The organism is Sphingobium sp. KCTC 72723 (assembly GCF_014280435.1).
Classification (GTDB): domain Bacteria; phylum Pseudomonadota; class Alphaproteobacteria; order Sphingomonadales; family Sphingomonadaceae; genus Sphingobium.
Window position 1 is genome coordinate 2,534,108 of the sequence record NZ_CP060388.1, and the last position, 56,074, is coordinate 2,590,181.

At 64.1% G+C, this 56,074-nt stretch carries 55 protein-coding genes (2 of these 55 cut by a window edge); 22 read left to right on the plus strand and 33 right to left on the minus strand.

Annotated elements, in window-relative coordinates; translation table 11 throughout:
- Positions 1-1,224 carry the 5' portion of a flavin-containing monooxygenase gene (locus SPBM01_RS12565; protein WP_188062141.1) on the minus strand. Its footprint begins 606 nt before the window's first position, so only the first 1,224 of its 1,830 coding nucleotides appear in the window; the start codon lies at positions 1,222-1,224; the stop codon falls past the left edge of the window.
- Between the two features lie 172 nt (positions 1,225-1,396).
- Between SPBM01_RS12565 and SPBM01_RS12570 the strand changes: the two genes are divergently transcribed.
- Together SPBM01_RS12570 and SPBM01_RS12575 are read left to right on the plus strand one after the other, a co-directional pair.
- Positions 1,397-2,242 (plus strand): SDR family NAD(P)-dependent oxidoreductase, encoded by an 846-nt coding sequence (locus tag SPBM01_RS12570; RefSeq protein ID WP_188062142.1) that lies wholly within the window; start codon positions 1,397-1,399, stop codon positions 2,240-2,242.
- A gap of 10 nt (positions 2,243-2,252) precedes the next feature.
- On the plus strand, positions 2,253-3,098 hold the full coding sequence (locus SPBM01_RS12575; protein WP_188062143.1) for an alpha/beta fold hydrolase: 846 nt from the start codon (positions 2,253-2,255) through the stop codon (positions 3,096-3,098).
- A 28-nt stretch (positions 3,099-3,126) separates the two neighbouring features.
- On the opposite strand, the gene SPBM01_RS12580 is transcribed toward SPBM01_RS12575, so the two are convergent.
- From SPBM01_RS12580 to SPBM01_RS12590, 3 genes are all read right to left on the minus strand, one after another.
- Complete coding sequence (locus tag SPBM01_RS12580) at positions 3,127-3,438, minus strand: hypothetical protein (RefSeq protein ID WP_410482998.1); 312 nt, start codon at positions 3,436-3,438, stop codon at positions 3,127-3,129.
- A gap of 241 nt (positions 3,439-3,679) precedes the next feature.
- Positions 3,680-4,351, minus strand: a complete 672-nt coding sequence (locus tag SPBM01_RS12585; protein ID WP_188062145.1) for an SDR family oxidoreductase — start codon at positions 4,349-4,351, stop codon at positions 3,680-3,682.
- A 24-nt stretch (positions 4,352-4,375) separates the two neighbouring features.
- Positions 4,376-5,824 (minus strand): NAD-dependent succinate-semialdehyde dehydrogenase, encoded by a 1,449-nt coding sequence (locus SPBM01_RS12590; protein WP_188062146.1) that lies wholly within the window; start codon positions 5,822-5,824, stop codon positions 4,376-4,378.
- Positions 5,825-6,131: 307 nt separating this feature from the next.
- On the opposite strand from SPBM01_RS12590, the gene SPBM01_RS12595 reads away from it, so the two are divergent.
- Positions 6,132-7,154: a hypothetical protein gene (locus tag SPBM01_RS12595; protein WP_188062147.1), complete on the plus strand. Its 1,023-nt coding sequence runs from the start codon at positions 6,132-6,134 to the stop codon at positions 7,152-7,154.
- 475 nt (positions 7,155-7,629) lie between these two features.
- On the opposite strand, the gene SPBM01_RS12600 is transcribed toward SPBM01_RS12595, so the two are convergent.
- The 6 genes from SPBM01_RS12600 to SPBM01_RS12625 form a co-directional block, all read right to left on the minus strand.
- Complete coding sequence (locus SPBM01_RS12600; RefSeq protein ID WP_262504151.1) at positions 7,630-8,901, minus strand: replication initiator protein A; 1,272 nt, start codon at positions 8,899-8,901, stop codon at positions 7,630-7,632.
- A gap of 102 nt (positions 8,902-9,003) precedes the next feature.
- On the minus strand, positions 9,004-10,023 hold the full coding sequence (locus tag SPBM01_RS12605; RefSeq protein WP_188062148.1) for a ParB/RepB/Spo0J family partition protein: 1,020 nt from the start codon (positions 10,021-10,023) through the stop codon (positions 9,004-9,006).
- A complete protein-coding gene (locus SPBM01_RS12610; RefSeq protein WP_188062149.1) occupies positions 10,020-11,210 on the minus strand; it encodes an AAA family ATPase in 1,191 nt (396 codons plus the stop codon). Before SPBM01_RS12610 ends, SPBM01_RS12605 begins: the two co-directional genes overlap by 4 nt.
- 443 nt (positions 11,211-11,653) lie before the next feature.
- Complete coding sequence (locus SPBM01_RS12615) at positions 11,654-12,220, minus strand: nuclear transport factor 2 family protein (RefSeq protein ID WP_188062150.1); 567 nt, start codon at positions 12,218-12,220, stop codon at positions 11,654-11,656.
- A complete protein-coding gene (locus tag SPBM01_RS12620) occupies positions 12,210-13,091 on the minus strand; it encodes an SDR family NAD(P)-dependent oxidoreductase (protein WP_188062151.1) in 882 nt (293 codons plus the stop codon). The genes SPBM01_RS12615 and SPBM01_RS12620 overlap by 11 nt, the downstream gene beginning before the upstream one ends.
- A gap of 11 nt (positions 13,092-13,102) precedes the next feature.
- Complete coding sequence (locus SPBM01_RS12625) at positions 13,103-13,645, minus strand: nuclear transport factor 2 family protein (RefSeq protein ID WP_188062152.1); 543 nt, start codon at positions 13,643-13,645, stop codon at positions 13,103-13,105.
- 107 nt (positions 13,646-13,752) lie between these two features.
- On the opposite strand from SPBM01_RS12625, the gene SPBM01_RS12630 reads away from it, so the two are divergent.
- On the plus strand, positions 13,753-14,766 hold the full coding sequence (locus SPBM01_RS12630; RefSeq protein ID WP_188062153.1) for an AraC family transcriptional regulator: 1,014 nt from the start codon (positions 13,753-13,755) through the stop codon (positions 14,764-14,766).
- A 106-nt stretch (positions 14,767-14,872) separates the two neighbouring features.
- Positions 14,873-16,045 carry a MaoC family dehydratase N-terminal domain-containing protein gene (locus tag SPBM01_RS12635; protein ID WP_188062154.1) on the plus strand — a complete coding sequence of 391 codons (1,173 nt, stop codon included), beginning with the start codon at positions 14,873-14,875 and terminating at the stop codon, positions 16,043-16,045.
- A gap of 32 nt (positions 16,046-16,077) precedes the next feature.
- Here the strand turns inward: SPBM01_RS12635 and SPBM01_RS12640 are convergent, their stop codons facing one another.
- Entirely contained in the window at positions 16,078-17,415 is a 1,338-nt protein-coding gene (locus SPBM01_RS12640) for an ATP-binding protein (protein ID WP_188062155.1), read from the minus strand.
- Positions 17,412-18,140, minus strand: coding sequence for a response regulator (locus tag SPBM01_RS12645; RefSeq protein ID WP_188062156.1), 729 nt, complete (start codon positions 18,138-18,140; stop codon positions 17,412-17,414). Before SPBM01_RS12645 ends, SPBM01_RS12640 begins: the two co-directional genes overlap by 4 nt.
- A 196-nt stretch (positions 18,141-18,336) precedes the next feature.
- Between SPBM01_RS12645 and SPBM01_RS12650 the strand changes: the two genes are divergently transcribed.
- The 7 genes from SPBM01_RS12650 to SPBM01_RS12680 are packed head-to-tail and all read left to right on the plus strand — an operon-like array spanning position 18,337 to position 24,724.
- Entirely contained in the window at positions 18,337-18,639 is a 303-nt protein-coding gene (locus SPBM01_RS12650; protein ID WP_188062157.1) for a high-potential iron-sulfur protein, read from the plus strand.
- Positions 18,640-18,644: 5 nt separating this feature from the next.
- Entirely contained in the window at positions 18,645-19,301 is a 657-nt protein-coding gene (locus SPBM01_RS12655; protein WP_188062158.1) for a cytochrome b/b6 domain-containing protein, read from the plus strand.
- A gap of 18 nt (positions 19,302-19,319) precedes the next feature.
- On the plus strand, positions 19,320-19,772 hold the full coding sequence (locus SPBM01_RS12660) for a c-type cytochrome (RefSeq protein WP_188062159.1): 453 nt from the start codon (positions 19,320-19,322) through the stop codon (positions 19,770-19,772).
- Positions 19,772-20,545, plus strand: a complete 774-nt coding sequence (locus tag SPBM01_RS12665; RefSeq protein WP_262504152.1) for a hypothetical protein — start codon at positions 19,772-19,774, stop codon at positions 20,543-20,545. The genes SPBM01_RS12660 and SPBM01_RS12665 overlap by 1 nt, the downstream gene beginning before the upstream one ends.
- 14 nt (positions 20,546-20,559) lie before the next feature.
- Positions 20,560-21,696 carry a hypothetical protein gene (locus SPBM01_RS12670; RefSeq protein WP_188062160.1) on the plus strand — a complete coding sequence of 379 codons (1,137 nt, stop codon included), beginning with the start codon at positions 20,560-20,562 and terminating at the stop codon, positions 21,694-21,696.
- A complete protein-coding gene (locus tag SPBM01_RS12675; RefSeq protein ID WP_188062161.1) occupies positions 21,693-23,387 on the plus strand; it encodes a DUF1592 domain-containing protein in 1,695 nt (564 codons plus the stop codon). The genes SPBM01_RS12670 and SPBM01_RS12675 overlap by 4 nt, the downstream gene beginning before the upstream one ends.
- Positions 23,384-24,724, plus strand: a complete 1,341-nt coding sequence (locus SPBM01_RS12680; RefSeq protein ID WP_188062162.1) for a DUF1552 domain-containing protein — start codon at positions 23,384-23,386, stop codon at positions 24,722-24,724. The genes SPBM01_RS12675 and SPBM01_RS12680 overlap by 4 nt, the downstream gene beginning before the upstream one ends.
- Before the next feature lies 1 nt (position 24,725).
- On the opposite strand, the gene SPBM01_RS12685 is transcribed toward SPBM01_RS12680, so the two are convergent.
- Both SPBM01_RS12685 and SPBM01_RS12690 read right to left on the minus strand, forming a co-directional pair.
- Positions 24,726-25,439, minus strand: coding sequence for a FadR/GntR family transcriptional regulator (locus SPBM01_RS12685; protein WP_262504153.1), 714 nt, complete (start codon positions 25,437-25,439; stop codon positions 24,726-24,728).
- A 2-nt stretch (positions 25,440-25,441) separates the two neighbouring features.
- Positions 25,442-26,200, minus strand: coding sequence for an arylesterase (locus tag SPBM01_RS12690; RefSeq protein WP_188062163.1), 759 nt, complete (start codon positions 26,198-26,200; stop codon positions 25,442-25,444).
- Between SPBM01_RS12690 and SPBM01_RS12695 the strand changes: the two genes are divergently transcribed.
- The 3 genes from SPBM01_RS12695 to SPBM01_RS12705 all read left to right on the plus strand — a co-directional run bounded on the left by SPBM01_RS12695 (position 26,199) and on the right by SPBM01_RS12705 (position 30,245).
- Positions 26,199-26,900, plus strand: a complete 702-nt coding sequence (locus SPBM01_RS12695; RefSeq protein ID WP_188062164.1) for an ABC transporter ATP-binding protein — start codon at positions 26,199-26,201, stop codon at positions 26,898-26,900. The two genes, SPBM01_RS12690 and SPBM01_RS12695, sit on opposite strands and share 2 nt — an antisense overlap.
- On the plus strand, positions 26,897-29,425 hold the full coding sequence (locus SPBM01_RS12700) for an ABC transporter permease (RefSeq protein WP_188062165.1): 2,529 nt from the start codon (positions 26,897-26,899) through the stop codon (positions 29,423-29,425). Before SPBM01_RS12695 ends, SPBM01_RS12700 begins: the two co-directional genes overlap by 4 nt.
- Positions 29,426-29,540: 115 nt before the next feature.
- On the plus strand, positions 29,541-30,245 hold the full coding sequence (locus tag SPBM01_RS12705; protein ID WP_188062166.1) for a cupin domain-containing protein: 705 nt from the start codon (positions 29,541-29,543) through the stop codon (positions 30,243-30,245).
- Between the two features lie 4 nt (positions 30,246-30,249).
- Here the strand turns inward: SPBM01_RS12705 and copD are convergent, their stop codons facing one another.
- Positions 30,250-31,104, minus strand: coding sequence for a copper homeostasis membrane protein CopD (gene copD / locus SPBM01_RS12710; RefSeq protein WP_262504154.1), 855 nt, complete (start codon positions 31,102-31,104; stop codon positions 30,250-30,252).
- Between the two features lie 6 nt (positions 31,105-31,110).
- Positions 31,111-31,491, minus strand: coding sequence for a copper homeostasis periplasmic binding protein CopC (gene copC, locus SPBM01_RS12715; RefSeq protein WP_188062167.1), 381 nt, complete (start codon positions 31,489-31,491; stop codon positions 31,111-31,113).
- A gap of 137 nt (positions 31,492-31,628) precedes the next feature.
- On the opposite strand from copC, the gene SPBM01_RS12720 reads away from it, so the two are divergent.
- The 5 genes from SPBM01_RS12720 (at position 31,629) to SPBM01_RS12740 (ending at position 35,582) form a co-directional block, all read left to right on the plus strand.
- Positions 31,629-31,889 carry a hypothetical protein gene (locus tag SPBM01_RS12720; protein WP_188062168.1) on the plus strand — a complete coding sequence of 87 codons (261 nt, stop codon included), beginning with the start codon at positions 31,629-31,631 and terminating at the stop codon, positions 31,887-31,889.
- Positions 31,889-32,326, plus strand: a complete 438-nt coding sequence (locus SPBM01_RS12725; protein ID WP_188062169.1) for a periplasmic heavy metal sensor — start codon at positions 31,889-31,891, stop codon at positions 32,324-32,326. The genes SPBM01_RS12720 and SPBM01_RS12725 overlap by 1 nt, the downstream gene beginning before the upstream one ends.
- A 17-nt stretch (positions 32,327-32,343) precedes the next feature.
- A complete protein-coding gene (locus tag SPBM01_RS12730) occupies positions 32,344-32,919 on the plus strand; it encodes an RNA polymerase sigma factor (protein WP_188062170.1) in 576 nt (191 codons plus the stop codon).
- A gap of 6 nt (positions 32,920-32,925) precedes the next feature.
- Positions 32,926-34,665: a copper resistance system multicopper oxidase gene (locus SPBM01_RS12735; RefSeq protein WP_188062171.1), complete on the plus strand. Its 1,740-nt coding sequence runs from the start codon at positions 32,926-32,928 to the stop codon at positions 34,663-34,665.
- 116 nt (positions 34,666-34,781) lie between these two features.
- A complete protein-coding gene (locus tag SPBM01_RS12740; protein WP_410483057.1) occupies positions 34,782-35,582 on the plus strand; it encodes a copper resistance protein B in 801 nt (266 codons plus the stop codon).
- A 165-nt stretch (positions 35,583-35,747) separates the two neighbouring features.
- Here the strand turns inward: SPBM01_RS12740 and SPBM01_RS12745 are convergent, their stop codons facing one another.
- From SPBM01_RS12745 to SPBM01_RS12770, 6 genes are all read right to left on the minus strand, one after another.
- Complete coding sequence (locus SPBM01_RS12745) at positions 35,748-36,902, minus strand: M20 aminoacylase family protein (RefSeq protein WP_188062173.1); 1,155 nt, start codon at positions 36,900-36,902, stop codon at positions 35,748-35,750.
- Between the two features lies 1 nt (position 36,903).
- Positions 36,904-37,398 (minus strand): Lrp/AsnC family transcriptional regulator, encoded by a 495-nt coding sequence (locus SPBM01_RS12750; protein WP_188062174.1) that lies wholly within the window; start codon positions 37,396-37,398, stop codon positions 36,904-36,906.
- Positions 37,399-37,417: 19 nt separating this feature from the next.
- Positions 37,418-38,803: an aminotransferase class III-fold pyridoxal phosphate-dependent enzyme gene (locus tag SPBM01_RS12755; protein ID WP_188065707.1), complete on the minus strand. Its 1,386-nt coding sequence runs from the start codon at positions 38,801-38,803 to the stop codon at positions 37,418-37,420.
- Positions 38,804-38,948: 145 nt separating this feature from the next.
- Positions 38,949-40,025: a tartrate dehydrogenase gene (locus SPBM01_RS12760; protein WP_188062175.1), complete on the minus strand. Its 1,077-nt coding sequence runs from the start codon at positions 40,023-40,025 to the stop codon at positions 38,949-38,951.
- 28 nt (positions 40,026-40,053) lie between these two features.
- Positions 40,054-41,517, minus strand: coding sequence for an NAD-dependent succinate-semialdehyde dehydrogenase (locus SPBM01_RS12765; RefSeq protein WP_188062176.1), 1,464 nt, complete (start codon positions 41,515-41,517; stop codon positions 40,054-40,056).
- Positions 41,514-42,371 (minus strand): GNAT family N-acetyltransferase, encoded by an 858-nt coding sequence (locus SPBM01_RS12770; protein ID WP_188062177.1) that lies wholly within the window; start codon positions 42,369-42,371, stop codon positions 41,514-41,516. Before SPBM01_RS12770 ends, SPBM01_RS12765 begins: the two co-directional genes overlap by 4 nt.
- 40 nt (positions 42,372-42,411) lie before the next feature.
- On the opposite strand from SPBM01_RS12770, the gene SPBM01_RS12775 reads away from it, so the two are divergent.
- Entirely contained in the window at positions 42,412-42,567 is a 156-nt protein-coding gene (locus SPBM01_RS12775) for a hypothetical protein (RefSeq protein ID WP_223177689.1), read from the plus strand.
- Between the two features lie 21 nt (positions 42,568-42,588).
- Entirely contained in the window at positions 42,589-44,061 is a 1,473-nt protein-coding gene (locus tag SPBM01_RS12780; protein WP_188062179.1) for an aldehyde dehydrogenase family protein, read from the plus strand.
- A 9-nt stretch (positions 44,062-44,070) separates the two neighbouring features.
- Here the strand turns inward: SPBM01_RS12780 and SPBM01_RS12785 are convergent, their stop codons facing one another.
- The 11 genes from SPBM01_RS12785 to SPBM01_RS12835 form a co-directional block, all read right to left on the minus strand.
- A complete protein-coding gene (locus tag SPBM01_RS12785; protein ID WP_262504155.1) occupies positions 44,071-45,219 on the minus strand; it encodes an NAD(P)/FAD-dependent oxidoreductase in 1,149 nt (382 codons plus the stop codon).
- Positions 45,216-46,589, minus strand: a complete 1,374-nt coding sequence (locus SPBM01_RS12790; protein ID WP_188062180.1) for an NAD(P)/FAD-dependent oxidoreductase — start codon at positions 46,587-46,589, stop codon at positions 45,216-45,218. The genes SPBM01_RS12785 and SPBM01_RS12790 overlap by 4 nt, the downstream gene beginning before the upstream one ends.
- The gene (locus SPBM01_RS12795; protein ID WP_188062181.1) at positions 46,571-46,876 is read right to left on the minus strand and encodes a (2Fe-2S)-binding protein; all 306 of its coding nucleotides are present in this window, start codon (positions 46,874-46,876) and stop codon (positions 46,571-46,573) included. The genes SPBM01_RS12790 and SPBM01_RS12795 overlap by 19 nt, the downstream gene beginning before the upstream one ends.
- Positions 46,873-48,693, minus strand: a complete 1,821-nt coding sequence (locus SPBM01_RS12800; protein WP_188062182.1) for an ABC transporter ATP-binding protein — start codon at positions 48,691-48,693, stop codon at positions 46,873-46,875. The genes SPBM01_RS12795 and SPBM01_RS12800 overlap by 4 nt, the downstream gene beginning before the upstream one ends.
- Positions 48,690-49,523, minus strand: a complete 834-nt coding sequence (locus tag SPBM01_RS12805; protein WP_188062183.1) for an ABC transporter permease — start codon at positions 49,521-49,523, stop codon at positions 48,690-48,692. Before SPBM01_RS12805 ends, SPBM01_RS12800 begins: the two co-directional genes overlap by 4 nt.
- Positions 49,520-50,500 (minus strand): ABC transporter permease, encoded by a 981-nt coding sequence (locus tag SPBM01_RS12810; protein ID WP_223177690.1) that lies wholly within the window; start codon positions 50,498-50,500, stop codon positions 49,520-49,522. Before SPBM01_RS12810 ends, SPBM01_RS12805 begins: the two co-directional genes overlap by 4 nt.
- The gene (locus SPBM01_RS12815; RefSeq protein WP_188062184.1) at positions 50,500-52,041 is read right to left on the minus strand and encodes an ABC transporter substrate-binding protein; all 1,542 of its coding nucleotides are present in this window, start codon (positions 52,039-52,041) and stop codon (positions 50,500-50,502) included. The genes SPBM01_RS12810 and SPBM01_RS12815 overlap by 1 nt, the downstream gene beginning before the upstream one ends.
- Positions 52,041-53,327 (minus strand): NAD(P)/FAD-dependent oxidoreductase, encoded by a 1,287-nt coding sequence (locus SPBM01_RS12820; protein ID WP_188062185.1) that lies wholly within the window; start codon positions 53,325-53,327, stop codon positions 52,041-52,043. The genes SPBM01_RS12815 and SPBM01_RS12820 overlap by 1 nt, the downstream gene beginning before the upstream one ends.
- A 7-nt stretch (positions 53,328-53,334) precedes the next feature.
- Positions 53,335-54,003: a haloacid dehalogenase type II gene (locus SPBM01_RS12825; protein ID WP_188062186.1), complete on the minus strand. Its 669-nt coding sequence runs from the start codon at positions 54,001-54,003 to the stop codon at positions 53,335-53,337.
- Between the two features lie 239 nt (positions 54,004-54,242).
- The gene (locus SPBM01_RS12830) at positions 54,243-55,163 is read right to left on the minus strand and encodes a 2-hydroxyacid dehydrogenase (protein WP_188062187.1); all 921 of its coding nucleotides are present in this window, start codon (positions 55,161-55,163) and stop codon (positions 54,243-54,245) included.
- Positions 55,164-55,287: 124 nt separating this feature from the next.
- Positions 55,288-56,074, minus strand: the 3' portion of a protein-coding gene (locus SPBM01_RS12835) for a TonB-dependent siderophore receptor (protein WP_188062188.1). 1,361 nt of this gene lie beyond the right edge of the window; only the last 787 of its 2,148 coding nucleotides appear in the window; its start codon lies off the right edge, out of view; it ends in the stop codon at positions 55,288-55,290.

Consider the following 56,074-nt stretch of genomic DNA (forward strand, 5'->3'; position numbering starts at 1 on the left):
CTGGTTGAAGGCGGCGTAAAAGTCGTTGCTGGACAAAGGCCGTTTGCACAGGAAACGATACCAGGGCTTCAAGGATTCCGCCGTGGCTTCGTCCTTCACCATTTCATCGACGCGGGCGCGCAGCCGTTCCATGACGCGGTAATCCACCACTTCGCGGCGCGCCATAAACTCTTCCGGCGTCAGTTGCGGCCAGCCCTCCGCCTCCATTTCGGCGTGCAGATTGCGGGCGATTTCGGTCCAGATGTCGCAAATCTGGTCCGCTTCGCCCGGCGCGAAAAATTCCATCGCGGCGCGGTGAAAATTGCCCTGCCGTTCCGCCTGCCAGCCCGGTTGCAGCGATGCCGCCCAGTCGGGATCGGTCGCGGGATTGGGCCGTTCGTCCACCGTCGATGGCGTGCGCTGAATGACGTAAAGCTGTTTGGCGAAGCGGGCGAGGTGCGGCACTGCCTGAATGGCGGTCGCCCCGGTGCCGAGAATCGCAACCCGCTTGTCGGCCAGCCGGTCGAGCGTGGGGTTTTCGTAACTGCCGCCAGTATAGTCATAGTCCCAACGCGCGGTGTGGAAAATCTTGCCCTGATACAGGTCGATCCCCGCGATCCCCGGCAGCTTGGGCATGTTCAGCACGCCGCAACCCATGATGACGAAGCGAGCGCGGAAATGATCGCCCCGGCTGGTTTCGACATGCCAGCGCTGGATCGCATCATCCCATTTCAGCGACGTGATGAGCGTGTGGAACAGGGCGCGGTCGTGGAAACCGAAATCCTGGGCGATTTTCTTGATATAGCCCTGAATTTCCGCTCCATCGGCGAATTTCTTCGACGGCATGAACCCGGTTTCCTCCAGCAAGGGGAGGTAGCAATAGGCGTCATTATCGCACTGGATACCGGGATAGCGGTTCCAATACCACACCCCGCCAAAATCCCCGGCATGGTCGATATTGCGAAAGCTGGTGACGCCCTGTTTGGTCAGATGATAGCCCGCCAGCACCCCGGCAAAGCCCGCGCCCAGCACCAGCACGTCCAGATCCTCGTTCAGCGCATCGCGCGGCGTAACCGGCATGTGCGGGTCGACGTCATAGCTGTGGGTCGTGTCGTCGGTGGTCGGCTGATATTGCCCCTGCCCGTCGCCACGCATACGCTTGTCGCGTTCCGCGCGATATTTCGCCCGCAGCTTGGGAATGTCGAACGTATCGGGCGCTGGCGTCCGGGTGGGATTGCAGCTCATATCCGCTCCATGGAACCTTGTTGTTTCCAACACCTAATCAACAGTCCTGTTCACTTGCAAGGAAGGCTCCACCGTTAGCGCGGGAGCGATCTTTTGCCCCGCCCCCTGTCTTGCGCTTGGCCCCTCGCGCTAGGTTGGCTGCCTGAAAAAAGACGAGCAGAGGAAACCGGGCATGGCGCAGAAACTGATGGACTTTTCGGGCCGGACGATCATCGTCACCGGCGCGGCGGGCGGCGGCATCGGCACCGCCACGACCAAAATGCTGGCGCAGGCAGGCGCGACCGTGATCGCCGCCGGGCGCACCCAGGCCAAGTTCGACGCGCATATCGCGCCACTGATCGCGCAAGGATTAAGCATCGTGCCAGTCATCGCCGACGTCGGCACGGACGAGGGCGTGGCGCGGGTGATGGACGCGGCGGTCGCGGCACCCGGCACGCTCTATGGCCTGGCCAATGTCGCAGGCGGAGCCGCGCCGCAGACCTGGATGCGGGCCGAGCGAGTGACACGGGCGGACTGGCGCGCCTTGTTCGAACAGAATCTGGAAACGATGTTCTTCATGAGTCAGGCGGTCGCACGCGAATTGCGCGCACGCGGCAATTCCGGCGCGATCGTGGGGGTGTCATCCATCAGCGGGCTGAACACCGCCCCCTATCATATCGCCTATGGCACCGCGAAAGCCGCCATCGTCGCAGCCACGCGCACGCTGGCGACCGAATTGGCGCCTGACAATATCCGCGTCAACACCGTCGCGCCCGGCACCACGATCACGCCGGGATCGGGTGCCTATATCGACGATGACATTGCGCGCGATCAGGCCGCCATCGCCATGGGCCGCCGCGCCCAGCCGGAGGAGCAGGCGGGGGCCATCGCCTTCCTGCTGTCCGACCTGTCGAGCTATATCACCGGACAGACCATATTGGTGGATGGCGGATTGAACCTGAAATGGACCCATCTAGGCGCGGACAACACGTCGTTATTCCTGAAGAATGAGGATTTCCGCGCGGCGATAAAGGCGTAAGGACAGGAGCATGAGCGCGATCGAAAGACTGACCCTGCGCGGCACGGATGTGGATCTGGCCGCTGATGCCACTGGCCCACTGGATGGCCAGCCGCTGCTATTCCTGCATGGCAGCGGGCAGACGCGGCAAAGCTGGGGCAAGGCGCTGATCGAAGCGGCCCAACACGGTTTCCGCGCTACAGCCATGGACTTGCGCGGCCATGGCGACAGTAGCTGGTCGCCCGACGGGCGCTATGACCTCAACGTCTTTGCCGACGATTTGCGCGCCGTACTGACACAGATGGACCGCCCGCCGGTGGTGGTGGGCGCGTCGCTGGGCGGCATCGTGGCGATGATCGTGGCGGCGGCCGATCCTGCTGCGATCCGCGCCCTAGTACTGGTCGATATTACCGCGACCGTCGACATGGAGGGCGCAAACGAAGTCATCGCCTTCATGAGCGCAGGCGCGGATGGCTTTGAGTCGGTCGAGGCGGCAGCCGACGCAGTGTCCGCCTACCTTCCCCATCGCGACAAGCCGCGCAGCAGCAAGGGGCTGGCGAAGAATCTGCGCCAGCGGGGCGAACGCTGGTACTGGCACTGGGATCCGGCGTTCATGACGATGGGCGGGGACGTAAAGCGGCAGTCGGAGGGACCGACCGTGCTGGAAACGGCAGCGCGCGGCCTGACCATCCCGACCCTGTTGATCCGGGGCGGGCGCAGTCGCATCGTGACCGAGGAAGGCGCCCGCGCCTTCATGGAAATGGTGCCGCACGCCGACTATGCCCATATCGAGGGCGCGCATCATATGGTGGCGGGCGACGCGAACGATGCGTTCAATGACGCGGTGTTCGCGTTCGTGGACCGGCAGGCGGGCTGAGCGCCTTAGGGCTGGATGCCGATTGGGCCTAATTGCCGTCCGCATCGACCATGAACACGACGGGCTTGCCGCGCGATTCGGGTTCCCAACCGGCGTCCAGCGCCGCACGGATGCCGCGCGCGATGATGGCGTCGTTAATTTGAAGCCGCCCGCGTTGCAGCCCTTTCAACAGGCGCTTGGGCGTTGGAAACTCCAGCAAGGCGCCGCGCTGCGTATCGTCGCGCTGCAAGGACACGATCATGCCCTTCCAGCCGTCGGCATCGTTCCACTGCGGCTCACGCCGGAGTTCCCATTCATATTTGAAGCCATCGACTTCAAGAATTCCGGCAAGATTTGTCATGAGGCGGGCCATAGCATGACCGGGACCGCACGCCACCCCTTACCGTCATATCGGGTAAGGGGTGGCATCGCCCGCTGCTAGGGCCAATCGACATTCAGATGATGACGAGCCGAGCCAAAGGCCACCGCAGGTAAAATGGTGGTTTTCCGTGACCCGGCGCGCAGCCTACTCAAAGTAGCTGAGCACCGGAAGCACGGGAAATCGCCATTTGCAGGCCGTCAGGGCTGAATGTCGATTGACCCTAGACCCGCCCGGTCACCGGGATCAGCGCGCCGGTAATCGCGCTGGCCGCTGGGGACAGCAGGAAAGCGGCAACCCCGGCCAGCTGTTCAGGCGTTACCCAACGGGCAAAATCCGCGTCGGGCATGTCCGCACGGTTTGCCGCCGTGTCGAGAATGCTGGGCAGGATCGCGTTGACCCGCACGCCGTCATCCTTCAATTCCTCGGCCAATGCTTCGGTCAGGCGTGCGACGCCCGATTTGGATGCGGCATAGGCACCCATGCCCGCCCCGGCCTTAACCGATGCCGCCGCGCCGATGTTGACGATAGCCCCCTGCCCCGCGCGCAGCAGCGGCAACAGCGCGCGACTGGCGATCAACGCCGTGCGCACATTCATGGCATAGAGCCGGTCCCAGGTTGCAACGCTGCCATCGGCCACGGTTTCCCAGGCAAAGCCGCCCGCAATGTTGACCAGTCCGTCAAGCTGCCCGAACCTGTCCGCAATCTGCGCCGCCGCCGCGCCGACCGCCGCTTCGTCGGTCAGGTCCACGCCGCCCAGCGCCAGCGCAACATCCCCTGCCTCCACTATGCCCAGGTCGATGCCGATCACGGTCCATCCCGCTGCGTTCAACACCGCCACGGCCTTGCGCCCCAACGCGCCCGCCGCGCCCGTCACTGCCACTATGCCCGTCATCGCCCGCTTCCCTTCATTGCCCACTCACATGCCCGCCATGCACATATATTTGATTTCTACATAGTCCTCGATCCCGTGGCGGGAGCCTTCGCGGCCCATGCCCGACTGCTTGATTCCGCCGAACGGCGCGACTTCGGTGGAAATCAGGCCGGTATTGATGCCGACCATGCCGACTTCCAGCGCCTCCCCCACACGCCATGCCCGCGCCAGATCGCGGGTGTAGAAATACCCCGCCAGCCCGACTTCGGTGTCGTTGGCCATGGCGACCGCTTCCTCCTCCGTGTCGAAGGTGAACAGCGCCGCGAGCGGTCCAAACGTCTCCTCGCTCGCCAGGGCCATGGCAGGGGTGCAATCGGCAATCACCGTGGGTTGGTAGAAACTGTGGCCCAGCGGATGGCGATGGCCGCCAGTGATCAGGCGGCCGCCCTTTGCCAGCGCATCGGCGACATGCTCCTCCACCTTCTCGACCGCCTTGTCGTCGATCAGCGGCCCTTGCGTCACGCCTGCTTCCGTGCCTGCCCCGACCTTTAATGTGGCGACGGCGGCGGCCAGCTTCTGTTCGAACGCGGCGGCGATCTCGCGCTGTACGAAGATGCGATTCACGCAGACACAGGTCTGGCCGCTGTTGCGATATTTGGATGCGATCGCACCCTCGACCGCTGCGTCCAGATCGGCGTCGGCAAAGACGATGAAGGGCGCGTTGCCGCCCAGTTCCATCGACAGCTTCTTCATCGTGGGCGCGCATTGCGCCATCAACGTGCGGCCAACCTCGGTCGATCCGGTGAAGCTCAATTTGCGCACCAGCGGGCTGGCGGTCAGTTCGCCGCCGATGACGCGCGACGATCCGGTAACGACGTTGAACACGCCTGCGGGAACCCCTGCCCGCTCCGCCAGCACGGCCAGCGCCAGAGCCGTCAGCGGCGTTTGCGTCGCAGGCTTCAGCACCATGGTGCATCCTGCCGCCAACGCCGGGGCAGCCTTGCGCGTGATCATGGCGGCGGGGAAGTTCCACGGCGTGATTGCCGCAACGACGCCGACGGGTTGCTTGATCACGATGATGCGGCTGTCGGCGCGGTGCGAGGGGATGACTTCGCCATAGACGCGCTTGGCTTCCTCCGCGAACCATTCGACGAAGCTGGCCGCGTAGGCAATTTCGCCCTTCGCCTCGGCCAGCGCCTTGCCCTGTTCGCGGGTCAGGATCATCGCCAGATCATCCTGATGTTCGATCATCAGGTCGAACCAGCGGCGCAGGATGCGGCCCCGGTCCGCCGCCGTCTTTGCGCGCCATCCGGGCAAGGCCGCGTCAGCGGCAGCGATCGCGGCGCGGGTTTCGGCAACGCCAAGGTCGGGAACAGCAGCGATCTTCGCCCCATTTGCCGGATCGGCCACGTCTATGCTGGGCGTTCCAGTCCACTGACCGTCGATCAGACACTGCTCTCGCAGCAGGGAGGGATCTGCAAGGGCTATGATCATATCGGCACCTATCCAAAATTGTCCATCAGCGGGGGATGCTGCACGAAGCCGGGCTATAGTGCGTCGTCGTCACATGTCGCCCAGCACCATATTTTTATCCGCTACATGATGTGGCCAGCCCCATCGCCAGCGTCAACGCACGGCACCGGCATCGGTTCATGGATCGACCCAGCGATACGACCTGTCATGGCCAGGTGATTGCCTATAGGTGGAAGGTTAGTGTAGGAGATTGCTTTCTATAATATATTTATAGTTTTCTTATGACTTTTATCCTATTGATTATATTATATTATTTTGAGTTATATAAATGTCTGTAAATGACCGATTTTCCAGCAATCACGGGTGGATAACCGCTTATGCCAATGCGCAGGGTGCGCTTGAGCGAATGGCGGAACGGCGACGGCTCAGTCCGGTTCGGCACCCGTGGCGGATCCGTGCGCTGGTCGCGGAGCGGCTCGCGCTGGCACGGATCGACGGCAGCGCAGCGCGCGAGGTGGACTATGCAATAGACGGGCGTGGAGCGGTTTCGCCATCGCCTTTCGACCTTACCCGCTGGCGTTCAGCCGTTGGCGCGCGGATCGGTTTGGACGCTCTGACCGGGGACGGCACAGCATTGCTCGACTGGTTGGGTTACACGTCGCAGCGGCATTTCGATCAGGCGCGACCGACTGCCGACGTGCTGGACGCGATTGATGCGTGGCGACAGGCGATCGATAGTCTCTCCCCCTCCCCCTCCCTGCTCCATAGCGCACGCCTAGCGTGGCATTGGCACAGGATCGCGCCGATCGGGCAGGGTGATCTGATCGCAGGATTGCTGATCGGGGATCGATGGGGACCGGGGCGATGGGGCGTGTCGTTCGGCGGACTGGTGGCGCTGGGTCTGAATGATGCCACTCTCGCTTGGAAGGGCGTGACGGCGGAGCGGTTCGAGCTGGCATGGCTGGATGCGATCAGGGCGGGCGCGCATGTCCATCTCGATCTGGAAATGCGTTTGCGGCGCTATGCAAAGCGTGCGGCCTATCAACTGGCGCAGCGTCGGCGGCCGGGTCGATTGAAAGACGTGCTGCTGATGGCAATGTCATACCCCAGGCTGACCAGTGGTCAGGTGGCAAAGGCGCTGAACCTTACGTCGGCAGGTGCGATCAAATTGCTGACGATCGCGGCAGGGGAGGGGCTGCTGATCGAACAGTCAGGGCAGGCAAGCTATCGAAGCTACGCCTTGCCCGTCAACATGCAGCACCGCCCGACGACACGCGACGCGCTGGACGACATTCTGGATGCAGAATTTTGGGCGAGCGGTGAAAATGAAGGGCCGTCAGAGCCTCGCTGAGCGCGATTTCGATGGATAGATAACCCGCAGTATCTAAAACCCCCAAAAGCGCTCCTGAGGCTTCTGGCGGGCAATTTTGACGATTTGGCGCTGACGACGGTTTCGGCATGGCAATATCGGCCTCTGCGTTGCCATTGATCCGACGATTCTAAAAACACGTTCGTTACGATGTTGCATCTAGCGTGTTTGGGCATTGCGTGGGCAAGCGGCGTGCCGTGGTGCATTTGCGAGGGGAAGGGCAATCCATTCTCCGCTCCATCGTGTTTTCAGAATCATTGCCAGTAGTGAAGTTCTGCCCCTCTATCGGACAACCGCCTTTGTCCGGTTGCGGTGGTCGGTCACTGGTACGGCAGGGAAACCGCCCATTCCACGGGCATATGGCCACGCTTCGATCAATATTGTCGAAGCGCGACGAACCGGCCCCGTGCTGCGTATCTTTGCGACACGCATGATTCTGAAAACACGTCGGCGGCGATCAGAGGCGGTATTTGTTGCGCCGGTGATGTTCCTTGACGAAGCCATAGAAGCGCTTGGAATAGTTGCGCGGAAGCTCATCCGGGTTCGCGCCAAGGAAAGCGTCGAACCGGCGGATCAGATCGTCATAATCCCAGCCGGGGAAATCCTCCCTGATCGATGTATAGACATCCGCATCCAATATCGCGCGTGCAGATGGACCGCGCCGGGATGAAGGTGTGCGCGGGGAGGGGGCTTGCGCCGGACCGGGCTGGGACTTGTCAGCGCCGACACGCAAGCTTCTGGTCAGGCCGGAAATCATATCCAGAGCAAGGCGGGGATCCAGAATCTCGTCCGACGCTGCTTCCGTTGCCGCATCCGTCGGGGCAGGGGAGGGGGGGACGACCAGTCGCCGTGCCTTGCTCTTTTCGGTCAGATGCCGCCGCATCACCATCCGCATCTTGGGCCGTGGCCCTTCACCGTCGATCACTTCCAGGCTGATATCCGGCAAGTCATTGACCCGCGCCAGGTCGAGCAGCTTGCGCTTGAACACCGGATAGGCGCTTTCGCTGCCGCTCTTTTGATGGAGCGTTTCGAACCCAATGGTAAAGCCTTCCGCCCCGTTACCGCCCGCATGTTTACGTGATGCGCGGTAAAGCCACTTACCCAGACCACTGGTGATTTCAAAATAGAGCGGCGAGATGGACAATATGTTGCGCTTGTCCATCACCCCGTCAAAGAACCATTTCGACAGAGTGATTTCCATGCCCAGCGACCTTTGGGTCCGCTCATCAACCAGATGGGTATAGCTGTCGATCCAGGAGAAAGTCGTCTCGCGCGTCTTGGTAATGGCGCGAATATTGGTCTTGATCGTGGTCGCCTGTAGCCGGTCTAGGGCATTGACCAGCCGCTCATAGGCACGCCCGCTGGTACCCCAACATATGCGTTTAAGCAGGTCGCCCGGTTGCAGGCGGATCACCGTCGACAGGTCATTGGCACCCCGCTCACGCAACTCATTAAGGTGCGAGGCGAGGTAGATCATGATGTCCGCATCCCAGATCGTCGCCATGCCATAGGTGGAATTGGGGGAGACATGGACCGACACCGACTTGTCCGGGCTGATATAGTCGATGGGCTTGATACGCTTACGCTTCGACAGGCTGAAGAAGGGCCGCTGCATCGTTTCCTGATAGTCGCGTAGCGAAATGTCGCTAAAATCGGGCAGGGTGAAGAACATCTCGAACTGGACCTTGCGCTCTTTCAGCGCCGTCTTGAGTTCACCCTCAATCTCCACCCGACATATCCCGTTTTGCAATCCCCCCGGAGGGAAAACCGACCTAACAAACTGAAATTAAAAGGAAATTAGCCGATTTACAGCTTTTCTTCCTATGCCGGATCAGCGGCGACTCCGCATGATCCGCGCCTGCTCTATAATCGGGCGCAACGCATCCAGTATCGCGTCCGTCGACAGGTCAGATGGCAGCAGCGACACGGTAAGCATCTTTTGCTGATCCTTGTCGACCTGACCCACGGTCACCCCACCTATCGCCGCGATCGACGCCTTTTGCACACGGCCTTTTACCGCCGTCGCCTGGAGCAAGCGGTTCATCACCTCCGGCCCGCCGATCGGTTGCTCGTCGCCGGAGCGGCGAAAACTCTGTTCGGACGCAATCTGGTCGGCTGCCGCTTCGATCTTCGCCCGCGCCGAAGGATCCCGTAGCAAGGGCAGGAGCCGCTCGGCATATTTCGCCTGAAGGTCCATCGGCGAATGAAAGGCGCTGACCAGCAGCGGTGGTATCTCGGTCAGAGCGATGTAGCGCGACAGCTGCGACTTGGAGATTTTCAATCGCTCGGCCATGCGCAATTGAACGCCGCCATAGAAACGCTCGACCGCACCCTTATAGTTGAGGCCGCGTTCGAGATCGGAAATATCCTCGCGCTCGCGATTTTCGATGTCGGCCAGCCGGAAGGCCGCCTCATCGTCCAGATCCTCGATGATCGCGATCAGTTCGATGTCGGGATAATGGTTGGCGTTGAGCCAGGCGATCGCCCAGTGCCGCCGCGTGCCGGTCACCAACTCATAGGGCAGATCGCCATTGGGCGTGCGTCGCACCACGGCGGGAATACGGTTGCCACCCTCCGCCAGGATCGAATCGATCAGGCTGCGCAGCCTATGTTCATCCAGCAACGAATAGTCGCGCGCATTGCCCGACCATACCGAACATTCCGCCGGTTTCAGGCGAATGGTCGGCCGCTTGACGATCCGCGCCGCCTCGCCAAAGGCTTCGAGCCGCTTGTTGGTAAAATTGGGACGGGGTGCCGGCGGCGCCTGCACTTCACCATCGACCACCGGGACGGGCGCGGGTTCGTGCGGAACGGATGCCAGCGCTTCGCTGATGAGCGAGCGACGGCTCATGCGGCCGCACTCACGCTGACGTCAGCGGTCAGGCTGGTCGATGGCCATTGCTGCCGGATCTGCTGTTCCACCTCGGCAAAGACCGCGTCCAGATTGTCGCGGCACCGCGTGTAGGTCTGGTGCGATGCGGACGGCTTGGATTCATAGATGGACCGGAAGGCCTGCGTCGCATTCTTGATTTCTTCCGACGCCAATATCGGTTGTCCCAGCAGCAACCCGGCATAGGTCGCCTGCATGATCCGCCACATATCATTCTCACCCGGCTTGCTAGGGGAGAAGGCGGAACAGACCACGCGAATGAAGCCATAATTGACTGGCGTGCCATTTTCTTCGAGGATTTCGATATTATCCGCAATCGTGTCCATGAAATGGATGGTCGAAAGATAATCGAGTTGCCGCGCTGGCACGGGAATGAGCAGGCCGGTCGCAGCCGCCATGACATTGAGGCCCAGAAAACCCATGGCTGGCGGCGGATCGAGCAGGATGACGTCGAAATCCTTGGTCACGCTGGCAATGCCAATGCGCAGCGCCTGCAAACTTTCCCGCACCGCCTGGCCGCCTTCGCGTAAGGTCGAGGTCAAATCCCATTCCGCGTCTTGCAGTCCAAGGCTGGACGGCACGATCTTGATCGTCGGCCAGGGCGTGTCGCGGATCGTTTGGGCAAAATCGCTGAAGGTGCTGCGCGGGGACAGGAATGCGCCCAGCGTCTGTTCGTCATCGATCAGCGTTTCGGGCTGAATGTCGAACATGGTGGTAGTTGATGCCTGCGGATCGCAATCGATCACCAGCACACGATAGCCATGAAGCGCGAGATAATCGGCCAGATGTTTGGTGATTGTGCTTTTGCCAACCCCACCCTTGAAGTTCTGTACTGCCAGCACGACCGCATCCTCGTCCGGCTGCTTGCCGACCTGAATACCAAGCGCGGTGCGGATGTGCGTGAGGTCTTCCAGATTATAGTAGCGACGGCCATTGGGCAGCTGCTTGGGCTGGGGCAGGCGCCCCTTGGCTTCGGCCTTCGCCAGCGCTTCGGGGGTGCGACCGATCAGTTCGGCAGCGACGGTTGGCCCGAAACTGATGTCCAACGTCTTGCGGCTGTCTGGTCGAAACACGATCGTTTTGATATGATCGCGCATCTGCTGACAGGCGGTCGTGACGTTACGCAGCGTGTTGACCGTGAAAGACATGGTTGCCCCCTCATATCCCGAATCGGGATGGCGAAAATAGTTAGCGTTTAATGCCCCCGTTTTCGCCTGAAAGTCAAACCGGAGCTTGAGAGGGGAAGAAATTGCGTCCTACCCCTGCTGCATCGCCGCAAAGCGTAACCTTGGGCAAATACGCAACCTGGCCCTAACCGACCCTTCCGATAGCCCCTGGGCCTCTATCCTCGACAGACGGAATGAGTTGTGGACGAACCATGCGTTCCACGCCTGCTGGTTTGCTTCTGCTCGCTTATGGATTTTATTCCATGGATTATGGAGATTAGGCGGGTCTTGAGGAAGCGATTTCCGCACGGTTGCAACGAGTCGGGCATTGGCCAGAAAATATGATCCCACGATGAAACCGACATGAAAACACGTTCAGTCCATTTCGAAAACACGGTGCAATGCGACTGATAACACGTTGAAACTCAGAGCGTTGGGCTGTCTTTTGCTGGATCATGAGGGACACGCCGGTTGGTTAGCGGGCGGTGGTAGGACGGATCGCTGGTATCGCGCGCCGCAACACCATTGTCTACAATACCGGGCCAGTCGGCAAAAGGCAGGGGCAGGGTAGGCACCAGTCCCGACCATTCGATCAGGTTGGTGCGTAACGCGATCTTCCATGCGCCCACGCGCCGCTCCATCCGGTCGAGATAGCGCCCACCCGCAACCCAGTTGGTCGCGTCGCGATTGCGCCCCACGAACAGATAATAGGTTTCGACATGGGCAATGTCGCCCTCCACCGCGATTGTCTGGTTCAACAGATTGTGATGCGTTGCTTCCTGTCCATGATCGTGCAGGCCCATCGCCCAATCATAAAGCGCAACGGCCCCGCCCACGAACGGACCAGCCGCGATCATGGCGTCGGCATGGAAAGCGGACAGGAACAGCGCTTTGTCGAAACGGTCCATGCCGCGAGCGAAGCGCGTGATGCACTCGGCAATATCCTGCCGGTCGAGCAGCGCATCGATCCGCGCGATACGATCAGCGTCCATGCACATTCTCCCTGATAGGGTGCCAGATCGGCGATCCGCGCTCGGCCCGCAGCGACGGGATCGTCTTGCCGTCGATATCGGCGATGCCATAATCCCGCGCGACTTCGGCGGTGATGAAGGTGCCGCCCGACCGCGCCATGATCGCCGGATCGGCCATCAGTGCGGCGATCACCCGGCCGGGAAATTCGGGCGAGCATCCTACCAGCGGATTGGTGACGGTGCGGCTTTGCATCGCGGGATTGGCCGCCAGGTTGCGATTGGCCCGCTCGGTAAAGGTCAGCCCCTGCCATAAAGAGAGGGACGCCACGCCATGCGGCTCCAGTTCGATCGCCATGTCGCGCGCCATCCGGTCGACCGCTGCCTTGGCTGTGCCGAACACCACGCCATAAGTATAGGTGACCCCGACATAGCCTGAAATCGCGACGATCAGTCCCGATCCCTGCGGCACCATGATCTGCGCCGCGTGGCGCGCTGCGGTGAAGTTGGAGCGGACGCCGACATCGACCATCTGCCAGTTGGACAGCGGCTTTTCCCAGAACGCGCCCGTCTCGGTCAGATCCTCCGGCAGGGCAAAGGCGTTGTTGACGAGCAGGTCGAGCCGCCCCTGTTCCCGCACAATCTGGTCGAACAGTGTCGCGACCTGTGCGTCATCGCCATGATCGACCGGCACGGCAATGCCCCGGCCGCCGCGCGCGTCGCATTGCGCCGCCGTCTCGCCGACCGTGCCGGGCAGGCTATGGCCCCCCGTGCTGACGGTGCGGCCCGTTACATAAACAGTCGCGCCCTGCTCCGCGAGGGCCAGCGCGATCCCCTTGCCGATCCCCCGGCTCGCGCCCGTCACCAGCGCGACCTTGCCTGTCAGCTGTCCCATCCCGTCTCTCCTCAATCCCGTTTTGCGAAGAATGTTGCGCTGAAATCACCCTGCGCCCGGCCGGTAAAATGCGGCGCGCTAAACGGCATTCCCATCAGCCCGTGCGTCCAATCTACCGCCGGTCCGCAATCGCGAAACCAGTCATAGAGCATCGTGCGATGCGCGATCCGCCAGTCGCCCGCGCGTCGTTCCATGACATCCAGGTAACGCCCGCCCAGCCAGATGTCGCGCGCACCATCCCCGGCGTCGATGCGGTGATAAGCGCTGACCTGCGTTTCCACGCGCGCCGCGTCGCCTTCGACTATAATCAGGCTTTGTCCCAATATATGCTGCGTGACGGCAATCGCATCCGACCCCGGCACTACCCAGGCGAGATAGGCGTCGAAATCGCCAGCGAAAATGCCATAGTCGGTCGCGGCATCGGGCCAGAAACAGCCCACGATCAGCCCGGCGTCGCGCCGGTCCTCTCCCCGTGCCAACCGCGCCAGACAATCGCGGATTTGTTCGCGACCGGCCATCGCGCGCCATGCCGCATCCTCCTCGCCCTGCATCATCCTCTCCTTCGTTGGGGCGATTATGCGGCGGCGCAGGCCGCCATGGCTTGACGGATATGGACAGGCGGGCATCATCGCGCGAGCATAGAGCAGGGGAGGGGATCATCATGGCAACGCAACCCGATCCGTTCGAAACGGTCCATGCCCGCATCCTGCGCTTCTACCCCGAACTGGTGCGCGACATGGGTGGCGATCCGGTCGCGCTGCTACAGGACGCCGGGTGCGATCCCGGCGCGATGGCGGTCGGCTATCGTCAGCTTGTCGCCTTGCTCGAACGCAGCGCAGCGGTGCTGGCCCGCAGCGATTTTGGCCTGTGCCTTGCCCAGCGGCAGCGCGGGGGCAGCATGTTCGGACCATTGGGGCAGGCGATGCGCCATTCACCCACGCTCGGCGCGGCGCTCGATTATGCCAGCCAGAACAGCTATGCTCACAGCCGGGCGGTGCGTCTGTGGATGCGGCGCTTCCCATCGGTGCGCCACGTCTTTGTCGGGCATGACATAGTGCTGGATGGTCTGCCCGACCGGGCGCAGGCAGTGGAGCAGATATTGCTGCTGGGCCATTTGACCGCGATGGACCTGACCGGGGATCGCGCCCGCGCCCGTCGCGTGCATTTCCGCCATCAGCCGCTTTCGCCGCCCGCCGTCTATCGCCGCCATTTCGGTTGCCCGGTGCATTTTGGCCAGAGCGAGGATGGCCTGAGCTTTGCCGATCGCGATCTGGCCTGCGCCGTGGTCGGTCCCGACGCCGACATGCTGCGCGCCGTTACCGCCCATATCCGCCAGCAATTTCCCGATCATCATCCCCCGCTCCATGCGCAGGTGCGCGGCATCATCATGCAGCGGCTGACCAGCGGGGCGTGCGCCAATGCGCAGGTCGCGGCCGACTTGCACCTGCATCCGCGCACGCTCCACCGGCGGCTGCGGGCCGAAGGAACGGCGTTCCAGACGATCAAGGATGAAGTCCGCCGCGACATCATGCTCTATTATCTGCGCCAGACGGACCTGGATTTCATGACCATTTCGGAAAAACTCGGCTTTGCCGAACAATCGGTGATGACGCGCAGTTGCCACCTGTGGCTGGGTGCGGCCCCCACGGCCATTCGCATATCGGCCCGGCGATAAGGGCTGTCCACATCCGTCAAGTCGCTGGCCCCGTGCGGCTCTAGCCTGCATCCTTGACGATGAACCCGGACGCATGGCGTCGGGACCGCGATGCAGGGAGAGAGACATGACCACGCCGACGCTTGATTGTTCGGACATCGACCAATATCTGGGCAAACCGATCCAGCCCGCCCGCATGGTGGAGCCGATCGCCAATAATGATATTCGCCGCTGGGTGCAGGCGATGCACTATCCCAACCGCCTCCATTATGATGCGGGTTATGCCGCGCAAAGCCGCTGGGGCGGGCTGGTCGCGCCGCAAAGTTTTGCCGTGACGATGGATTGCGGCCATGGTTCCGCCCCGGCCTGCGTCGGTGGCATCCCCAACAGCCACTTGCTGTTCGGCGGGGACGAATGGTGGTTTTACGGCCCGCGCATGAAGGGTGGCGACCGCATCTGGAACGAGCGCATACCGTTCGACTATATCGTCAAGGACACCAAGTTCGCCGGGCCGACCTGTTTCCAGCGCGGCGACAATTTCTATTATAATCAGGATGGCGACCTGATTTCCAAGCAGCGTTCCACCACCATCCGCTACAATCAGGAAGCGGGCAAGGACAATGCGCCGACCGATGGTTTCGACGATCCGGTGTGGACCGACGACGATCTGGAATCGCTCGAAGCGCGCAAGATGGAATGGATCCAGATGCTGCACGATCTGGGCCATGACCGCCGCTGGTGGGATGATGTGACGGTCGGCGCGGCGTTGCCGCAGCGCGTGATCGGCCCGCACTCGATCGTGTCCTTCACCACCGAATGGCGTGCCTATACCTTTACCCAGTGGGGCGGCACGCACCGCCGCACCGACCTCGACATGGAAGCCTTGGGCTTCGTCAAGGAAATGGCGGGGCATGAAAATGATCCGGTCATGGAAGCGATCAATCCCGAATTTACCGATGGCGCCTATTTCGGCCCGTCGCGCGGGCATCTGTTCCCGCGCTGGGCGCGCTTCATCGGTATGCCGCGCGGCTATGGCTATGGCGCGTCGATGGGGGCGTGGATCACGGACTATTTCGCGGGCTGGGCGGGCGAATGGAGCATGGTGCGCCATTCCGCCTGCAACTATCGCGGCCCCGCGCTGACCGGCGACATCACCGTCACCACCGGCACCATCCTCGACAAGTTCGTGGATGAAGAAGGCCGCCATATGGTGCAGGTGGAATGCCGCCTGATGAACCAGACGGGCGTCACGCTGGCCACGGCCAAGGGCGAAGTAGAGCTGCCCAAAAAGCCGGTTTGACCGGACCTAATCCTCCCCCCACAGGGGGAGGATTATGCCGGCAGCGGCAGGAAAATGCACGCGCACAACCCGCCTTCGGCCCGCGCCGCCAGCGTTACATGCCCGCCATGCGCGTGGGCGGCCGATTGCACGATCGACAGGCCCAACCCCACGCCGCCGGTGCGCCGGTTGCGTGAGGGTTCGCCGCGAAAAAAGGGTTCGAACGCGCGCGCGAGTTGATCGGCGGCCATGCCCGGCCCGTTGTCGGCCACGTCTACCACTGCCATTGCGCCCTCTGTCCGCACGGCAACCCGCGCGGCATCGCCATATTTGACGGCATTGTCGATCAGGTTGGTGAACAACCGCCGCAGCAGGATCATGTCGCCATGAATGGTGATGGGTGCAGCATCGGCAATGGCGACATCGCGCCCCATATCGGCAAAATCATCCACCAGCCCCTCGACCAGCAGGCCCAGGTCCAGCGGCTCCATCACGCGCGGGCGGCTTTCATTGTCGACGAAGTCCAGCGTGGTGCTGATCAACTGCTCCATCTGGCGTATTTCCTCCTGCGCCGCGCTGCGGATCGGGTCCGGCGCGGCCGCCAGATGAAAGTGCAGCCGCGACAAAGGCGTGCGCAGATCATGCGCGATCGCGCCGACCACCGATGTCCGTTCCTGCACGAACTGCGCGATCCGCGCCTGCATCGCGTTCAGCGACACCGCCGCCATGCGAATCTCGGTCGGCCCCTTCACCGGCACGGGCCGCGCCTCCGCCCCTGCGTCCAGTTGCTCGACCGATGCGGCAAAGCTGCGGATCGGCCGGGTCAGCCGGGCGCTGAACCACATGCTCAGCGGAATGATGAACAGCAGGCCGAACAGCAAAGTATCCTGTCCCGTCAGGTTCCAGATAGTGCCGGGCGCGCGCGCGCTGCGCGTCACCATGCGCCATTGGCCCGACGGCTGTTTCGCCGCAGCGGTGAAAGTGCCGACGATGAACGGATCGACTTGTCCGTCGCGTCCGTAGAGCGCGATTTCGCGGGTGAACTGGTCGTATCGTTGCTGGTCGCCCCGGTTCAGGTACAGCCGCACGTCGCTACGCGGCAAACCCAGCCGGTCGGCCAGCATCCCCGCCAGCAGCCGCTCGCTGGCATGGGACATGGCACGCGGCGCATCGGCAGAATCGCGAATGCGCAGCACCGGCGCATCGCGCAATATCGGCTGGCCACGCATCAGCCGCGCGACTTCATAGACCGACACCGGCGTCTTTTCGGACGGGTGGATCAGGAACAGGATCGACAGGCTGAACGCGGTCAGCGTGATGATGACGCCCAGCGCCATCGCCAGCATATGGGCGTGGATCGAATGGACCCAGCGCAGCAGCCGGCCCTTCATGCCCGCGTCACCGCTGGCAGGAAGATATAGCCTTCGCTGCGCACCGTGCGGATCATTTCGCCATGGGTGCGGGTGCCTAGTTTGCGCCGCAACCGGCTGACCTGCGTGTCGATCGCCCGGTCGAACGCATCGCTATCCTCGCCCCGCGCCAGTTCCAGCAACTGGTCGCGATTCAATATCTGCTGCGGTTTTTCGATGAAGGTCAGCAACAGGCCGAACTCCCCCTCCGACAGGCCGATGATGATCCCGCCCGGATCGCGCAGCACCCGCCGCACCGGGTCCAGCCGCCAGCCGTCGAATTGATAATGGGCGGTGGCATCGACCGCCTGCGCCCCCACTGGCCGCCGTCGCCGCTCCAGCGCGCGGATGCGGGCCAGCAATTCGCGCGGCGACACAGGCTTGGGCAGATAATCGTCCGCGCCCATCTCCAACCCGGTGATCCGGTCGCTTTCGGTTCCCAGCGCCGACACCATGATGATGCCCATATCGTCGCTGTCCGCCAGCGACCGGGCCAGGCTCAGCCCGTCCTCACCCGGCATCATCACGTCCAGAATGACGATATCGGCCCGTTGCCGCGCCAGCGCCGCGCGCATCGACGGGCCATCCTCCGCCTCATCCACGCCATAGCCCTGCCCGGTCAGGAAATCACGGATCAACGTGCGCAGCGCCGGGTCGTCATCGACGATCAGCAACCGGGGGTGGGCAGGGGTATCGACGTCGGACATGGCGACTTTTCTCTCTCCAAACGGCCTTGTCCGTCTTTTCCCGCGCGGATTCAATCGCCGCGACGCAGCCATCGCGGGGACAGTCGCGTGGCCTTTTCCCGCTCTGTGTCAACGCAGACAAATTAGTCGGCACCCGCTTTGCTACAAGCGCAACAGACAGAGGCCGCCAGACCGGCCCGGACAAGGAGACAGGGTTATGGCGAATCGCGAACGGGTGCTGACGCGCCGGACCATGTTGGGAACGATCGCGATCTTGCCGCTGGCGTTCACCGCGCGCGCCCATGGGGCATCCTGTGCCGATCCTGCCACGCTTTCTGCTGCGCAAAAAAGTATGCGCAAGTCGCTGGGCTTCAAATCGCCTGCGCCCGACGTAGCAAAACGCTGCGCCACCTGCGCCTTCTTCACTGGCAAAGCGGCCGATTGTGGTCCCTGCGCGCTGCTCAGTGGGGGCGTCGTCCCGGCCAATGGCCTGTGCGACAGCTGGGCGAAGAAGGGCTGATCGCCATGACGCGCGCCCCCCGCCAGTTCGTCTGGGATTTGCCCGTCCGCCTGTTTCACTGGGCGCTGGTCGTGCTGATCGGCTTTTCGTGGTGGAGCGCGGAAAATTACCACATGGACTGGCATCGCCTGTCGGGTCAGGCAGTGGTGTTCCTGATCGCGTTCCGCCTGATCTGGGGCGTCATTGGTTCCGACACCGCGCGCTTTGTCCATTTCCTCAAAGGCCCGCGCGCCGTCCGTGCCTATCTGGCCGACAGAAACGCACCCACCCATGTCGGCCATAACCCGATGGGCGGCTGGAGCGTAGTCGCGATGCTGGCGATATTGGGGACGCAAGTGGTCAGCGGCCTGTTCGCGGTGGACATTGACGGTATCGAGTCCGGCCCGCTCTCCCACCTCGTCGATTTCGATCAGGGTCGCCTTGCTTCCGCCATCCACGGCTTTTGCTTCACTGTGCTGCAAGCACTGGTCGTGCTGCATGTGCTGGCGGTGATCTTCTACCTCGCCGTGCGGCGGCGCAACCTGATCGGCCCGATGGTCATAGGCAGCGCAGCGGCAAAAGCCCCCGTTCCGGTGCGCCGCGCCGGGCCAGTTGCGCTGGTCGTCGCGCTTGCCCTGTCGGCGGCGCTTGCCTGGTGGCTGTTTGCCGAATCGGCGCTCTGACCCATGAAAGGATATGCCATGCGCCTCTTGCTGATCGCTACCGGCCTTGCGGCTCTGCTCGCCTCCCCCCTTATCGCCGCGCCCGGCGACATCGTCGCGACCCGGATCGCGGGCTTCCGCGAAGTCGGCGCGGCGTTCAAGAATATCAACGACGAACTGAAATCGGGCAGCCCGCAGTTGTATGTGGTCCAGATTTCCGCACGCCAGATCCGCGACTATGCGCGCCAGCATATGGGCTGGTTTCCGGCAGGCAGTGGCCCGCGCCCCGGCGTCAAGACCGCAGCGAAGGCGGAAATCTGGACCCAGGCACCTGCCTTCAAAAAAGCGCAGGACGGCTTCGTCACGCAGGCCAACGCCTTTGCCGGGGTTGCGGGCAGCGGCGACGTGGCGAAAATGCGCGTCGCGGCCAAGGCACTGGGCGGCAGTTGCGCGACCTGCCACCGCAGCTTTCGGGTAGAGGATAAGCGCTGATGCGCCGCGCGCTTATCCTGCTCGCCCTTGCGCCCGCGCCGCTCTGGGCGCAGGCGTCCGACCTGGACATCCCGGTCGCAGCGGCCGATCATTTCCCGCGCGGCATCATGGCCAAAGCGCGCGTGTACACCGACCCGCGCGGCCTGACTCTCTATGGCATGGACATGCGCGCCGCGACCGGGCGCACGGGGCAGCCTGCGTTCTATTGCAGCGGCGATTGCCTGACCCAATGGGAACCGTTGCTCGCCCCGCGCGGCGCGCCCGTATCGCCCGTCCCGCGCGAATTTGGCGGCCCGCGTGACGATGTCACCGCCGTAAAACCCGCGTCGGACAATCCCGACTGGACCGTGATCGCGGGACCGGCTGGCCCGCAATGGGTCTATAAGAAAGTGCATCTGGTCTTCACCCGCAAGGGCGCTGCCCCCGGTTCGAGCGAGCATGACGGCGCGGACGGCTATGTGTGGAACAGCCTGAAATATGTGCCGCCCTTGCCAAAGCTGATCGCACCGCCCGATGTTGCTGCACGGCTGGTCGATGGTGCCTATGTGCTGGCCGATGCACAGGGCAACTGGCTGTTCAGTCCGAAAGCGGCCGATTGCGCCGACCCCTGCGCCTGGCGCGCGCACGCCACCGGCATGGTCCGGCGCAGCGTGGGGCAATGGACCGTCCGTCAGACTGCCGATCAGGCCCAGTGGGTCTATCGCGGCAAGCCCGTCTATCGCGCCGATCCGCGCCAGCCCGTGCCGGCCGACGGCGCGGCGCTGACCCCCTGATGAAGGATAGCATCATGCAATCGCACAAAATCGCTGCCTTATGCGCCGTCGCCTTCCTCATTCCCTGCGCGCAGGCGGAAACGACTGCCTTGCCCGCGCCGCCCGCCAATGGCGAAATGGGCTTCGTCTTCACCCATTTCGCCCCCGCCATATATCAGGGCGCAGCGGACTGCCCCGACGGTCCCGTCGCCACGCTGCGCGAAAATTATCTCCAGACTCAGGCACCTGCCGAACGGCTGCGCCTGCTGGAAAAGCCGAACGAGAAGGAATTGACCAGCCGCTGGACCGGCTATGCCTTTGGCCCGCAAGGCACCAACATCTGCACCCACCCCGCCATGTTCGACCGCCCGCCCCAGCGCACCGTGCGGGGCAAGGTCGCGCAGGGGCTGGACCTGGATGAGGGCGCGGATGCCCAGGGGTGCGGCCATGAACCCTTCACCAGTCCCGCCGGGCAGAGCGGCGTCGATAACCAGATGTGGCGGGCGATGGGATGCGTGCGGACATGGCGCGGGGTCGATGGCACCGGCGGGGACATCGTGAAGGGGCTGACTCAGTTCCTCATCAGCGGCGAACATACGCAGGTGTTGCTGCTGACCGGCGTCGACAGCCTGTCGGACGATCCCGACGTCACCGTCATCTACGCCAATAGCGAGGATCGCGCCGTCGTGGATTCCAAACAGACCTTCATGCCCGACGCCAGCTACACCATCGTTGCCAATGCGCAGCACCGCAATGTCTTGAAAGGCCGCATCGTGGGCGGCGTGCTGATGACCGACCCGGCCCATATCCGCCTGCGCCAGACATGGGGGCAGGGGTCGGAACGCGACATTCGCGGCAAGCGCACCGAATATGACATGGCCGGGGCGCGTTTGCGCCTGACCTTCCAGCCCGATGGATCGTTGAAGGGGCTGGTTGGTGGCTATCAGCCGATCTGGAACGTGATGGCCAGCGCCTCGATCGGCGGGGAAGGGGCCGCCACGACCGCAGGCTATGACTGCGCCGCCATGTATGCCGCGCTCAAAAAACTCGCCGATGGCGATCGCGATCCTGCGACTGGCCAGTGCCGCCGCATATCCAGCGCGATGGAGGCCAGCGCGATCCCCGCCTTCGTCAACGACACGCCCCCTGCGACGAAAGTGGCGCAACAATGATCCGCATATTCCCCATCATCGCCGCGCTGGCGCTGGGCCTGACCGCCTGCGCGGCGGAAAAAGCGCCGCACAGCGCGTCCGTCGCCGAACCCTCCTTCGCCCCGCTGAAGGAACCGCTGGGTCAGATCGTGGCGATGCGCCGCCTGACCGAAGCGCAATATCGCAACAGCATCGCCGATATATTCGGTCCCGACATTCGCGTGGCGGGCCGGTTTGAACCCATCGTCCGCCCGGTGCATGAACTGATCGCCACGGGCGCTGCGTCCTCCACCATTTCGCCAGCGGGCCTTGAGCAATTCGACGCTATGGCTCGTGCCATCGCAGCGCAGATATTCGACGCCGACCACCGCGCCCAATTCATGCCCTGCGCCCCCCGCGACGCCGCCGTGCCGGACCCGGATTGTGCCGCGCGCGTGCTGCTGCCGGTGGGTCGCGCCCTGTTCCGCCGCGCCATGACGCAGGAGGAAGTGGCTGCCTATGTCATGATGGCGGGTCAGGCGACGCAATCGAGCGCCTCCTTCCACAAGGGGCTGGAACTGGCGCTGGCCGCCATGCTGGTGTCGCCCCATTTCCTCTATGTCGTGGAAAGCGCGGAAGCCGATCCCGACAGCCCGTCGGACATGCGGCTCGACAATCTGGCCCGCGCGTCCCGGCTCAGTTTCCTGCTGTGGAATACGACGCCCAACGAAACGCTGCTGAAGGCCGCCGAACAGGGGCAGTTGACGGACCCCGCCCAACTGGCCGCCATTGCGCAGCGCATGGTTCGCTCACCCCGGCTGGAAGATGGCGTGCGCGCCTTCTTCGCCGACATGCTGTTGTTCGAAAAATTCGATGAAATGGCCAAGGACCAGATCGTCTATCCCCGTTTCAACCCCGATGTCGCGTCGGCTTTGTCGGAACAGATGCTGCGGATGATCGTGGATCAGCTGGTGACGCAACAGGGCGATTATCGCGACCTGTTCACCACCCGGCGCACCTTCATCAATCGCGCGCTGGGTCCGCTCTATCAGGCAAAGGTGACATCGACGCAGGGCTGGGTGCCTTATGAATTCGCCGCTGGCGACGATCGCGCAGGCTTGCTGGGGCAGGCCGGGTTCCTGGCCCTCTACGCCCATTCGGGCCGCAGCTCGCCGACTCTGCGCGGCCGCGCGATCCGCGAATTGCTGCTGTGCCAGCCGGTTCCCAATCCTCCCGGCAACGTCAATTTCACCGCGGTTCAGGACGTGACCAGCACCGCGATGCCGACGGCAAAAATGCGCCTGACCGCGCATAATAGCGACCCGGTCTGCGCCGCCTGCCATCGGATCACCGATCCGCTGGGCCTGCCGCTGGAAAAATTCGACGGCATCGGCGCGTTCCGTCGCCAAGAAAATGGTGCGCCCATCGACACGGCGGGCCTGTTTGAAGGCACCGCGTTCCAGGGTAATGTCGGCCTTGGCAAAGCGCTGGCGACCAGCAAATCCACCACCGAATGCGTCGCGGGCCGTGCCTTCCAATATGCCACCGGCCGCGTGCCAGAGGATGACGGCGTATTGGCGGGCGGGATCGAGCAGGATTTCGCGAAGGACGGCTATCGCATCCAGTCGCTGTTCCTGCGCGTCGCCACCATGCCGCAGGCCTATCGCATCGCCGCCACCCCGCTTGCCACCCCGAAAATCGCCATGACCATATCGAAGGGAGTCCATCCATGAGCTTCACCCTGAACCGCCGCACCGCGTTGCGCGGCATGGTCAACGGCATGGCGGTCGCGGTCGGCCTGCCGATGCTGGACCTGTTCCTCGACGGCAATGGCACGGCGATGGCGGCGACCGGCGCGCCGGTGCCAGTGCGTTTTGGCACATGGTTCTGGGGTCTGGGCGTCAATCCGCCCCGCTGGTTTCCCAACAAGATCGGCGCGGATTACGACCTGAAGGAAGAACTGGCCGCCATCGCGCCATTGAAGCACAAGATCAACATATTGGGCGATTTCAGCCTGCCGCTGGATGGCCGCCCGAACCTGCCGCATATCAGCGGCGGCATCGGCATCCGCACCGGCATTGCCATCGCGTCGGAGCGGGGACTGCCCGCGCCGTCCTTCGACGTGTCGATCGGCGACGTCATCGGCACCCGCACCCGCTTCCGCTCGCTCGAACTGTCGGCCACCGGCGACCCGCGCAATTCGCTGTCGGGGCGCGGCAACGGCAATCTCAACCCGGCCGAAGTCTCGCCCGCCGCGCTCTATACCCGCATCTTCGGCCCCGATTTCCGCGATCCCAACAGCGCGACCTTCACCCCCGATCCTGCCCTGCTCGCCCGGCGGAGCGTGTTGTCGGGCGTCGCGGACCAGCGTCAGGCACTCAACGCGCGGCTGGGCGCGGCCGATCGCAAGAAACTCGACCAATATTTCACCTCCGTTCGCCAGCTTGAAAAGCAGCTCGACGTGCAACTGACCAAACCCGAACCGATGCAAAGCTGCGTCGTGCCGAAATCCATTGCCGACCGTCCGGTCAATGCGGAAATCGAAAATGTCATGGCTAATCATCAGGTGATGACCGACCTGCTCGTCATGGCGCTGGCGTGTGACAATGTCCGCGTGTTCAACATGAATTTCAACAATGGCGCATCGTCGCTGACTCGCATCGGCAGCACCATCACGCACCATCAGCTGACGCATGAAGAAGTGATGGACAATCGCCTGGGCTATCAGCCCGAAGTCACTTATTATGTGAACAAGTGCATGGAAGCATGGACCTATTTCATCAAGGCGCTGGACGCGGTGCAGGAAGGGGACCGGACCCTGCTCGACAACACGCTGGTCTTTGCCCACAGCGAAACCGAATTCGCCAAATTCCACACCATCGACAATATCCCGATGATGACTGCCGGGTCGGCGGGCGGGCGGGTCAAGACCGGCCTGCACATCGCGGGCGAAGGCACGCCGGTCAGCCGGGTCGGCCTGACCCTACAACAACTGATGGGCGTGCCGGTCGATACTTGGGGCAGCGACAGCATGGAAACCAACAAGCCGGTATCCGCGCTGATCGCCTAGATCATCCCGTTGCCATCGCCTGGCGCAGCCGTTGCAGCAGGCTGCGCCGATGCCGTTCCGCTTCGAACCGGGCAAGGTCCGGGTCGCGGCGGGCTATGGCGTCGATGACGCCGCTGCGCCATTGCCGCCACGCCGCAAACCCGTCCGCCCCCTCGAATATCGGGGCGATCGGCGCGCTGCGATAATAGCGCATACTGACCCGCGCCAGCAATTCGATCAGCGGCCGGTCGACCATGCGGAACAATATGTCGTGCAAGGCATCCTCGAACGCCAGCCGCTTCGCGCCATCCGCGCAATCCCCCACGCGACTGCCCAGCGCCGCCAGTTCGCCATGCAGCGCTACATCCTGGCTCTGCGCCGCCGCCGGCATCAACTCACAATCGAGCAGCGTCATCATCTCCAGCGCTTCATAGGCATCCGAGCCGCGCACCCGCAAATAGGCCGCGACCGACCGTTCCAGTGCCGCAACATCGGGCCGCGTCCCGAAATAGCCGCCACCTGGACCCCGGCGCACTTCCAGCAACCCTTCATGTTCCAGCACGCGGGCGACCTGCTGCACCGTGGCGATGCCCACGCCCAGCAATCTGGCAATGTCGGGCAGCGCACCGATCTGGCTCTGGGGCGGCTGCGCCAATATGATGTCGCGCAACTGGTCGGTCGCCTTGGCGGCCAGATGCCGTCGGTGCAGCGGTGCGTCGTCATCGGCCCTGCCCACGCTTATGCCTCCGGCGCGCCGTCTTGCAGCGCCCGGCCCACCAACGGCGCGATCCGCCCGACGATGACTTCCACGCCTTTGGGGTTGGGGTGGATGCCATCGGGCAACAACAGCGCCCGCTTGCCGATCACGCCATTGAGCATGAACGGATAAAGCGTCGCATCATAACGCTTGGCCAGATCCGGGTAGATGGCGTTGAACGCGGCGGCATAATCCGGCCCCATATTGGGCGACGCCACCATGCCCGTCAGCAGCACGGGAATCCGCCGTCTTGCCAATTCGGTCAGGATCGCGCCCATATTGGCACGAGTGTCGCGTGGCGACAGGCCGCGCAGCATGTCGTTGCCGCCCAGGCCCACCAGCATCAGGTCCGGCTTGCGCGGCAATCCGTCCAGCGTGAAGGCCAGCCTTTCCAGCCCCGCCGCGCTGGTGTCGCCCGACACCCCGGCATTGACCACCTGCGCCGCAATGCCGCGCTTGACCAGCGCCTGTTCCAGCACCGGGGCCAGCCCTTCATCCTGTTCCAGATTATAACCGGCATACAGGCTGTCGCCAAACGCCACGACCAGCTTCGCGTCCGCCGCCGGAGTCGGCGCGACGGGGGTGGGGGTGGGGGGTGGCGCTGCCTTTTCCGACTGCACGCCATTGCCCGCCGGTAGCGGAACAGGTGTATTATCCGAACAGGCCGCCAGCGCATGGACAATCAGCGCCAACACCCCATATTGCATCCACTTGCCCGCCAAGGAGCGCTCCTTCTTCATGCATTCACCGATCAATCCCGCCACTATCGCCATCCGCGCGCACAATGTCACTCTCTCGCTTGGATCACGCGACGCGCCGGTGCAAATATTGAAGGGGATCGACCTCGACATATTGCGCGGGGAAAGCGTGGCGATATTGGGCGCATCGGGATCGGGCAAATCCTCGCTGATGGCGGTCCTGTGCGGGCTGGAACGTGCCAGCGGCGGCACGGTCAGCGTCGGCGGAGTCGATTTCGGTACGCTGGACGAAGATGCGCTGGCCCGCGCGCGACGCGGGCGGATCGGCATCGTGCTGCAAAGTTTCCACCTGTTGCCCACCATGACGGCGCAGGAAAATGTCGCCGTGCCGCTGGAACTGGCGGGCGTGGCCGATGCGTTCGACCGGGCGGCGGAAGAATTGCGCGCCGTGGGCCTTAGCCACCGCATCACCCATTATCCGACCCAGCTTTCGGGCGGGGAGCAGCAGCGCGTCGCCATTGCCCGCGCCGTGGCCCCACGCCCGACGCTGATCTTTGCCGACGAACCCACCGGCAATCTGGACGTCACCACCGGCGTCACCATCATGGACCTGTTGTTCGAACGGCAACGCGCGGCGGGCGCGACTTTGGTGGTCATCACCCATGATGCGGCGCTGGCGCAGCGGTGCGGGCGGATCGTGGAGATGCGCGACGGCGCGATCATTGCAGACCGCCCCGCATGAGCGCCCCAGACCGGGCAGCACTGGATTGGCGCGCAAGCTGGCGCATCGCCCGGCGCGACCTGCACAGCGGTTTCCGGGGGCTGCGCCTGCTGTTCCTTTGCCTGTTCCTGGGCGTGGCGACACTGGCCGCGATCGGCAGCCTGACGGCGGCAATCACGCAGGAACTCGCCGCACGCGGCCAGACCCTGTTGGGCGGCGACCTTGAAATCGCCATGACCCAGCGCGAAGCGGACGGTCAGGAAAAGCAGGGTTTCGCCCGGCTCGGCACCCTTTCCGAAACCATCCGCCTGCGCGCGATGGCACGCGGTGAAAAGGCCGATGGCCCCGCCATCCTCACCGAACTCAAGGGTGTGGACAATGCTTACCCTCTCTATGGCGCGCTCACCCTGCGCAATGGCGTCTACCGCGCCCCGCTCGCCCCCGACGCGATTCTGATCGGCCCGGCGCTGGCCGAACGGCTGGGCCTCAAGCGCGGCGACCGGCTGGTCTATGGCATCGCCACCTTCACCATCGCAAATATCATCGCCGACGAACCCGATCGGCTGGGCGAAGGCTTCACCCTTGGCCCGGTCGCTATCGTCTCGATGGACGGGCTGCGCCGCACCGCGCTGATTCAGCCGGGCAGCCTCTACACCAGCAAATATCGCGTCCGCCTGCCCGCTGGCACTGATGCAAAGGCGCTGCGCGACCGACTGGAAAAGGAAAACAGCGTCGCGGGATGGGAGTTTAAGGACCGCGATCGCGCAGCCCCCGGCGCGAACCGCTTCATCGAACGCATGGGGCAATTTCTCTCGCTCATTGGGCTGGCTGCGCTGGTCATCGCGGGGATCGGCGTCAGCAACGGCGTTGCTTCCTATCTCGCTATCAAACGCCCCGGCATCGCGACGTTCAAGGTGCTGGGCGCGACTTCGGCCGACATAGCGCGCATCTATATGTTACAGGTCGGCGCAATAGCGCTGGTCGGCATCGTCACCGGCCTTGTCGTCGGCGCGCTGTTGCCGCCGCTCGTCGTCGCGGTCGCCGGTGACGTGCTGCCGGTCAGCCCCGATTTCCGCCTTCATCCCCTGCCGCTGCTCACCAGCGCGCTCTATGGCCTGCTGATCGCCTTCCTCTTCACCTTGCCCCCACTCGCCCGCGCCCGGACCCAGCCTGCCGCTTTGCTGTTTCGTGGAGCCGTCGATGCGCGCAGCGGTCTGGACCGCCGCGCCATCCTCACCATGATCGGCGCAGGGGCTGCGCTGATCGCATTGGCGCTTGGCACGGCGCGCGAACCGCTTTTTTCCGCCGCCGTGCTTGGTGCGACCGCTGCCGTGCTGCTGCTCCTGCTGGCCATCGGCTGGGGCGTGGCCCGAATCGCCCGGCACATGCCGCGCCCCCGGCGGCCCTTGCTGCGGCTGGCGCTCGCCAATCTCCACCGCCCCGGTGCGCAGACCGCCGCGCTGATCGTCGCGCTCGGTCTTGCGCTCACCCTGTTCGTGACGCTGGCGGGTATCCAGACCAGCCTGGACAGCGAAATCCGCAATGTCGTCCCCAAAACCGCCCCGGCGCAATTCGTCCTCGACATCCCCGCCCGGCAGGAAGCCCGCTTCCGCGCCATCGTGCAGGGGCAGGCACCGGGAGCCGAACTCAACATGGTCCCCGCCCTGCGCGGCACCATCGTCGCCTATGGCGGGCAACGAGTGGCGGATCTGGAACAGCTACCCGAAGGCGCCTGGTTCCTGCGCGGCGAACGCGGCGTCACCTACGCAGCGTCTTTGCCCGAAGGCAGCGATCTGGTCGCCGGGCAATGGTGGGCAAAGGATTATGCCGGGCCGCCGCTCGTTTCGCTCGATGCCGAAGCTGCCCGCATCCTGAACATCGGCGTTGGCGACAGCCTGACCGTCAGCGTGCTTGGCCGTGAAATCACCGCCCGCATCGCGTCCCTGCGTAAAGTGAACTGGGACACGATGGGCTTCAACTATGTGCTGGTCTTTTCACCCGCCACACTGATCAACGCCCCGCACAGCATGGCCGCGACCATCACCATGGACCCGCGCCGTGACGGGGCAGTCACGCGCGCGCTTCTGGCCGCCTTTCCCGGCATATCGGTGATCGCGGTCGGCGAAGTCATCGAACAGGTCGGCACCATCATGACCCAGATGTCGGGCGCGATCGTCGCTGCCGCCTCCGTCGCCATTCTGGCAGGCATCGCCGTGCTGGTCGGCGCGATCGCTGCGTCGCGGCAGGCGCGCAGTTACGACAGTGTGATCCTCAAAACATTGGGCGCGACCCGCGCACAGATATTGGGGACGCAGGCGCTCGAATATGGCCTGCTCGCCACCATGCTGGCGCTGGTCGCGCTGGCATTGGGCATGGGCGCGGCCTGGTTCGTCATCGTGCAGCTGTTCGAATTCGGCTGGGCGCCCGACTGGACCATCGTGCTGGCGACACTGGGCGGCGGCGCGCTGCTGACGCTGGGCATCGGTCTTGCCGGGTCAATCCCGCTCATCTCCGTCCGCCCCGCCAGCGCCCTGCGGCAGTTATAGCGGTCGGCCCGCGCGCAAACGGCATCGGGCGCGGCGTCCCGTTGCGCGCTCGGCGTATCGTGCCGCGCGCTTCGCATAATGTCGGGGCAATATCCGACTGCATGAGGAAGCCCGCATGACCGACACCATCACCCGATCCTTCATCGACCTGCGCGCATGGGCCGCGACCGCAATCGTCACGGACGCAGCGCCGCAGGACGCTTTCCTCGCCGCCCGCGCACTACTGCCCCAGCCGGCAGGCCCGGTCAGCATCGGCCTCATCGCCCTGCCGCAGGGGAGCGGCACAGTCGCTGCCATGCCTGCCGACGAATTTGTCATCGTGGCATCCGGCACTGTCCAGATCGGTCAGGTCATGCTTAACGAAGGCGACGCGCTGGTCCTCTGCGAAGGTGCAACCGTCGGCTGGACCGCCGCCGCCGACAGCCGCCTGCTGTTCGTCCGCCGCACCGGCGGGTCGCTCGCCGACGGCGCGATCGTGCCGATCGACACCAGCGCCGCATTGGTCGCTTCCGGCGCGCCGCTCGCCGAACTGCTGGTCGGCCCGACCCCATCCTGCCGCAACTTCACCGACTATCGCTCGGCGGATGGCGAATTTGTCTGCGGCACTTGGGATTCGACTCCCTATCACCGCCGCGCGATGACCTACGGCCATTATGAGCTCATGTATCTGCTCGACGGCAGCGTCACCTTCGTCGACGGGGCGGGCGCGAAAGGCACCTTTGGCAAGGGCGACATCTTCTTGGTCGAACAGGGCGCATCATGCAGCTGGGACAGCCAGGTCCATGTCAAGAAGGTGTACGCCATCTATCGCCCGGCCTGACAGGTCACGCTAAAGGATCAAGCGTCCCCAGCCACCCCACCAGCACCAATACCCCCATCGCAGCGCTCGTCTCCACGGCCAGTGACAGACGCAGCGCTGCGACCGCCCCCACGCCCGACCGCTCCAGCGCCGGAGCCAGCCGCCAGCGATTGAGCGCCGCCAGCCCCAGCATCCCGCCAAACAGCGCCAGCTTGGCCCCCAGCAACCAGCCATAGCGGCTGCCCAGCAACGCAGGCAGGTCCGCGACCCCGACGATCATCACGCCGTTCACCACACCCGTCACCACCAGCAGCGCGACGATCACCGTTCCCATGCCCGCAAAGCGCGCCAGCATCCGCGTCACGCGCGGCCCATCGGCCGCCCGCATCGTCGCGCACGCATGAAGCAGCATCGCCAAAGCGCCGATCCATGCCCCCGCCGCCCAGATATGCACGACGTCGGCGGCCCGATGCACGCTGCCCGCCATATCCTCGCTCGCGCCCGCATGGCCGGTCCACGCAATCGTCGCCACGGCCACCGCAGCGGGAGCCAGCACCCATCGGTCGCGCCCCGCCAAGGCCAGCGCCAGCGCGACGACCAACGCCACCCCCCGCACTGCCAGCACCGGGCCGATCGGCGTCATCGTCAGCAAAATGTCGACCGTCGCCCAGTCGGGGGGAAATATCGCCGCGCCGCTCATGCCCGCCGCACTCGCCAGCAGCCATAGCGCCGACAACGCCATGCCCCCCAGCGCCAGCGCCGCCAGCACCCCGCGATGCACCCGCCCGCCCATCGCCACGGCAAACAGCGGCAGGCCCATCAGCAGCGCCAGATCGACCATCAGGCCGATCCGCGCCGCGACCAATATCCCCCCGTCCATGGCGGATTACTTGACCTTGAAGCTGTAGCCGCCTTCCATCTTGTGCTGGTCCGCGCCCACGATATGCCATTTCAGGTCATAGCTGCCGGCGGGCAGCGCGCGCGGCAGAGTGACGATCATCGTCTTGCCATCGGGCGCAACCATGGTCTTGAACCCCTTGATCGGCATCGGCGCATGATCGGCCATGCCCGGCATCCCGGTCATGGTCAGCTCCACGCCGCTCATCGGCGCCAGGAATTTCTCCGAAAAGGTCAGCGTCATCTTCGTCGGCTTGGCCACGGTCGCATTGGCGGCGGGGCTGGACGACAGCAGCTTGCTATGCGCGAACGCAGCACCCGGCACGGCGGCCAGCGACAGGGCAATGGCGGCGATCAGAAAGCGGGACATATCGGCTTCTCCATGATGGTGGTTACGCATGGTTACGCACGCCCTTGCCTCACCCCTCATACAGGACGCATGATTTTTTCCTTGAGGGATGCGCGCGTCCCCCGCGTATGACGGGGGTGAGGATGGAGTTGACTGACATGACCGATCTCGACCGATTGCTGGGCGATGTAGCGACTATGCCCACCGATACGCGCCTTGCGTCGATGGACGCTGCCGTGATGGCGGGCCTGTCGCAGCGGCGCGAACGTGGCGCGGCGCGGCGCGGGCTGATGCTCGCCGGGCTGCTGGCGGTCGGCATCGGCTGGGCGGGCAGCATCGTGCCATCTACCCCCGCACAGGCCGCGCCCGCGCCGATCGGCATGTCGGACTATGCCCCCTCGCGCCTGCTCGGCCAATAATGTTGCGCCGCTATGGCCTCGTCGCACTGGTCGCCTTCGCCGCCGCGTTGGCTGCCGTGCTGGTCGCGCGCTTGTGGCTAACGCCGCAGCCCCGCGTCGAAAACGAAGTCCACGCCCTGCTGCACGAAAAACTGACCCTCGACGCAACGCAGGAACAGCGCATTCACGCATTGGAAGCCGCCTTCGCCACCCGCCGCGCCGCGCTGGAGAGTGAAATGCGCGCCGACAATCAACGGCTTGCCGCCGCGATTGCTGCCGAACATGGCTATGGCCCGCAAGTGGCACAGGCGGTCGACCGCACCCATCACGTCATGGGCGCGCTGCAAAAGGAGACGCTCCAGCATATCTTCGCCATGCGTGCGGTGCTGCGGCCCGATCAGGCGGCGCAGTTCGACGCCGCCGTCGTCAAGGCACTGACCCAGCCCGCCCCCCGGTGACGCCTTCTCCCGGTTATTTGGCAGACACCGAACCGGACGACCGGACGCTGGTGGCGCGCGCGCGCGCCGGGCATCAGGACGGCTATGCCGCGCTGATGGCGCGCCACCGCGACGCCGTGTGGCGGCTGGCGCGCGGCGCGGTGGGCGATGCCGACGAAGCACTCGACATTACGCAGGAGGCGTTCGTCGCCGCCTTCGCCGCGCTTGCCCGCTATGACGACAGCCGCCCCTTCCGCAGCTGGATCGCGCGGATCACGCTCAACAAATGCCGTGACTGGGCGCGCCGCCGCGCCGTCCGCCGCTTCTTCGCCTTCGCTAAACCCCTCGATGATGCAGGCCATATCGCCGACGCCGCGCCCGACCCGGAACAGGCGTTGCATAGCCAAGCGGAACTCGCCCGCATCAACGCCGCCATCGCCGCGCTGCCCGCCAGTCTCAAGGATGTGCTGCTCCTCCGCACGATCGAGGGGCTGAGCCAGTCGGACACTGCCGCTACCCTCGGCCTCACCGAAAAAGCAGTAGAAACCCGCCTCTACCGCGCCCGCGCGAAATTGTCGGAAATGTTGAGGGATGACGCCCCGCCCCGCGTATGAAGGGGCATGACCAAGCTGACCCTCGACCGCCGCACCCTGTTCAAAAGCGCCGCTGCGCTGGGCATCGCCAACGCCTTCCCCGCATGGGCGCAAAGCGGCACCCATGGCCTCCACCCAGCGCCGGGCGTCCTGTCGGGTGAGAGCATCGCGCTGACCGTGGCCGACAGCCATTTCGCCACCGGCGGCCGCTCCGCCCATGCGGTCACGATCAATGGCACTGTCCCCGCGCCGCTGATCCGCCTGCGCGAAGGGCAGAATGTCCGCCTGTCCGTCACCAATCATCTGAAAGAGGACACGTCGATCCACTGGCACGGCCTGATCGTCCCCTTCCAGATGGACGGCGTGCCGGGCATCAGCTTCCCCGGCATCGCGCCGGGTGAGACATTCCATTATGAATTTCCGATCCGCCAGTCCGGCACCTATTGGTACCACAGCCATTCGGGGATGCAGGAAGCGATGGGCCATTACGGCCCGATCGTCATCGATCCCGCAGGCACCGATCCGGTGCAGGCGACCCGCGAACATGTCATCGTCTTGTCCGACTGGTCGCCCGTCCACCCCCATGTCCAGCTCAAGCGGCTCAAGCAATCGGGCGGCTATTATAATATGCAGCGGCAGACGCTCGCCAGCCTGCTCAAGGGCAGGGATCAGCCGCTCAGGGACCGGATCGACTGGGGCAAGATGCGGATGGACCCGACCGATATTTCGGACGTCACTGGCTCCACCTACAGTTTTCTGGTCAATGGCCATGGCACGGCAGAAAACTGGACCGGGCTGTTCACGCCCGGCGAACGGGTGCGGTTGCGCATCATCAACGCCTCGGCCATGACCAATTTCAACGTCCGCCTGCCCGGACTGCCGATGACTGTCGTTCAGTGCGATGGCCAGCATGTCCAGCCAGTCGAAACCGACGAGTTTCAGATCGGTATCGCCGAAACCTATGACGTGATCGTCCAGCCGACCGACGCCGCCGCCTATGCCCTGATCGCCGAAGCCATCGACCGTTCCGGCCTGGTCCGCGCAACCCTCGCGCCGCAGATCGGCATGGTCGCGGCCATCCCGCCGCTGCGCGCCCGCCCGCTGCTGACCATGAAGGATATGGGCATGGATATGTCCGGCATGGACATGGGGCAGGGGGGGGTGATCGACCTGTCGCAACCCGCAAATGACAGCATGGCCGGGCATAGCATGAAGATGCTCGACCCTTCCGTCGCGCCCAATGTGCCGATGGGTCCGGGCGTGGCGACTCTATCGTCCATGCCGGCGGATCGCACGGCGGACCGGCCCACGGGCCTTGAGGATGTCGACCATCGCGTGCTGACCTATGCCGATCTGCGCTCTCTGGAGCCGAACGAGGATGTCCGCGCGCCCACTCGCGCGCTCGACATCCACCTGACCGCCAATATGGAACGCTATATGTGGTCCTTCGACGGGGTGAAGCTGTCCGACGGCGCGGACCCCATCGCTTTTCGCCATATGGAACGGGTCCGCGTGACTCTCATCAACGACACGATGATGCCGCACCCCATCCATATTCACGGCCATTTCTTTCAGCTTTTGACCGGCGATGATCCGGCCCACAACCCGCGCAAACACACCGTCAACGTCTTGCCGGGCGGCAAGATCAGCTTCGACCTCACCGCCGACGCGCTGGGCGACTGGGCGTTCCACTGTCACATGCTGATGCACATGCACACCGGGATGATGCGCGTCGTCACCGTCCGCCACGGGGAGGACGCGGCATGAAGCGCCTGATCGCATCCGCCGCCGCGCTGCTGATCTTTACCCCTGTCATGGCGCAAGAGATTCATAAACACCAAGCCATTGATAATAAACAAGAAAACAAAGATACTACGATCCAGATGGACGATGTTCCAAAAGATCCGCACGCAGGCCACGCCATGCCCGCCGCCGATAGCAGCGTGCCGAAGGGCGTCGCGCCCCCAATCCCGGCCGATCATGCCGCGCAAGCCTTCTACCCCGCCGCCACCATGGCCCGCGCCCGCGCCGCCATGATCGCGGAAAGCGGCGGCATGACCTTCTCGCAACTCATGCTCGACCGCCTCGAATATCGCGCGCACAAGGGCGCGAACGGCTATGCCTGGGAAGGCGAAGGCTGGATCGGCGGCGACATCAACCGGCTGGCATTCAAGACCGAAGGGGAGGGGGAAGTCGGCGGCCCGCTCGGAAGCGCCGAACTGCAAGCGCTCTACAGTCGCGCCCTCAATCCCTGGTTCAATGTCGAAGCAGGCGTGCGTCAGGATTTCCGCCCGTCGCCCCAGCGCACCTATGCCGTGGTCGGCATCGAAGGCCTGGCCCCCTACTGGTTCGAAGTCGGCGCGCAGGCGTTCCTGTCGACCAGGGGCGACGCCCATCTGCGGCTGGAGGGCAGCTACGACCAGCGCATCACCCAGCGCCTGATCGCGCAACCCGCCGTCGAAGTGAACATCGCCGCGCAGGATGTGCCGGAACTCGGCATCGGTTCCGGCATATCCGACATCGAACTGGGCCTGCGCCTGCGCTATGAATTTGCCCGCGAATTTGCGCCCTATGTCGGCATCCACTGGGAACGCAAGCTGGGCGACAGCGCGCGTTATGCGCGGGCGGCAGGGGAGGGGGCTTCGGCCACGAGTCTGGTGATGGGCGTGCGTTTCTGGTTTTGATAGAAAGTCTACCGCCACCATCAAACCCCATCCTTTTTCCCCCGCACGTCATCCCCGCGAAGGCGGGGATCCATCTCCGGCGCTCGCCTTTGGATGGATCATGGAGAGATGGATTGGCTGACGCCGAACTTCGTTTCCCGCCTGCGCGGGAATGACAGCATGGGGTTACGCGCCCGCGCCCAAATGCCGCTCCGCCAGCGCGACATGCAGCTTGATGCCCAGCCCCAGCACATCGTCGTTGAAATCATAATGCGGGTTATGCAGCGGCGCACCGCCCTCCGCCTTCGCCTGCCCCAGCCAGATATAGGCACCCTTGCACGCTTGCAGCATGAAGGCGAAATCCTCCGACGTGAAGGCCGGATCGGGCGCGACGATCGCCGTCCCAACCGTCGCAGCCGCATCCAGCGCTTCTTGCGCGGCTTCGCGGTCGTTGATCGTCGCGGGATAATAGCGCTGATAATCCACGCTCGCGCTTAACCCGTTGGCCAGCGCCACGCCCGCAGCAATTTCGCGGATCGACGCCTCGATCCGGTCCTGCACTTGCGCGTCGAACGTCCGCACCGTGCCACCGATCCGCACTTCGGCCGGGATCACATTATGCGTATGCCCGCCATGAATCTGGGTGATGGACAGCACCGCCGATGCCGTTGGCGCGATCCGGCGCGACACGATCGCGTTCAACTGCGTGACCAGCGTTGCTGCCGCTAATATGGCGTCGGGCGTATCCTGCGGAATCGCGGCATGACCGCCGCGTCCTTCCAGCATGATCTCGAACTTGTCCGCCGCCCCCATGATCGGGCCGGGCCGTGTCGCAATCGTCCCTGCGGGCAGGTCGGGCCAGTTGTGCAGCCCGAACACCCGGTCGCACGGGAAGCGCGCGAACAGCCCTTCATTGACCATTTCGCGCGCGCCGCCCTGACCCTCTTCGGCCGGCTGGAAGAAGAAATTGACCGTCCCGTCGAAATTGCGGCTCCGGCTCAATTGCTGCGCTGCGCCCAGCAACATTGCGACATGCCCGTCATGGCCGCAGCCATGAAAAGTGCCCGGCGTCGTGCTGGCATAGGGCAGGTTGGTCTGCTCCTGAATCGGCAGCGCGTCCATGTCCGCCCGCAAACCGATGCTGCGCCCCGACGCACCATTGCGCAGCACCCCGACCACACCTGTCCGCCCGATCCCCTCATGCACTTCCAGCCCCAGCGCACGCAATTGCTCGGCAATGCGCCCGGCCGTGCGATGCTCGCAGAAACCGAGTTCAGGATGCGCATGAATGTCGCGACGAAACGCGACCAGCGGCGCGATCAGGTCGGAAATGTCGGTCATATTACCGCTGCTCGCCAAACAGATGCTGGATCGGATAATGATGCTTGATGAAGGGGGATTTGATCACGACATAGCTGAAATATTTCTCGATGCCATAATCGCTTTCCAGCATCCCTTCGACGATCGACTGATAATGGCCGACACCGCGCGTCACGAATTTCAGCAGATAATCATAGCCACCACTGACCAGATGACACTCCACGATTTCGTCCAGCTTGCGGATGCGCGTTTCGAACCGGGAAAAGTCCCCGGCGCGATGTTCGGTCAGCGTCACTTCGGTAAAGACGGTCAGATATTCGCCCAGCTTGTGCAAATTGATATGCGCGCCATAGCCGGTGATATAACCCGCCTTCTCCAGCCGCTTGACGCGCGTCAGGCAGGGGCTGGGCGACAGGCCGACCGCATCGGCCAGCTCGACATTGGTGATGCGGCCCGACTGCTGAAGCTGCGTCAGGATTTTCAGGTCGATCCTGTCCAGTCTGGGTCCGCCCAACATATGCCTTGCTCCCCTTATCTTATCCCAGCGCCGCGCGAATATCCGCCTGTTCGAGCAGTCCGTCGAGCGTTTTCCTGATCCGCGCGAATATCTCGTCCATCTCCGCGTCGGACGCGCACAAAGCAGGCGCAAGACCGATGATATTGTCGGCAAAGGCGCGATAGATGACGCCATTGGCATAGCCATCGTTGAACAATCGGTCGGCAACCTTGAGCGCCGGGTCGAACCGCGCCTTGGTCCCCTTGTCCGCCACCAGTTCGATCGCGCCCAGCAATCCGCGCCCGCGCGTATCGCCCACCAGCGGATGGTCCGCAATCGTCGCCAGCCCCGCGTCGAAGCGCGCCGCGACCTTCTGCCCGTTCGCCAATATCCCGCCATCGGTATAGAGGCGCAACACTTCCAGCCCCACCGCCGCGCTCACCGGATGGCCCGAATAGGTCGCGCCATGGCCGATCACCACATCGGGGGACGCGCCATCGGCTATGCCCTGATAGATTTTGTCCGACATCAGCAGCGCGCCCATCGGCACATAACCAGCGGTCAACCCCTTGGCGAGCGTCATCAGGTCCGGCGTCACGCCTTCGGCCTCGCACGCGAACAAAGGCCCGGTGCGGCCAAAGCCAGTGATGACTTCATCGGCGACCAGCAATATGTCCAGTTCGTCACACGCCTGCCGCATGGCCTTGAGCCAGTCGACGGGCGGCACGATGACACCGCCCGAACCCTGGATCGGCTCGCAGAAGAAGGCAGCGACATTGTCCGCGCCCAGTTCGGCGACCTTGTCCTTCAATTGCTGCACCGACCGGGCGATGATCGCGGCATCGTCGCCTTCCAGATCGCTGCGATAGGGGTAGGGCGACGCGATATGATGCTGCCAGCGCAGCGGCAGGTCGAACCCGCGATGAAAATTGGCCAGCGCCGTCAGCCCCGCGCCCGTGCTGCTCGACCCATGATAGCCGCGTTCAAGCGCGATGCACTGCTTCTTGGCAGGCTTGCCGATCGCATTGAAATAATGGGTGATATAGCGGATCGCCGAGTCCACCGCGTCCGACCCGCCCAGCGTGAAATAGACATGGTCCAGACCTTCCGGGCTGAGCGCCACCAGCCTTTCCGCCAGCCGGGCGGCCGGTTCGCTGCCAAAATGGAAATAGCCCGTGGCATAGGGCAGGCGGCGCATCTGCTCCGCTGCCGCCTCCACGATGCTGTCCTGCCCATAGCCCACATTGACGCACCACAGCCCGGCAAAGGCATCCAGCACTTCGCGCCCGTCCATGTCGGTCAGCCACATGCCCTTGCCGCTTTGCAACATGGTCGCGCCGCGCGCCTCATGCGCGCGAAAGGATGTGACGGAATGGATCAGGTGATCGCGGTCGATGTCCAGCAGGGATCGGTTGGATTGGTGCATCGTCGGGTTGCTCGCCATGGTGGTTATGGGGTTCAGCCTATCTATATGCCGCAAGGGCGAAAGCCCGATATGGGGCAAATGGCGACCATCGCTCCCCGTTATCGCGAACTGGCGCAGCAGATTATGCTGCGCCAGTTCCGATGGTTCATGCCAGCGCGTCGGCAATTGCCTTGCCGCATTGTTCGGTGGTCGCCTTGCCCTTCAGGTCGCCGGTGCGCAGGCCGGGTTCCGCCAGCACGGTTTCCACCGCGCGCATGATCGCGGCAGCGGCGTCCGCCTCGCCCAGATGCTCCAGCATCATCGCTGCCGACCAGATTTGCCCCACCGGATTGGCGACCCCCAAGCCCGCAATATCCGGCGCGGACCCATGGACCGGCTCGAACAGCGACGGGTGCGTGCCGTCCGGATTGATATTGCCCGACGGCGCAACCCCGATCGTGCCGGTGCAGGCCGGGCCAAGGTCCGACAATATGTCGCCGAACAGGTTGGACGCCACCACCACGTCGAAACGATCCGGGTTCAGCACGAACTGCGCGGTCAGAATGTCGATATGATATTTGTCATGGGTGACGGTCGGATAGTTTTTGGCCATCTCCACGACACGCTCGTCCCACCATGGCATGGTGATGGCGATCCCGTTGGACTTGGTCGCGGACGTGACATGCTTGCGATTCCGCGTCGCGGCCAGATCGAACGCATAACGCAGCACTCGATCGGTGCCGTGCCGCGTCATCACCGTTTCCTGAATCACGATCTCCCGATCCGTGCCGGGGAACATCTTGCCCCCGACCGAGCTATATTCCCCTTCGGTATTTTCGCGCACGACCCAGAAATCGATATCGCCCGGTTCACGCCCGACCAGCGGACATGGCACGCCCGGCATCAACCGGACAGGGCGCAGATTGACATATTGATCATATTCGCGCCGGAACTGGAGCAGCGACCCCCACAGCGAAATATGGTCCGGCACCGTATCGGGCCAGCCCACCGCGCCAAAGAAGATCGCGTCCGGCTTGCCGATCCGCGCCTTCCAGTCGTCCGGCATCATCTGGCCATGTTTGGCATAATAGTCGCAGCAGGCGAAATCCTGCCATGTCTGGTCGATGGTGAATCCATAAAGGCTGGCCGCCCGCTCCAGCACGCGAATGCCTTCGGGCATGACTTCCTTGCCGATGCCGTCGCCGGGGATGACGGAGATGGTGTAGTTGCGCGTGTTCGCCATAAAAACTCCCGAACGATTAAATGGGCGGTTACAGTTTCAACCCGGCGATATGGAACGCCTTGGTTTCCAGATATTCCTCGATCCCCGCATGAGCGCCTTCACGACCAAGGCCCGACATCTTCACCCCCCCGAACGGCGCACACTCCATCGCGATGGCCCCGCTGTTGAGTGCGACCATGCCCGCCTCCAGCCGCTCCGCCACGCGGAACGCGCGGTGCAGATTCTCGGTGTAGAAATAGCTGGCAAGGCCATAGCTGGTGCCGTTCGCCAATTCGATCGCCTCGTCCTCATGGGTGAAGCGGAACAGCGGCGCGACAGGCCCGAAAGTCTCTTCCTCCGCCAGCTGCATGTCGCGCGTCGCGCCGGTCAGGATGACGGGGCGCGCAAAACGCTCGCCTGTCGCCCCCTCCGGCGCCTGCGCGAACAGAGTCGCACCATGCGCCAGCGCATCGTCGATATGCGCCTTCACCTTGTCGGCGGCCGCCGCGTTGATCAGCGGCCCGATCGTGCTGCCCGGCTGGTCCCCTGGCGCGACGTTCAGCGCCGACACGGCCCTCGCCAGTTTTTCGGCAAACTGATCATAGACGCTATCCTGCACCAATATGCGGTTGGCGCAGACGCAGGTCTGGCCCGCATTGCGGAATTTGCTGACCATCGTGCTGGCGACGGCCAGGTCGATGTCGGCGTCATCGAACACGATCAGCGGCGCATTGCCGCCCAGTTCGAAACTGACCCGCTTGATCGTGTCGGCGCATTGCCGCATCAACAGCGCGCCCACGCGCGTCGATCCGGTGAAGGATAATTTGCGCACCACCGGGCTGGCAGTCAGCGCGCCCCCGATCGCGGTCGGCATACCCGTGACGATGTTGAACACGCCAGCGGGAAAACCCGCTTCCTCGGCCAGCTTCGCCAGCGCCAGCGCGCTATAGGGGGTCAGGTCCGACGGCTTGACCACCACGGGGCAACCTGCCGCCAGCGCGGGCGCGCATTTGCGGGTGATCATCGCGGCGGGGAAATTCCACGGCGTGATGGCGGCGGACACACCGATCGGCTCCTTCATCACCAATATGCGGCGATTGGCTTCGGGCGCGGGGATGATGCCGCCCTCGACCCGCCGGGCTTCCTCGGCAAACCATTTGATAAAGCTCGCCGCATAGCGAATTTCGCCCTCGGCTTCCGCTATCGGCTTGCCCTGCTCGGCGGTCATGATCCGGCCCAGATCCGCGACATTCTCCAGCACCAGCGCGTGCCACCGCTCCAGCACAGCGGCCCGATCCGCCGCCGTCCGGGCCTTCCATGCCGGGAAAGCCGCTTCGGCCGCATCGATCGCCGCTTGCGTATCAGCCTCCCCGCAATCCGGCACGGTGCCGATGATCGCGCCGGTCGCGGGATTATCCACCGAAACGCTCGCGCCGGATGCTGCGCCGACCCACGCGCCGCCAATATAGGCGCGCTCGATGAAAAGGGCGGGGTTGGAAAGGGAAAGGGTCATCCGAGCGCCTGTGTCGTGAGGGAAAATGTCGTGATCGCCGGGTCCGTCGGCGGTAAGGGACCGCGCACCATGCGCACCACCCGACCGACGCAGGGCAGGCCCAGTTCGTCCAGCCAGCCGCACAGCCCGCTTTCCTCCGGCACGTCGAGTCGACAGAAAATGCCGCTGTTCGACCCCAACCAGTGCGAGATCAGCGCCTTTGCTCCGCCGCTATCGGGCGCGATCGTCGGCCCGACCACATAACCGCGCCCGAACCGGCGAAACAGGGCAAAGCCGACCGGCTCATTGCCGCGCGTCAACACGACGCCCTGCGCACCTGGCACCAGCGCGTCGAGCAAAGCGTCGCGGTTCATGCCCGCCGCGCGCCGCGCCAGCGCGTGCAGCGTCGGCATATCCTTCGCCCCCAATGGCCGCACCCGTTCGTCGGGGATGAGTTCGGCGACCGGCACGGCAAAGGCAGCGCCCTGATGCTGAAACACCGGGCCGATGCTTTCGAACCCCAGCTTGCGATAGAGCGGTGCGCCTTCGTCGGTGGCATTCAGCAATATGGTGCGATCGCCAAGGTCGGCCATCACCGCCTCCATCAACCGGCGGCCCAGCCCCACCCCCTGCGCGGCTGGCGAAACGATCACCATGCCCAGCGTCGCGGCGTCCAGCCCATAGGTCCATGCCATGGCCGTGCCGATCACGGCGCCATCGCGCTGCGCCACATAACCAAAACCAAGGCTGAGCAGCATGTCCCAATCCTCGATCCGGTGCGGCCATTTCTGCTCGCTGGAAAGCGCGTGGGCGGCGGGCAGATCGTCCACGGTCATGCGCCGCAGGTCCACCATCGCCTCTATGCCTGTCGCCATGCGTCTTGCTCCCTGGGCGGTAAAGGATTGCCCGCCTGCCTTGATCGGAATCGTCACCATTGAAACTCGCTACGACCTTAAAAGGCCCGGCAAAGCATTGGCTGCTGCCTTCGCGCCGATTTTGGAAGATTATCGCGCAGATTTTCCCGCGCAATTGCAACACATGCCGCGCGCGATCCATATTGTGCCGGAATAACGGCATTTCAGGAGACGCACCGTGGACAGTTTCAACCCCGATCATATTGCCATGCCCGTGGGCAGCAATTTCATCGGCGGGCGGCGCGTCATCGGGCAGGGCGCCGCTATCCCCGTGCGGCGGCCATCGGATGGCCGGGTCTATGCCGATCTCGACAGCGTGGACGAAGCGCAACTGGGGCAAGCGGTCGAGGACGCGCAGCGCGCCTACAAGACCAGCGGCTGGGCGCAGACCGACCCGCGCGGGCGGATGCGCGTGCTGCGCCGTTGGGCCGACCTCATCGAAGCAGACATGGAAGTGCTGGCCCCGCTCGAAGCGCTGGGTTCCACCCGCATGATCCACGAAATCCGCGCCTGGGATGTGACCTATACTGCCGAAACTATACGCTTCTTCGCCGAATGGGCGGACAAGATCGGCGGCGAAGTCGCGGCAACTACGCCCGACAAGCTGGGCCTGACCATCCACGAACCCTATGGCGTGGTCGCGGCGATCGCGCCGTGGAACCTGCCGCTGGTGATGGCCGCGTGGAAAATCGCGCCTGCCATCGCGGCGGGCAACAGCATCGTCCTCAAACCCTCGGAAATGACGCCGTTCAGCATCGTGCGGCTTGCCGAACTGGCGATCGAGGCCGGGTTGCCCGCTGGCATTTTCAACATCGTGCAGGGCGACGGGCGCAGCGTCGGCGATCCGCTGGTGCGCTGTCCGCAGGTGGCCAAGGTCACCTTCACCGGATCGACCGCCACCGGCGCGGCGATCATGACTGCCTGCGCCCAGACCGGGCCAAAGCCGGTGACGCTGGAATTGGGCGGCAAAAGCCCACAGATCATCTTCGCCGACGCAGGGCTGGACAAGGCATCGGCCATCGTCGGCCGCGCCATTACGCTCAACGCCGGGCAAGTCTGCGTCGCGGGATCGCGCCTGCTGGTGCAGGAAAGTGTCGCCGATCAGGTGATCGACCGCATCGTCACAGCCTTCGCCGCGCACAGGGCCGGGCCGACCTGGGCCAGTGACAGCACGATCGGCCCGATCATTTCGGAAGGCCAACTCGATCGCATCGACGGCATCGTCCAGCGCGCTGTGGCCGAGGGCGCGCATGTGCTGACCGGCGGCACTCGCGCCACCGCGCCGCAGGACGGCAGCTATTTCCTGCCCACTTTGTTGCAAAATGCTGCGCAGCATAGCGAAGCGGTCCAGGGTGAGATTTTCGGGCCCGTCCTGACCGTTCAGACCTTCGCCGACGAAGCCGAAGCCTATGCGCTGGCCAATGACAGCGCCTATGGGCTGGCGGCGGGCGTCCATACCAGCGACCTCACCCGCGCTCTGCGCGCCACCCGCGCGCTGGAGGCCGGGACGATCTGGGTCAACCGCTATGGCCGCTCCAACGACTTCATCCTGCCGACGGGCGGCTTCAAGCAATCGGGTATCGGCAAGGATCTGGGCCGCGAAGCCTATCTCGCCAACCTCAAGACCAAAGTGGCACTGATCGAATTCTGATCTGCTGCTTCAATTCCCCGCAGCGAACCGTGCAATGCGATACGGCTCGGTCGGAATATCGGTTCCGCCCTTCGCGATGATCTCGGCCATCGTTTCGCCCACGCCCGGCCCGATCTGAAAGCCGGAACCGGAAAAGCCAAACGCATAATATAGCCCGCTGGTCGTCGCGCTTGGTCCCATCACGGGCTGGCTGTCGGGCATATAGCCCTCGATCCCCGACCACACCCGGATGATGTTCAGCTTCCCCAGCGACGGCGCGAGCCGCCGTATCTGCTTCAACTGGCTCAGCGTATTTTGCGGCTCGACATAGGCGCGATACTGGTCGGGAAAGGATGGTCCCCGCGTGCTGCCGCCCAGCACGATATTGCCGCGCGCCACTTGCCGGAAATAGACGGTTTCCTCCTCGACCGGCGTCATTACGCCCACCGCTGGCAAAATCCCGTAAGGCACTGGCTCGGTCACGCTCATGTTCGGACCGCGCGGCGTGATCGGTACCGGTTCGCCAAATTGCGACGACAACGCATTGCCCCATGCCCCTGCCGTCACGAGCAGGACCGGCGCGCGGAACGTCCGCCCGTCCGCTGCGGTCACGATAAAATCCTCGCCCACCTTCTGCGCATCGACGATCTTGCAATGCTCATGGATCACCGCGCCCAGCCGCGCCGCCGCCCGCGCAAAGGCAGGTGCGGCCAGCCGTGGATTGGCATGGCCATCGGTCGCCGAATAGGAACCGGCCAGCACGTCCGGCCCAAAGAACGGGAATTTGTCGCGCAACGCATTGCCGCTCAGCAATTCCAGTTCCAGCCCTTCCGCGCGCGCATTCGCCGCATATTCCTCCATCGACCCTACCAGTTCGGGCCGCTCGCGGTAACAGACGCGGATATGCCCGGACTGGAGATATTCGACGTCCGCGCCCAGCAGTTCGCGCGACTGCCGCCAGATGGCGATGGCCCGGTTGGCCAGCGGCAACTGGTGCATGGGCCGCCCCTGCCGCCGCACATTGCCGAAATTGGTGCCGCTCGCCTGCCGCCCGATCAGGTCGGTTTCCAGCAGCATGACTGACAGACCATGGCCGCGCAGAAACAACGCCGCCGATGATCCCATCAGCCCGCCGCCCACGATGATGACGTCGCTGGCCGCGCTCATTGCCGCGCTCATTGATCATCTCCGATTGCGCTGGTCAGCGGCTTGACCGGTGCCTGGCCGCGCAACCGCCCGACCTGTTCGACCGGCACGTCCGCTTCCGCCGCGATCAGCTCCGCCGCCGCCAGCCCGCAATAACGCCCCTGGCATCGCCCCATGCCGACCCGGCTGAACGCCTTGGCCCGGTTCGCTTCCTGCGCGCCCGTTTCCCGCATTACGCCACGCAGATCGCCTGCCGTCACCCCTTCGCACCGGCACAGCACCGCGTCGTCGGGCAGCGCTGCCGCCTGCTCCACAGGCCATGGGAAAGCCGTGGCCAGCCCCCGCGCGAACTTCGCATAAGTGCCGACATCGCCGCGCAGCGACGCCATTTCGCCCGTGTCCACCGGCAGCCCCAGATCGGCCAGCGCCGCCAGCGCCCCCAGTCGTCCGCTCGCCTCCGCCGACCGCGCGCCCAATATCTTCGCGCCATCGCCCGCCAGATAGACGCCTGCCACGCTCGATCGCCCGTCGCCGTCCCGCTCCGGCAGCCATTGTCGGGTGCCGGGATCGAAGGCGAAGGCGCAGCGCGCCAGATCGGCCAGTTGCGTTTCAGGCCGCAAATGATGCCCCATCGCCACCGCGTCGCAGGCGATGTCCTGCTCGGCTCCCGCCCCCGTGCGAAACCGGATGCCGTTCACGCCATCGCCAGCATTACCGTTTATTTCCAAAGGCGTGATGCCATTATGCACCGCCACGCCCGCACGCTTCAACTTCATGGTCAGCGCCACGCCATTCCACAACACGGACGGCACTGCCAGCAGATCCGGCAGCGCCCGGATCCGCGCGCTATAGGGGGCCGTATCCAGCACCGCGATGACGTTCGCCCCCGCCTCGACATATTGGCTGGCGACCAGATAGAGCAGCGGTCCTGAACCCATGAACACGACTTTGTGTCCGATCGAAACGGCCTGCGATTTCAACGCCACCTGCGCCCCGCCCAGGCTATAGGCACCGGCAAACTGCCATCCCTTGACCGGCATCAGCCTGTCGGTCGCCCCGGTGCAAAGCAGCAGCGCATCGAACGGCAAAGCGTCCTGCACTGTCTCTCTCGCTGTCCACACACGCCCGCCCGCGATGTTCCAAACCAATGTTTCGGCACGATAATCGACGCGATCCTTCACCCCGTCGAACGTCGCGTGCAACGCCTGCGCCCGCGCCGCTTCGCTGCCGTAAAGCTTGGCATAAGGCCGAGTGAAATTGTCCGGCTGGCGGCGATAAATCTGCCCGCCGTCGCGCCGCCCCTCGTCCAGCACAATGGGGCGCACCCCCGCCTGCACGCACGCTTCCGCCGCGCGCGTTCCCGCTGGCCCGGCGCCGACGATAATTATACGTGGTTCGACCATGATGCCCCCGGCTGGCTGGTGAGGATGCGTTGGCCCGCCGCGGCGAGTGTCGAACAGGCGCGCAGCCGATCGCCGCTTTCCGTCCACACCCAGCAATCCTGACACGCACCCATCAGGCAGAAACCGGCGCGCTTCTCCGGCCCGAACTCCGACTGGCGCAACGCGCTACCCTGGCTCAGCAGCGCGACCATCAGCGTGTCACCCGCCATCGCTTCGATCGGCGCGCCATCGACATGCAGGGTCAGGGATGGGCGATCATTCTCGCCCAGACGAACGAAGCGGCTCATGCGGGGATCAAACTTTCATCTCCAAGATGGCACAGGATACGACTGTCTCCAGCCGCGCCTTTGTTCAGCGGACGGCGAGGCGGGGGCGTGGTGTTGCACAACCCGTCCACGCGCGCAGCGCAACGCGGCAGGAAACGGCAGAGGTCAGGATGGTCGCTGCTCGCGCCGATCGGCGGCGGCGCGGCCCCGGCATGGCTTTCCTCCAGCCACCCCGCCCGCATTTCCGGCACCGACCCGATCAGCAGGTCGGTATAGGGATGAAAGGGCGCAACCCCGAATGCCGCGCGCGGTCCCGTCTCCACCATCGTACCGGAATAGAGGACCAATATGTCGTCGCAAATCGCCCGTACCGTCGAAATATCATGGCTGATGAACATCGTCGCGATGCCCAGTTCCCGGCGCAATTCCGCCATCAACTCCAAAATCGCGGCCCCCACCACTGTATCCAGCGCCGACGTCACTTCGTCGCACAGGATCAGTTGAGGATCGGCCGCCAGTGCGCGGGCCAGATTGATCCGCTGCTTCTGCCCGCCCGACAGCGCGCCGATCGGCCGGTCGATCAGGCTGGCGGGCAAACGGATCAGGTCCAGCAGTTCCAACACCCGCAAATGCGCGGCATTGCCCTTCAGGTCATGATAGAAAGCCAATGGTCGCGCCAATATCCGCCCCACGCTATGCGCGGGATTAAGCGCCGTATCGGCATTCTGGAACACCAGCTGCACCCGGCGGAACTGCTCGCGACTGCGCCCCTGCAAGCCCGGCGGCAGCACCTGCCCGTCCAGCAACACCTGCCCGCTCGCCGGTGGCAGCAGACCGGCGATAACCCGCGCGATGGTCGACTTGCCCGACCCGCTCTCGCCGATCACGCCCAAAGTCGCGCCCCGCTCGATCGTCAGGTTGATGTCGCGCAGCACCGGAATGCGCGGCCGCCCATCCTTGCCGATCTTGCCATAGCCCGCCGTCATGCCCCGTATCTCCAGCAACGGCGCGGCGGGCAGGGCGATTGTTTCGGGCGCGGGGCGAATGGCGGGCCGGGCGGCGGCCATCAGCGTGCGGGTATATTCGTCCGCGGGCGCGTGCAATATCTGTGCAGCTCGGCCCGCCTCACGGATGCGCCCCTGGCTCAGCACCACGATCTGGTCCGCCATCTGCGCCACCACGGCCAGGTCATGCGATACATAAATCGCTGTCGCCCCGCGCTCCAGCACCACGGCTTTGAATGCGCGCAGCACCTCGATCTGCGTGGTCACGTCCAGCGCCGTGGTCGGCTCGTCCAATATCACCAGTTCAGGGTCGGTGATCAGTGCCATTGCCGCCATCAGCCGCTGCAACTGCCCGCCCGACAATTGATGCGGATAGCGCGTGCCGATCGTGTCGGGTAAGGGCAAAGCGAGCGCGCGGAACAGCTCGATCGCCTTGGCCTCCGCCTTGTCGCGCGGCATCAGGTCATGGATCAGTGCGGGTTCCACCACCTGATCCATGATCGTGCGCGACGGGTTGAAGGCCGAAGCGGCGCTTTGCGCGATATAGGCGATGCGGTTGCCCCGCAACTGCGCCAGCGCACTGCGATCCAGCTTGGTAAGGTCCACATCGCCCACCCGGATCGACCCGCCCGCAATCGTCGCGCCGGGCCGTGCATGGCCCAACAGCGTCAGCGCGATCGTGGTCTTGCCCGACCCGCTTTCGCCGATCAACGCCAGCACTTCGCCCCGCTGCAACGCAAAGTCGATGCCGCTGACGATCGGAAAAACCTCGCCCGCCGCATTGCGCGCAGTGACGGTCAGGTTTTTTACTTCGACATGGGGCAGGTCGCTCATCGGCCTTTTCCCTTGCCCGAAAATCCGATCGCGTCGATCAGCAAATTCACCCCCACGGTCAGCGTCGCAATCGCAACCGCCGGTGCCAATATCGCCAGCGCCCCTTCGCCCAGCCCGGAAATATTCTCCCGCACCAGCGACCCCAGATCCGCGTCGGGCGGCTGCACGCCCAGGCCCAGGAAAGAAAGCCCCGACAGCAGCAGCACGATGAACACGAAGCGCAGGCCGAAATCGGCCAGCAGTGGGTGGATCATATTGGGCAATATCTCGGCAATCGCGATATGAAACCGTCTCTCGCCCCGCGCCCGCGCCACCTGCACATAATCCATCTGCGCCAGATTGACCGCCAGCGCCCGCGCAATCCGGAAATTGCCCGGCACATAGGTGAACGCCGCGATCAGCAGCAGCAATCCCAGCGAAGACCCGAACGCCGCCACCAGCACCAGCGAGAAAATCTTGGACGGGATGGAAATCAGCATGTCCATGAAGCGCGACAACGGCTCGTCTACTTTTGCCCCACCCACCGCCGCCGTCAGCGCCAGCGCCGTGCCGGTCATGCTCGCCAGCAACGCCGCCGCCGCCGCCAGCCCCACCGTATAGCGTGCGCCCGACAATAACCGGCTCAGCACGTCCCGGCCCAGATAATCGCTGCCCAACCAATGCGCGCCCGACTGCCCGTCGAACACGTCATAGGCCACGAACGCCCCCACCGGATAGGGCGCCAGCATTGGCCCGAACAGCGCGACAGCCAACCAGAAGATCACAAGCATCAGCCCGATCTTGCCTGATAGCGGCAGGGCTTTGGCCCGACGAAAAGCAGCACCCATCATTGCGCCCGCAGCCTGGGGTTGGCGAGGATCGCGGTCACATCCGCGATCAGCATCAGGAGGAGATAGGCCGCGCAGAATATCATCGCGCACGCCTGCAACAACGGCATGTCGCGGCTGGTGACGGCATTGACCATCAGGCTGGCGAGGCCGGGATAGTTGAAGATGGTTTCCACGATCACCGCCCCGCCCAACAGGTAGGACAGGCTCAATGCCATCGCGTTGACGATCGGCGCGATCGCGTTGGGCATTATGTGGCGCAGCACGACCTGCACCGGCGCAACGCCCTTCAGCACTGCCATTTCGACATAGGGCCGGTCCATCTGGTCGATCACTGCCGCGCGCGTCATCCGCGCCATCTGCGCGATGACGACGACGCTGAGCGTCAGCATCGGCATCGCGACCCCGCGCAGGTAATCGCCCCACGCCATCTCGTCGGACACCAAAGCGATCGAAGGCAGCCAGCGCAGCTTGACCGAGAAGATCAGCACAGCAACCGTCGCCACCAGAAATTCCGGCACCGCGACCATCGACAAGGTTACGATGTTGAGCGCCCGGTCGATCCGCCCGCCCCGGTTCATTGCCGAACCGATGCCGATCGCCAGCGCTACCGGCACCGCCACCAGCGCGCTCAGCGCGGCGAGCAACAGGCTGTTGGGCAACCGCTCGGCAATCACTTCCGCCACCGGCATATTGGCGACCATCGACTGGCCCGGATCGCCGCTGACCATGCCCGTCAGCCAGCTGGCGTAACGGACATAGGCTGGCCGATCCAACCCCATCTCGTGCCGTAAGGCGGCGACCTGTTCCGCCGTCGCGCTTTGCCCCAGCGCTTCCTGCGCGGCGTCGCCGGGCAGCAATTGCGCGATCACGAAAATCGTCACCGACACCAGCAAAAGCGTCAGCAACGACGAAGCGAACCGCTGGCCGATCAGCATCAGCGCGGCGCGCAGGCCGCTCCGTGTGGACGCCCCCGCCATCAGCCTTCCCACCACACATGTTCGGCGAACTGATAACCCATCAGCCCGCCCAGCGAGACGGGATACAGCCCCTTCAACCGCCGGTCATATCCATCGATCAGGCTGATGAACACCGGAATGCCGACGCCGCAATGGTCGCGGACCAGCCCCTGCATCTCGCCATATAATTGCTTGCGCCGCGCCTGATCCGCCTCGCCCCGCGCTTCCAGAAGCAGCCGGTCGAAGCGGGGATTCTTCCACCCGCTCTCGTTCCAGGCCGCGTCGGATTTGTAGAACAGGCTGAACAGCAGGTCGGCGGTCGGGCGCGGGTTGGTGTTGCCGAAACCCAGTGGATGCTTCATCCAGTGGGTCGACCAATATCCATCCGCCGGCACCCGGTTGACCGCCAGCTTCAATCCCACGCGCGACCCATATTCCTGCAATATCGACGCCATGTCGACCGATCCATCGGCGGCGGGCGACGCATAGACCGGCAACCGCACCCCGCTCAGCCCCGCCCGCTGCAAATGCCAGCGCGCCTTGTCCAGGTCGAGGCTCGTCTGCGGCAAATCGGCGCGATAATAGGGGTGGAAGGGCGGGATCGGATGATCGTTGGCGATGGTCGCATAGCCGCGATAGAGCGCCCGCTTGATCAACGGCCGGTCGATCAGATATTTCATCGCTGCCACGAAATGCGGATTGCCGGTCGGCAATTGCCGCTGCTGCATGATGAGGTTCGTATAAAGCCCCGACTGGGTTTCCAGCAGGCCATGGCCGCGCGACGCTATGATACGCTTGGTCGATCGCGGATTGACCGCAATCACCAGATGCACGTCACCCGACAACAGCGCATTGACCCGGCTGACCTCGTCGGGAATGCCGATCAGCTCGATCTCGTCCAGATAGGGCTTGCCCGGCTTCCAGAAATTGGGGTTGCGCCGCGCCAGCGTGCGCACGCCCGGCCGGAACTGCGCGCACAGATAGGGACCAGTGCCGTTGGCGGTGCGAAAATCGCTGGTCCCCGCACGCAGGATCAGGAAATGCGATTGCGCCAATATGGTCGGCAAATCGGCATTGGGTCCGGTCAGCCGGATGGTCAGCGCGTGCCGACCGGTCGCCTTGACCTGCGCGAACTGCTCGGCGATCTGCGCCATTTTGGAGCCTGTCGCCGCATCCTTGTGCCGTAACAAAGACCAGACGACATCGGCGGCGGTCAGGTCCGCGCCATCATGGAATGTCACGCCCCGGCGCAACTGCACATGCCAGCTGATCTGGTCGGTGCTTTCCATCCGCTCGGCCAGCGCCGGACGGGGCGTGAGGGCGCGATCCAGCTGGGTCAGCCCGCTATAGAACATATAATGGCGGACATAATCGGTCGACAATGCGCCCTTGGCCGGGTCCAGCGTATCGGCGGTCGAACTGGACAGGCTGGCCACGCGGATGCGCCCGCCTTGTCGGGGCTTGCTCGCGGCCAGTGCGCCGGGGGACAACAGCAACCCAGCGCCCAGCCCCAGCCCGGCACCGATCATCGCGCGGCGTGAAAAAGGCGGCTGTCCGTCCATCAATGGATCACATCCTGCCATTTATACCACAGCCCCACCAGCGGCAGGAACCATGGCTTGCCGAAATGGCCCGGCACGTTCGGCCAGTCGAGATTGGCCCAGGGGTTGGCGTCCGGCTCGCCGCTCATCACGCGCGCCATCTGCTGCCCCATATGGGTCGCCATCTGCACGCCATGGCCGCTATAGCCCATGGAATAATAAAGCCCGTCCGTCTCGCCCGCGCGCGGCAGGCGATCGGCGGTCAGGTCCACCATCCCGCCCCACACATGATCGACGCCCACGCCTTTGAGCGCCGGGAATATCGCGCCCAGCGTTTCTTCAAGAATGCGCCCGCTTTTCATGTCGGACCGGGGATCGCTGATCGCAAAGCGCGCCCGTCCGCCAAATATCAGCCGGTTGTCGGGGGTCAGGCGGAAATAATTGCCGATATTCTTGCTGGTCACATAATTGCGCCGCCCCGGCAGCAGCCGGTCGATCAGCGCATCGTCCAGCCGCTCGGTCGCGATCACGAAACTGCCCACCGACACGATCCGCCGCCGGAAAAATCCGAACGGTCCCACCTCAGGCGCGCCGCCGGTCGCGACCAGCACCTGTTTCGCACTAACGGTCCCGCGCGCGCTGGTCACGCGCCATCCGGTCGCCACGCGATCAAGCCCCATGACCTCTGCCCGCTCGAAAATCCGCGCCCCGGCCCGCGCCGCCGCGTCGGCCAGCCCGACCCCGAACCGCCCCGGATGGATCTGCGCGCTCGTCGTCTGGATCAGCGCGCCGTGAAAAGCGTCCGATCCCACTTCCTCGGCCATCCGCTCAGGCGGCACCAGCCGGACGTTGGTATCGACTTCGGCGGCCAGCAAATCATGCGCCCGCACCAACTTGTCATAATGGGCAGGCTTGGCCGCCAGCTTCACCCGGCCGCAGCGCGTGAAGTTGCAATCAATGCCTTCCTCGCGCGCCAGCCGCTCGACCGTATCGACGGCATCGCAATGCGCCCGATACCAGGCACCTGCGACCTGCTTGCCGAATTTGGCCGACAGCGCGCCATAATCATGCGCCGTGCCATTATTGCACTGACCGCCATTGCGCCCCGAAGCCTCACCCACGACTTGGCCCTTCTCCAGCAGCACGACGCTCGCGCCGCGCTTGGCCAGCGCCAGTGCCGCCGACAGGCCGGTAAAGCCGCCACCGATGATGACGACATCGGCCGACCCTTCGACTCCACCCTCCGCCCCGCCCGCAAAGGCCGGGGCGCTGGCGAGCCAGTAGGAAAGGGGGGAGGGCGCGGCCATTATCCGATCAAAGGCCCACGACGGCGGGCAGGCAACCGATATGGGGAATTTCCACGTCGCGGTAGAAGGCATTGGACGGCTCATGCCCCCGACCCACGAACACGCGGCAGCCAAAATGCAGGTCCGTTGCTGTATTCTGGTCGTAGCGGAAGCTGGAGGAGACATGCATCATATCCTCCGGGTTCGCGCCCAGTTGATCGAACATATATTCGAACGCCTGCATCCGTGGCTTGTACGCCTGTGCCATCTGCGCGGTATAGACGGCGTGGAACGGCGCGCCCAGCATCCCGACATTATGATGGATCTGTTCGTTCATCGCGTTGGACAGGATGACCAGCGGAATCTTGTCGCCAATCTGGCTCAGTCCACCGGCAACATCGTCATGCGGACCCCAAGTCGGCACGGCGGCATACACGGCGTCTGCGTCTGCTTCATTATACGCCACGCCCCATTTCTGGCATGTCCGGCGCAACGAATTGCGGATGATCTCCTGATAGGGTTCCCATGGTCCCATCACCTGATCGAACCGATAGCCGCCCCAATCCTTGCAGAAAGCAGGCAGTTTTTCCGCGTCGATCCGGTCGGCCATGAACGCGGTCGCCATTTCCGTCATGCGGAACCGGGTCAGCGTGCCATAGCAGTCGAAGCTGATATATTTGGGCCGGAAATTGGGCATCGGCGGATCGTCCTTTGCAAGTTCTACAGATGGGCCTGCTGGCCGTGTGACAGAGGCATTACGCCATGGGCGCACCGGGACATGAAGCCCGTTTTTTCGGGTCGGGGCGCAGATATACGACTTTTTCCTGGCGCTATTCGGCATAGTTTGCCGCCTGCCCCCTGCGGCCATAATCGGGCAACATCATTGCGGCACGCCCATGCCCGGCGCGCGCATCCCCGGCACGGAATGTCGCGCCCTCAATAGCCCCGGCTGCGCGCGACTTCGCCGTCCATCGCCGCGCCTGCTTCATGGCGGCGGATATTGGCGATCAACGCGCGCGCCGCGCTATCCGCGCGGGTCATGCTGGCGACATGGGGTGTCATGACGATGCGCGGATGCGCCCAGAACGCATGGCCAGCGGGCAATGGTTCGGGGTCGAATACATCCAGCACCGCGCCCGAAATCCGTCCATCGTCCAGCAGCGACAGCAGATCCTGCTCCACCAGATGCCCACCCCGCCCGACATTGATCAGGGCCGCGCTCTGCGGCAGTTGCGTCAGCGTCTCCCGGCACAAAATGCCGCGCGTGTCATCGGTCAGCGGCAACAGGCAGATGAGAATGTCGCACCCCGTCAGAAACGCTGGCATCTCCGCCGCGCCCGCAAAACAATCGACCCCCTCGACGGCATGGCGCGATCGACTCCACCCCGACAGCGCAAAGCCGAACGGCCGCAACGCGCCCAGCACCGCCTGCCCCAGATTGCCCAGCCCCATCACGCCGATGCGCCGTTCGCTCGCAGGCACCAGCTTGATCGGCGCCCAGCGCCCTTCGCGCTGCGCGATACCATGGTCGATCATGTTTCGATGCAGCATCAATGCCGCCATCGTCGCATATTCGACCATGCCCTGGGTGATTCCCGGCTCGATCATCCGCACGACCCGGACATGGTCCGGCAAGCGGCCCATATCGAACTGGTCGATCCCCGCGCCGATCGAAAACAGCACTTCCAGCGCGGGCAGGGTCGCTATCAGCTCGACCGAAGGATTCCATGCGGCGAGATAGCGGATGGAGGCAGGATCATGCGCATCGCCCGCTTCGGCAAAGCCAATCGCTTCGTCCGCAAATATGCCGCGCCAGATGCGGCCCCGCGCCGGGTCGGATGTATAGAGCAGAGTCACAAACGACACTCCTGTAGGGCATGACGCCAAAAATCCTCCCCTGGCAGGGGAGGTGGCTGGCCGCAGGCCAGACGGAGGGGTGTCACACCTATGAAAGCGCAGCACCCCTCCATAGGGCGGATCATCAGAAGTTGAACGTCCCGCGCACCGTGAACGACCGGGGCATACCCGGCTGCACCCACAGGGCCGCATAGCTGCTGGCATAATATTTCTTGTCGAACAGATTATCGACATTGGCGGACAGCTTGAATTGTTCGTTGATCGTCACCGATCCCAGAACCTTCGCAATGGTGTAGCTGGGCAGATAGAAGGTAGTGGCCGTCTCGCCCAGCCGGCGCCCGACATGATTGACTCCCGCACCCAGCATCGCTTCATGATTGCCGATCGCAAACGTCTTGAACAACAGGGCGTTGCCCTGATGCTTGGGGATGTTGATCAGCGGATCGCCCTTGCGGATGGGCGCGCCGAAATTGGGGTCCAGCACGTTGGTGGCCCAGCCTGCATCGGTATAGGCATAGGTCAGGAACAGCTCGAACCCGGCAGGCAGCTTGGCGTTCAGGTCGAACTCCACGCCCTTGCTGTCCGCCCCGCCCACCGGCTTGGAAAAGCCTGCATTGATCGGATCGGTCGACAGCACATTGGTCTTCTCCATCTTGTAGAGCGACAATGTGCTGGTGATACGCCCATCGGGCGTCACGAATTTCGCGCCGACTTCATAGCTTTTGCTGACTTCCGGCTCGAACGGCTGGCCGTCGAACCCTACGCCACTGTTCGGGCGGAAGCCTTTGCCATAGCTGGCATAGAAGGACACGCTTTGCGTCGGTTCGAACACCAGGCCAGCCATCGGACTGAACTTGGTGTAGCTTTTATTGGGGTTGGTATTGTTCAGGCGCAGGTCGATGTCCTGCGCA

What these genes read in the sequence shown, in the direction of transcription:
- SPBM01_RS12700 (WP_188062165.1), top strand. Translation starts at nt 26,897, where the DNA reads ATGAGCGCCCCAGACCGGGCAGCACTGGATTGGCGCGCAAGCTGGCGC.
- SPBM01_RS12640 (WP_188062155.1), bottom strand. Translation starts at nt 17,415, where the DNA reads ATGAAGGGCCGGCTGCTGCGCTGGGTCCATTCGATCCACGCCCATATG.
- SPBM01_RS12795 (WP_188062181.1), bottom strand. Translation starts at nt 46,876, where the DNA reads ATGAGCCGCTTCGTTCGTCTGGGCGAGAATGATCGCCCATCCCTGACC.
- SPBM01_RS12610 (WP_188062149.1), bottom strand. Translation starts at nt 11,210, where the DNA reads ATGTCTTTCACGGTCAACACGCTGCGTAACGTCACGACCGCCTGTCAG.
- SPBM01_RS12750 (WP_188062174.1), bottom strand. Translation starts at nt 37,398, where the DNA reads ATGTTGGGCGGACCCAGACTGGACAGGATCGACCTGAAAATCCTGACG.
- SPBM01_RS12620 (WP_188062151.1), bottom strand. Translation starts at nt 13,091, where the DNA reads ATGGGACAGCTGACAGGCAAGGTCGCGCTGGTGACGGGCGCGAGCCGG.
- SPBM01_RS12645 (WP_188062156.1), bottom strand. Translation starts at nt 18,140, where the DNA reads ATGTCCGACGTCGATACCCCTGCCCACCCCCGGTTGCTGATCGTCGAT.
- SPBM01_RS12575 (WP_188062143.1), top strand. Translation starts at nt 2,253, where the DNA reads ATGAGCGCGATCGAAAGACTGACCCTGCGCGGCACGGATGTGGATCTG.
- SPBM01_RS12650 (WP_188062157.1), top strand. Translation starts at nt 18,337, where the DNA reads ATGGCGAATCGCGAACGGGTGCTGACGCGCCGGACCATGTTGGGAACG.
- SPBM01_RS12770 (WP_188062177.1), bottom strand. Translation starts at nt 42,371, where the DNA reads ATGGCGACAGGCATAGAGGCGATGGTGGACCTGCGGCGCATGACCGTG.
- SPBM01_RS12660 (WP_188062159.1), top strand. Translation starts at nt 19,320, where the DNA reads ATGCGCCTCTTGCTGATCGCTACCGGCCTTGCGGCTCTGCTCGCCTCC.
- SPBM01_RS12705 (WP_188062166.1), top strand. Translation starts at nt 29,541, where the DNA reads ATGACCGACACCATCACCCGATCCTTCATCGACCTGCGCGCATGGGCC.
- SPBM01_RS12630 (WP_188062153.1), top strand. Translation starts at nt 13,753, where the DNA reads ATGGCAACGCAACCCGATCCGTTCGAAACGGTCCATGCCCGCATCCTG.
- SPBM01_RS12605 (WP_188062148.1), bottom strand. Translation starts at nt 10,023, where the DNA reads ATGAGCCGTCGCTCGCTCATCAGCGAAGCGCTGGCATCCGTTCCGCAC.
- SPBM01_RS12735 (WP_188062171.1), top strand. Translation starts at nt 32,926, where the DNA reads ATGACCAAGCTGACCCTCGACCGCCGCACCCTGTTCAAAAGCGCCGCT.
- SPBM01_RS12625 (WP_188062152.1), bottom strand. Translation starts at nt 13,645, where the DNA reads ATGATGCAGGGCGAGGAGGATGCGGCATGGCGCGCGATGGCCGGTCGC.
- SPBM01_RS12665 (WP_262504152.1), top strand. Translation starts at nt 19,772, where the DNA reads ATGCGCCGCGCGCTTATCCTGCTCGCCCTTGCGCCCGCGCCGCTCTGG.
- SPBM01_RS12695 (WP_188062164.1), top strand. Translation starts at nt 26,199, where the DNA reads ATGCATTCACCGATCAATCCCGCCACTATCGCCATCCGCGCGCACAAT.
- SPBM01_RS12785 (WP_262504155.1), bottom strand. Translation starts at nt 45,219, where the DNA reads ATGAGCGCGGCAATGAGCGCGGCCAGCGACGTCATCATCGTGGGCGGC.
- SPBM01_RS12790 (WP_188062180.1), bottom strand. Translation starts at nt 46,589, where the DNA reads ATGGTCGAACCACGTATAATTATCGTCGGCGCCGGGCCAGCGGGAACG.
- SPBM01_RS12800 (WP_188062182.1), bottom strand. Translation starts at nt 48,693, where the DNA reads ATGAGCGACCTGCCCCATGTCGAAGTAAAAAACCTGACCGTCACTGCG.
- SPBM01_RS12595 (WP_188062147.1), top strand. Translation starts at nt 6,132, where the DNA reads ATGTCTGTAAATGACCGATTTTCCAGCAATCACGGGTGGATAACCGCT.
- SPBM01_RS12765 (WP_188062176.1), bottom strand. Translation starts at nt 41,517, where the DNA reads ATGACCCTTTCCCTTTCCAACCCCGCCCTTTTCATCGAGCGCGCCTAT.
- SPBM01_RS12810 (WP_223177690.1), bottom strand. Translation starts at nt 50,500, where the DNA reads ATGGCGGGGGCGTCCACACGGAGCGGCCTGCGCGCCGCGCTGATGCTG.
- SPBM01_RS12635 (WP_188062154.1), top strand. Translation starts at nt 14,873, where the DNA reads ATGACCACGCCGACGCTTGATTGTTCGGACATCGACCAATATCTGGGC.
- SPBM01_RS12720 (WP_188062168.1), top strand. Translation starts at nt 31,629, where the DNA reads ATGACCGATCTCGACCGATTGCTGGGCGATGTAGCGACTATGCCCACC.
- SPBM01_RS12585 (WP_188062145.1), bottom strand. Translation starts at nt 4,351, where the DNA reads ATGACGGGCATAGTGGCAGTGACGGGCGCGGCGGGCGCGTTGGGGCGC.
- SPBM01_RS12680 (WP_188062162.1), top strand. Translation starts at nt 23,384, where the DNA reads ATGAGCTTCACCCTGAACCGCCGCACCGCGTTGCGCGGCATGGTCAAC.
- SPBM01_RS12755 (WP_188065707.1), bottom strand. Translation starts at nt 38,803, where the DNA reads ATGCACCAATCCAACCGATCCCTGCTGGACATCGACCGCGATCACCTG.
- SPBM01_RS12825 (WP_188062186.1), bottom strand. Translation starts at nt 54,003, where the DNA reads ATGCCCAATTTCCGGCCCAAATATATCAGCTTCGACTGCTATGGCACG.
- SPBM01_RS12740 (WP_410483057.1), top strand. Translation starts at nt 34,782, where the DNA reads ATGGACGATGTTCCAAAAGATCCGCACGCAGGCCACGCCATGCCCGCC.
- copC (WP_188062167.1), bottom strand. Translation starts at nt 31,491, where the DNA reads ATGTCCCGCTTTCTGATCGCCGCCATTGCCCTGTCGCTGGCCGCCGTG.
- copD (WP_262504154.1), bottom strand. Translation starts at nt 31,104, where the DNA reads ATGGACGGGGGGATATTGGTCGCGGCGCGGATCGGCCTGATGGTCGAT.
- SPBM01_RS12690 (WP_188062163.1), bottom strand. Translation starts at nt 26,200, where the DNA reads ATGAAGAAGGAGCGCTCCTTGGCGGGCAAGTGGATGCAATATGGGGTG.
- SPBM01_RS12675 (WP_188062161.1), top strand. Translation starts at nt 21,693, where the DNA reads ATGATCCGCATATTCCCCATCATCGCCGCGCTGGCGCTGGGCCTGACC.
- SPBM01_RS12745 (WP_188062173.1), bottom strand. Translation starts at nt 36,902, where the DNA reads ATGACCGACATTTCCGACCTGATCGCGCCGCTGGTCGCGTTTCGTCGC.
- SPBM01_RS12820 (WP_188062185.1), bottom strand. Translation starts at nt 53,327, where the DNA reads ATGGCCGCGCCCTCCCCCCTTTCCTACTGGCTCGCCAGCGCCCCGGCC.
- SPBM01_RS12760 (WP_188062175.1), bottom strand. Translation starts at nt 40,025, where the DNA reads ATGGCGAACACGCGCAACTACACCATCTCCGTCATCCCCGGCGACGGC.
- SPBM01_RS12615 (WP_188062150.1), bottom strand. Translation starts at nt 12,220, where the DNA reads ATGGACGCTGATCGTATCGCGCGGATCGATGCGCTGCTCGACCGGCAG.
- SPBM01_RS12580 (WP_410482998.1), bottom strand. Translation starts at nt 3,438, where the DNA reads ATGACAAATCTTGCCGGAATTCTTGAAGTCGATGGCTTCAAATATGAA.
- SPBM01_RS12815 (WP_188062184.1), bottom strand. Translation starts at nt 52,041, where the DNA reads ATGGACGGACAGCCGCCTTTTTCACGCCGCGCGATGATCGGTGCCGGG.
- SPBM01_RS12805 (WP_188062183.1), bottom strand. Translation starts at nt 49,523, where the DNA reads ATGATGGGTGCTGCTTTTCGTCGGGCCAAAGCCCTGCCGCTATCAGGC.
- SPBM01_RS12590 (WP_188062146.1), bottom strand. Translation starts at nt 5,824, where the DNA reads ATGATCATAGCCCTTGCAGATCCCTCCCTGCTGCGAGAGCAGTGTCTG.
- SPBM01_RS12725 (WP_188062169.1), top strand. Translation starts at nt 31,889, where the DNA reads ATGTTGCGCCGCTATGGCCTCGTCGCACTGGTCGCCTTCGCCGCCGCG.
- SPBM01_RS12570 (WP_188062142.1), top strand. Translation starts at nt 1,397, where the DNA reads ATGGCGCAGAAACTGATGGACTTTTCGGGCCGGACGATCATCGTCACC.
- SPBM01_RS12670 (WP_188062160.1), top strand. Translation starts at nt 20,560, where the DNA reads ATGCAATCGCACAAAATCGCTGCCTTATGCGCCGTCGCCTTCCTCATT.
- SPBM01_RS12655 (WP_188062158.1), top strand. Translation starts at nt 18,645, where the DNA reads ATGACGCGCGCCCCCCGCCAGTTCGTCTGGGATTTGCCCGTCCGCCTG.